This window comes from Ruminococcus sp. (assembly GCF_016283395.1).
The window spans coordinates 1-52,680 of sequence record NZ_JAEEMU010000039.1; the positions used below are offsets into that span (position 1 = coordinate 1).

A 52,680-nucleotide genomic window follows, 5' to 3' on the forward strand; every position below is an offset into this window, starting at 1 on the left:
GCTTTGCAGCACACGTTGAGAATCTTGGAACAACAAACTATGTTATTCCTGTATGGAATTCAGTAAAGCTTCTTCAGGACGGAATCAAGCTTAATTATTCATGGACAAATGCAGGTATAACATTCGGTGTAAATGTTGTAGTTGCTTTGCTGGGAATCGTATGTATAGGCAAACTTTTCAACAGAGAAAAGATAGTAAACGGCTGATAACAGAAAATAAAAAAGCAGGCTATATGCCTGCTTTTTGTTTTTGAACTTATGAAATTTTTGAAATTGCACTCAGTGCAATTCTGATAATTTTTTGATTTGTTCCTCGAAAAATCGGCGAATATGAAAAAATAAGCTTGTAAATTTGCTTCGATTTTTAAAGGATTTTTGATTTTGCACTGAGTGCAAAAACGAAAATTTTTATTGACGGACAGAAAGAATACAGCCCTGAAACAGTGAAATATCTGCTTCAGGGCTGTATTTGTATATGAAGTTTGTCAAGAGATTGTCGTATTAAAGTACACCGATAAGAAGTGAACCTGGGAAGAAGGAAATGTAGCTCTTGAGTGCGTCGTAATCCTTTGAATTAACAGCTCCATCTCCGTTAAGATCATACTGTCTGCTCATTGTAATAATATCAGTGTAACCAAGAGGATCATGAAGCGCAAGCTTATACTTTGATGCTGATTCAATACTCTTTATCATTGATGAAAGTCTTGTAAGATCAGTTGAATTTACAACACCGTCATAGTTAAAGTCGCCTGAGTGAAGAGTGAAAGCTGATAATCCAATAAGGCCTGTACCTATGTAAGGATAGGTAGAAGAATTCTTTGTAGGCATAAGACGGAGATCGCTCTTGTCAAGCTTGCCGTCCCAGTTTACGTCAAGTATCTTGTAAGCACGGGAATAAGGTGTGATAGTTACTAATTTATTGATATATGCTTCAAGAACAGCTGTATCTTCTGTAGTAATCTTCTTGTCGCCGTTGATATCGCCCTTCATAGGCATGCTGCCTAAAAGGTTTATTCTTGTGTCTACGCTTGCAATAATATTTGCTGCGTTTGTGGCAGCTGTTGTTGTAGCTGCGTTAGCTGTTGCAGCTGATACGCTGCAAGCCATAAGTACTGATGTTGCGAGAGCTGAAAGTGTCTTTTTAAGTTTCATTTTTTATATCTCCTTATATTATGATTAGTTTTTGTTATTTATGATGTAGTTATCAGTTAAGATCAATAAAGACGGTAGATAATAGGATAGGATATATAGCTTTCCATAAGATCAACGTCCTTTGAGTTGACAAATCCGTCATGATTAAGGTCGTGAAGATCGTTTCTTAATAACGGAGATATATATGATGTTGTATTTACTATTCTTCCGTTTATTTTCATATAGGATGGGGATGGGATTCTTTTTGAGTCAAGATTATTGTTAAGGTTAGAAAGATCCTTTGAATCTACAACACCGTCATAGTTGAAATCTCCTGTGCGAAGAGTATAAGCTCTAATAATTGAAATGAGAGGTATTGAAGTTGTAGGAGATTTCTTTAACATGATATCAAAATCTGTGCTGTCAAGCTTGTCGTCCCAGTTTACATCGAGTACACGGTAAGCTGTAGAATCCTTAGTTATCTTGATAAGGCCCTTAAGGTATACATCAAGAACGGCTGCATCTTCTTCATTTACTTTCTTGTCGCCGTTGATATCGCCTTTCATAGGCATTGTTCTGCGTAATTTAATAAGTGAATCTATGCCGCTTACAAGCTTTGCGCTTGATGCTACCTGAGCATTTAATGTTGCGGTTGCTGCTGTTGTTGCTGCGTTAGCTGATACAGCTGATGCGCTGCAAGCCATAAGTGCGGATGCCATGATCCCTGTTGCGAATTTTCTGAATTTCATTCTCATATTCTCCTTCTTGTTTTGTTATTGATTTTGGTTGTATGATTATATTGTTGTCTGAATTGCGTTCAGATCAATAAAGACGTATTAATGGGAATGTGGATATATAGCTGTCTAAAAGGTTGATATCCTTGTAGTTTACATATCCGTCCTGGTTAAGATCGTAGATGCTTGGTCTTTTGCGGATTATTCTGCCTACTGCATCATATTCTGTCTCGATCAATGGCTCGACCATGATAGGATCGTCAATTCTGATGATAGGATTAAGTACTATGCCGTTGGTGTTCTTTTTAAGGATAGTGAGGTCCTTTGAGTTTACAACGCCATCGCTGTTGAAGTCACCTGTGTGAAGATAGCTGAAGTCAAGTACAGCCTTGTTGTACTTCTTTGGCATAAGAAGCTGATCCTTGACATCAAGCTTGCCGTCCCAGTTTACATCAAGTACACGAAAAGCTGTGGAATTCTTATTTATATTGATAAGGCCCTTAAGGTATACGTCCAGAACAGCTGAATCTTCTGTTGTAACCTTCTTGTCGCCGTTGATATCACCCTTCATAGGCATTGTTCCGCGTAATTTGATCATTCTGTCAAGATCGTTGACGAGTTGTGCACTCTTTGCTACTTCAGCATTTACTGCAGCTGCTGCGTTAGCGGGTACAGCTGAAAGGCTGCAAGCCATAAGTGCGGATGCCATGATTCCTGTTACGATTTTTCTGAATTTCATTTTTAATTCCTCCTGAAGATGTTTGTAATATTATGTATGGATTTATTGAAATTTTTGGTTTTGCACTCAGTGCAAAATGAAAAATTTTATGTCGTTGATAAGTTGAAAAAAGGCTGTATTTCAGTGTTTTTAGTTTAACTACTGTTTATACGGCAGTTTGATTTTTAGTGTTTTTTATGATGCCAAGCTCTTTTACTTTCTTGTAGAAGCGGTTGGGCTTCATGTTGAGCTTGCTCATTGTCTTTACGGCTGTCTGTCTTCCGTCTGTCCAGTTGATACATTCCTTGCGGAATTCTTCTTCATTGAATGGGAGAGGCTTTCTGCCGTGGTATTTTCCTGCGCGCTTTGCAATTGCGATGCCTTCGCGCTGACGCTGAAGTATCATTTCTCTTTCAAACTCGGAAAGTCCTGCAAAGATAGTCAGCATGAGACTGCCCTGTGGAGTTGATGTATCAAAGTTTTCCTTGATGCTTATGAGGTTTACATTCTGGTTATGAAGATCGTCTATGATAGCGAGAAGATCCTTTACATTTCTTGCAAGACGGGAGTATTCTGTAACGATGACAGTATCTCCTTCGCGGACGTAGTTGCACATTCTGTTGAACTGTTCGCGGTTTGTATCCTTTGCACTCTGTTTGTCAATGAAGATCTTTTCACATCCAAGCTCTTTGAGTGCAGTTATCTGGCGAGCTTCGTTCTGTTCAATGGTGCTCACTCGTGCATATCCTATTTTACACATTATTATCGATCCTTTCTGTTTGGTTTAAGTAGTGTTTCGTTTGAAAATATGTATATTTGTTAAAACAGAGTCTAAAGAAATATAAAAGAGGCTTTTGTTTAGGGTATACCCTAAACGATCGGATTTTAACCGATACCGATACAGATGTCGATTATACAATCGTCAGAGTCTATGGTACCGTTTCTTACTACGATGTAGTAAGGCTGTGTCGAAGCCTGAAAATCATGTTCCTTGATAAAGTTGTGAAGAATGTTCTCTGTTTGCGGAAGGTCATTTAAATTGCCTTCGTGCCGGATAATTACTGCATTGTTTAGTTTGAATATGGGTTTGTAGTCGTATTCCTGGCATTTTTCTATTTTGCCTTTTACAGGGATAAGTATTTCTACATTGACCATTTCATCATTGACATGATCTTTTTCGGCAAATATTATGTTGTCGTTTTTCTTAAGATCAAGCACGTGGAGATTATCAGAAATGTACTGGGTAAGTTTCAGAATATCCGAATGCTTGACTTTAGTATTGTAGCTTATTAGATTGTTGAGTTGAATGTCTTGATGTTCTATTATCTGCATATTTTACCGTTCCTTTCTGATTTGGATTTTGTAATTAGATTATACCCCGAAAAAGCGGAACAGTCGATAAAATAAGAGCCAACAAGTAGATTTTTGAAGTGAACGACTATTTGGAGCAAAGCATTATTGGATACGAAATGAAAATTTTTGAAATTGCACTCAGTGCAAATCTAAGAATATTATATATGAAATGCCTGTTTTTCGGGATTTGTGATAAAAATGACTATGGCCGCATACTATATGCGGCCACAATCGATTCTATAATGATAAGGAGAATGGTTCTATATTTCAAACCGTTATCCGTAAATTGTTTTATTCTATGAAGTTCAGTTTCTCAAGAAGCCATGATATAGCCTTTTTGGAGCCGTTTATCGACTTTGCACGAACGATCATGCCGTTTTTGAGTTCGTGAGTCTCGCCCTTCTTGTTTGAGAGCGATGTATCGGTGAGGCTTGCCTGAGCAACATAGTAGTTCATTCCTGAGTCGTTTGAGATAGAGTCAGCTGAGATAGATGTGATCTTGCCTGAGAGCTTGCCGTACTCGCTGTATGGCAGAGCATCGAATGCATAATCTGTCATCTGACCTACGCTTACCTTTGATATCTCGCTTTCAGGGATATAAAGCATTACCTTGAATCCTGTGTTCTTAGGAATGATGCTGCACAGTGAATTGCCAGCCTGCACCATATCACCACAGTTGATATCATTGATGAGGGTAACTGTTCCGTCAATAGATGCCTTGATCTCGGAATTAGTGATGTTTCCTTCAAGTTCAACCAACTGAGACTCCAGCGATGTGATTGTATCGTTGAGAGCGTCGATCTCTGAACCGATAGCTACAATAGCTTCGTTCTTGAGTTTATCTGAAGATAACTTTTCATAGTTATCAGTATTGGGGGTTCCCTTCAGCGAAAGTTCAAGACTCTTCTTTGATTCCTCAAGAGAAGCGATCTCTGCTTCGGCTGAATTTATAGTGATCTCGATTTTTGAGAGATATGTGTTTTTGAGAGTTGCGAGGTCCATAGCAGCACTCTGGTATGATGTTTCTGCATTGGAAACGTCGTAGGAGGATACTGCTGAGCCGCTGTTTGTGAGGTATTCGTTGTAGAGCGCGTTATACTCTGTAACAGCTGAGCTGTACTCGCTTATCATTGAATTATAGGTATTTGTGAACTGTTCATATTCAAAGTTGAGGTCAGAATTTGATGAAGTGAAAGCTCCGTCCTGTTCAACTGCTGCCTTGAGTGACTTATAGTCGTTCAGTGCACTCTGGAGCTGCTCGTTTGCGCTGTCGTTGATGAGCTGATTCTCCAGGAGAACGATCTGTGAACGGATATCAGATAGATATGAGTTCTTATAATCCTTTGCAGACTGGTAAAGAGTTTCAGCGTTCTGCTTCTTTGTATCTACCTGTACTGTTGAAACTATGTTGTTCACCTGAGCCGAAAGCTGCTTTGCAACAGTGTCATATGAATTTCTTGACTGGTCATAGATGAGCTTTGCCTTTTCATAGTTTGCCTTATATTCATTGTATTCTGCCATGACTACGCTGTCGCTGCCTGCAAACTCGCTGTCTGTTCTGAGGCAGTTGAGGAGAGAGTTGTATTCTGCGATACGTGCATTCTTTTCAGCTATACTGTTATTGATAGAAACGATCTTGTCCTGTTTCTCTTCCTGTGAAAGGCTGTTGTTGAGGATAGTATTGTCTACTTCCTTTGCTGAGAGAAGAGTACCATTCTTGTACTGCTCAAATCTGTAGTAGTACTTTGAATCGGAAGCATCGTTCTTGAAAAGGTTCTTGTTGTCCTTGATGCTCTGCATAAGTAGCTGTGTATTAGCGAGGTCTGCCTTGCTTGAAGCAAGCTTTGTTTCGATTATGGATTTCTGCTTTGATGCATAGTCTGAGTCAAGAACGAAGAGCGTATCTCCTGCCTTTACTTCCTGACCTTCCGAAACACAGATCTGTTTCAGCTTGCAGCTGCTTGATGCAAGTATAGAGCTTGCTGATTCGTTTGTCTTTACTTCGCCAGTGATATTGGTATACTGGTCGATCTTGAAGAAGCACATAGCTACGATAGCTGCTATTACGAATGTACAAAGAATGTAGATGAACCACCTGATCTTGGGAGATTCCTTACTTTCCATTACTTCGCGGCTATCTGAGATGTCATTTAAGTCGAGAATGATTCCTTTCAAATTAAAAGCCTCCTTTATTTAGTTGTCTGCTGAACGAACATCGGATAAGCGATAGTGCATATCTCTGTCTTTGTTTCTTCATCAGACTTCTTTTCATCTGTTGAACTGTTGCCTGTATCGGAAGCTTCAGCAGTTTCTGTTGTCTCGGCTGCTGGGGTCTCCTCTGATGCTGCGAGCTCTGCGGCTCTTTCGGCTGCTTCTGCTACTGTTACTATTGCAGGTGTGGTCTCTGTTTCCTCGACCTCAGGTGATTCTTCAACAGCAACAGCGTCAATTGCCTCGGTCTCTTCAAAGATAGACTTGTCAGGGAGCTGATCCTTCCAGAGCTTGTAGTACTTGCCCTTGCTCTCGAGAAGTGACTTGTGAGTACCCTCTTCGATGAACTTGCCCTTTTCCATAACGAAGATCTTGTCACACTTCATAATTGTGCTGAGTCTGTGTGCGATGATAACTGTAGTGATGTTCTTTGAAAGGCTGTTTATAGTCTTTTCGATAGCCTTCTCGGTAATGGAGTCAAGGTTACTTGTAGCCTCGTCCATGATGAGGATATCAGGCTTCTTGAGGAGTGCTCTTGCAATAGCAAGACGCTGCTTCTGACCGCCTGAGAGGTTTGCGCCGTTTTCTTCGAGCATTGTGTCGTATCTCAGAGGCATATTATTGATGAATTCATCTGCCTTACTGAGCTTGCAGGCTTCGATAATGTCCTCGAGTGTTGCATCTTCGTTTCCGAGCATGAGGTTTTCCTTGATAGTACCGCTGAAAAGGAAGATATTCTGTGAGATATAAGCTATCTTGTTTCTGAGGCACTCGAGATTGATGTCCTTTATGTTGTAATCTCCTATATAAATGTCGCCTCTTTCTAAAGGATAGAAATTCATAAGGAGCTTGGAAAGAGTTGTTTTACCTGAACCGCTTCCGCCAACGAGAGCGATCTTTTCGCCTGCCTTGATATCCATGTTGATGTCTTCAAGTACAAGCTTTCTTGTTCCGTATCTGAAATCGAGGTTTCTGATCTTGATGTCCTTGTTAAGTGACTCGGGATTGAGCTTCTTGTGCTCTGTTTCAAGCTTTTCTACTTCAAGATCGAGGATCTCACTGAGTCTTTCAGCTGCTACGATAGCTGTCTGCATTGTAGGCTGGAGATTGATGAGGTTCTTTACAGGATCGAGGAAGTAAGCAAGAAGTGCGTTGAATGTGATGAGGCTTCCGAGTGTCATATTGCCGTTGAGAACGCTTACAACACCTACCCAGAGGATAACTGTCACACCGATAGTTGAAACGATGTTTGTGAGTGTCTGCTGAGCGTTTGTGATCATTCCGCCCTTGAATATGCTCTTGAGGAACTTTATAAAGAGTCTGTCAGTCTTTGCCTGAGCCTTGTCTTCTGCATTGAATGCCTTAACTGTTTCGATACCATTGAGTGTTTCTACGAGATAAGAAGTAACCTGTGCGTTGTTTTCCATCTGCACTTCGTTGATCTTCTTTACAGGCTTGTTGAATGCAAATACGATGATGCTGTAAAGAGCGACAACGATAAGTGCGATGAAGAACAGTGTGTGGTTCTGCTTATAAAGTACGATACCGCCAACTAAAGCCATGAGGGTATCGATCATAATGGTAAGTGTGGCACTGGAGATAGCATCTCTGATCTTTGATGCGTCTGCAAATCTTGATACGATCTCACCTGTTTTTCTTGTGCCGAAGAAATTCATCGGGAGCGCCAGAACATGCTGATAATAGCCCAGTATCAACGGGATATCTAGCTTTTGTCCGAGGTGCAGCATAAGATGATTTCTGAAGGCCTCTAAAACTGCCTTGAAAATGTATAAGCCTATGACTCCTACTGATATCGCCAATAGGGTCTTATGCGTCGAATTCGGGACTATGTCGTCCATTATCAATCGGAAATAGAACGACGTCAGTATTCCGAATACCGTGATAAGCAATGATGATAAGAATATATTTACAATAAGTCTCTTCTGAGGGAACATCAAGCCGAAGAAACGAGAGAGAACTCCCTGATTTTCGTTGCCCTTCTTGAATTTTGCTGTAGGTACGAGGAAGATAAGTACACCTGTCCATACCTTGAAGAAATCTTCAGGCTTGTATTTTACGATGCCCTTTCCCGGATCTGCAACAATTACCTGATTCTTTGTTATCTTATGGATAACTACATAGTGAAGAAGACTTCCGTCAACTACTATATGTGCAATGGCAGGGAGCGGAAATTCACTGAAGAATGCTTCCTTGTCACCCTTTACGCCCTTTGCTGTAAAGCCGAGCTGTTCGGCTGCCTTGATCATACCATATACGTTAGTACCCTGTTTATCGGTACCTGCAACTTCTCTGATCTTTGAAATGGCTATGTTGAGTCCGTACTGTTTTGAGATAGTAGCCAGGCATGCTGCGCCACAATCTGTAATGTCGTGTTGTTTTACACAGTAGTATTTCATAAAATCACGTTCCTTCTTTTTGGATTTAAGGTTTGTTTTATTACATTTATGATTATACTGTATGGTCTAACCTTTTGCATCTTATTGAGAGTAAACGGGATTTTTATGAGAGTAAAAAATAAAAACGGTAAGAATATAATTTCCTTACCGTTTTTATTAATGATCTAATTGTGTAGATTAGCGATTTTTTCTGCTAACGCCAGCAGCTGTACCGATAGCAGTACCAGCAGCGATAAGTGCACAAACTACTGCGATAACAACCTCGCCGCCGTTTGTATCCATAAGGTCCTTTGTATTGAGATCTGTAAACTTATTCATTTTTATATTCCTCCGATAATTTTATAGATTAAGCAAGTACGTATGTAAGGCCATAGCTAACAGCTACACTGCCAGCGAAAGCTGCTGCATATATGATGATTGGAAGAACTCCACCATCAATGTTTTCCATCTCTACTGCATTAAGCTCTGCAAATCCATTATTCATTGTATATTCCATTTTTATATTCCTCCGTAATTATTAGTTATTGTAGATTAGCGATTTTTTCTGCTAACACCAGCAGCTGTACCGATAGCAGTACCAGCAGCGATAAGTGCACATGTAATTAATACGACATCGTCTATACCTAAAACGCCGCCATCTGTATTCATAAGTTCTTTTGTATTAAGATCTGTAAACTTATTCATTTTTATATTCCTCCGATAATTTTATAGATTAAGCAAGTACGTATGTAAGGCCGTAGCTAACAGCTAAGCTGCCAACGAAAGCACCAGCGTAAACGATGAGCGGAATGATACCACCATCGATGTTTTCCATTTCTACAGCGTTAAGCTCTGCAAATCCATTATTCATTGTATATTCCATTTTATTTTCCTCCGTAATTATCAGTTATTGTTAATTAGCGATTTTTTCTGCTAACGCCTGAAGCTACACCGATAGCAGTACCAGCAGCGATGAGTGCACAAACTACTGCGATGATAACTTCTCCGCCTGATGTGTTCATTGCGTCTGATTCAGAAAGCTCTGCAAATCCATTATTCATTGTATATTCCATTTTCAATTTCCTCCGTAATTTTTATTGATTATGATCTGTTCTTTCTGCTTTTTGCTGAAGCTACACCGATAGCAGTACCTGCAGCGATAAGTGCGCCAACTACTGCGATGATAACTTCTCCGCCTGATGTGTTCATTGCGTCTGACTCAGAAAGCTCTGCAAATCTATTATTCATTGTGAAATCCATTTTTATATTCCTCCGTAGTATTATTGATTAAGCAAGTACGTATGTAAGGCCATAGCTAACAGCTACACTGCCAGCGAAAGCTGCTGCATATATGATGATTGGAAGGATGCCACCATCGATATTTTCCATTTCTACAGCGTTAAGCTCTGTAAATCCATTATTCATTGTATATTCCATTTTCAATTTCCTCCGTAATTTAGTTTAATTAGCGATTCTTTCTGCTAACACCAGCAGCTGTACCGATAGCAGTACCTGCAGCGATAAGTGCGCAAGTAATTAATACGACATCATCTATACCTAAAACGCCGCCATCTGTATTCATAAGTTCTTTTGTATTGAGATCTGTAAACTTAGTCATTTTATATTCCTCCTATTAGATATATTTACTTCTTTAATGTAGACAGCTTATATGCAGTAGCAACTGCTGCTCCTGTACCGACAATTGCAAGAATATGAGATTGTCAGCAAAGAAGGTGCCGCCGTCTGTGTTCATAACTCGTTTGCGTTAAACTCTGAAAATCTATTATTCAGCGTGATTCTTTTCTTCAGCCTTCAATTTTTCTTCTTTACATTTCTTATTTGCATACCAGAATAGTGGCACATAAATCAGACTTACTAATCCTGATACACGTAAAAATGCAAATGTATTTGTTGTCTGAGATGATACTGTCATCAATGTGAAGATGAACAGGAATAAAAGTGTTATAAAAAGTGCAGTATATGTACTAGCTTTATTTTTCATTATTATTTCCTCCTTAGAAATTGTTTCTATAATTATTGATTTCTAAAATCTGAATTTCTGGATATATAAAAGCACTATATTACTTGAATAATTTGCTTATAAGGTAACTTGCAAGTATAACTGGACCAAGTGCTGGACCTACAATACTTACACTGCCGCCATTTACTTTATTCATTTCCTTAGAATTAAGCTCTGTAAATTTAGTCATTTTATTTTCTCCTTTATTTATATATTTTTTACTTTGAATACTTGTTTGCAAAGTAACCAAGAATCGGTGCTGCAATAACCGGTGCTGCAAGTGGGATAAGGATAACCGGGAATCCACCGTCTATATCGTTCATTTCCTTAGAATTAAGATCTCTAAAATTAGTCATTTTTGTTTTCTCCTTTATTTATATATTTTTTACTTTGAATACTTGTTTGCAAAGTAACCAAGAATCGGTGCTGCAATAACCGGTGCTGCAAGCGGGATAAGGATAACCGGGAATCCACCGTCTATATCGTTCATTTCCTTAGAATTAAGATCTGTAAATTTAGTCATTTTTATTTTCTCCTTTTATTTTATAATTTTGATATGATTTAATTTATTATTATCTATATATTGGTATAATAGGACCTGATACCGTGATGAATATCTCAGGATGAGAAATAATGTAATTTGCAATTGTAGATATTACACCACCGCCATTAACCTCATTAATATCCTTAGTATTAAGATCTGTAAAATTAGTCATTTTTGTTTTTCTCCTTTCAATTTATTTATCTGTAATTATATAGTTATATTATCTATAAAGCCAGTAAGGAACTGGTCCTGTTGAAGCAATAAGTAATGTTGCAAGAGTAGTTGCAATACTGCCGCCATTAACCTCATTAATATCCTTAGTATTAAGATCTGCAAAATAAGTCATTTTATTTTCTCCTTCAGATTTATTTATAAAATTATTACGTGTAATTATGTATTAGACCAGCGAATCAAAATGTTGCCGATTGTTCTGAGTGCTTTAGAAACAGGGCCGTTACCGCCGCCTGTTACTGTATCTTTTTCATTAGCTGAAAGCTCTGTAAAATTCTTGCTCATTCTATTTTTCTCCTTTATATTTCTTCGTGATTGTTGATTAGAAATTGATAACATATGACAAGACAATAAGTTTTGAGCCTACGACTGCAGCGGCCTTTTTAGCACCACTTATTGGGATGCGTCCTCCGTCTACAGTGATTGCTTCGTCATTATTAAGCTCTGAAAAACCATTATTCATTGTATATTCCATTTTATTTTTCTCCTTTTTACTTTATAATTTTCGTGTTTTAATTTACGTATATTAAAAGTAATTAGTTTACCTTAAAATCCATACTGGATAAAGTGGATATGAAGGAACAGTTGTATAAATAATAGCCTTAGCTGCTGTCTGAGCAACCTTTGCGAGTGTAGATGCAACACTACCGCCATTAACCTCGTTCATATCATTAGCATTAAGATCTGTAAAATAAGTCATTATTAGTTTTCTCCTTTCATATTTTTAGAAAATCAGTTTGTATTTTGAAATTGCTGTATTAATCTATATTACAATTATGCAAGCCAATACCTGATCTTATTAAGTATTGTATAAGGAAGTTTTGAAGGCCATACATAACCGCCATTAGTCTTAGTCATTTCCTTAGAACTAAGTTCAGTAAATTTAGTCATATTTGTTTCTCCTAAAAATATTGATTATAAAATCCCAGTTCCCAGACTAAAGTGTTCCTTAAGCCATTGAGCTACAGTCTGAACAAGACCGCCGCCGTTGGTTTCATTCTTTTCTTTAGCTGAAAGCTCTGTAAAATTCTTGCTCATTTTGGATTTCTCCTTTATTGCATTTTAGCAAACTACTACAGATGATCTTATGATAAATTCCAGAACATCTGCCCATGTAATACGTCCGCCGTCTACAGTGATGATCTCATCATTATTAAGCTCTGAAAAGCCGTTAGTTACTATGTAATTCATGTCTATATTCCTCCGCTATTAGCGTACAACCGGTCTTACGACAGGAAGTGTAATGCGAATAGGTGGATCGATCCAGATGAAAGGTCTTCTGATTCCGACAATGCTTCCGCCGTTTACGGAAACGAGATCTTTAACATTAAGATTTGTAAAATTAGTCATTTTTGTTTTCTCCTTTTATCTTTTATGTGTGAATATTACTTGTGGAAGTGTTGCTGTAAACTCAGCCAATGCAGGTGTTGGTAAGGTAATAATCGGATTATGTACTACATAATTTATAGCAGCACCAACAATTTCCTTGACACCTCCGCCACTTACCTCTGTCATATTCTTAGCATCAAGCTTTATAAAACCATTGTTCATCATAAGTTTTCTTTATTTATACCAATCAATATGGAAATGTTGTGCGGTTTTTCGGATTATAGATCGGTCCGGGATTAGGGAAAAGGATATCTCTTACATTAGAGATAAATATCATTCCGCCATTTACCTTATTGAGTTCATTTGCGTTAAGTACGATAAAATTAGCCATCTTTGTTTCTCCTTTTTCTATGCTGCAATGTATAAATTCTGCCTACTGACGCAGGATAATTCACCGTGTCGATTTCGAGTTGATACTTTGCATTTAAATTAAGCCATATAAGATTTGTTTTCTATAGTTATTAGTTATTTTGGCAGTAAGAATAAACTTCGCCTACTATTGCTACAGCTAATGCGCCCATAGCTATAAGTGGAAATACAAATCCACCATTTGTTTCGTTCATATCTTTAGCTGAAAGTTCTGTAAATTTAGCCATTTTTATTTTCTCCTTATATTTCATTATTAAATTGTATTTCTGTAATAAAAATCTTATCATTTTGCCGCACTCAGGCTCGATATGATATTTCTATCATATCTCTGTTCAGAAAAGTCTACTCTCGGCATATGTATAAATGGCACTCTTTTCGTATCTCTTTATACGTATCATCATTACTTCTCTGCCTGTTTCATAACCTACTTTAGCCTGCTCTGATATAGCCTGATGCTGACAAATATATTTTCTTGTATTATATACTTATAAATATTCTAAACTCAGTTAGAATGCTTATTTTCCCTTGTTAATGTTTATCCTAAGATAAACGAGCAACTCTGAAGGTTCGGGATCACTTTAACCCGAGGACGTATCGGAAGTATGTATCTGCCGCCTATAAGTTTGCCGACAGTTCCGACGTTCACCTTATCGAGTTAACTTGCGTTAAGTACAACAAAGTGGTTCATTATTATTTTTCCAATATTTTATAATTAGTATATTATAGAGTATGCCTCTATTTTAGCGGCTTTTGTAACCAGTATAAAATCCATAAGCACCAACAGTAGCAGCAATTACACCTGCTACAATAGCTGCTGTAGTCACAATGATACCGCCATCTGTCTCGTTCATATCTTTAGCTGAAAGCTCTGTAAAATTTTTCATTTTATATCTCCCTTATTTAACAAGTTTAATTGTGAATGGAAATACTGGCATTGAACTCGGAATATTTGATCCTCTCCAATAGCATCCGCCATTCATTTTATTAAGTTCATTTGCATTAAGTATGATAAAATTAGCCATTTTTATTTCTCTTTCTTATAGTTATAAATTGCTATGATTATTTTCTTATATTAGTTTGTATTTTAGATTACTTCTTTAAAGCTGCACCAACATAACCTGCTACTGCTCCTGCACCAATAACAATCAATGGTACAAGTGGCAATACCAAAAGTCCACCATCAGTTGCGTTCATTTCTTTAGCTGTAAGTTCTGTAAATTTGCTCATTTATTTTTCTCCTTTATTAAATTTAAATTACCAGCAGATAGTTCCCGGAATTTCAATTCTTGGGATTGTGAATTTGCCTTTTCTTGGATTTTCAGGCATATATACAAATCCACCGTTGATCTTACCGAGATCATTAGCATTAAGTACTACAAAATTGTTCATTTTATTTTCTCCTTATATTTCATTATTAAATTGTATTTCTGTGATAAAAACCTTATCATTTTGCCGCACTCAGGCTCGATATGATATTTCTATCATATCTTTGTTCAGAAAAGTCTACTCTTGGCATATGTATAAATGGCACTCTTTTCGTATCTCTTTATACGTATCATTATTACTTCTCTGCCTGTTTCATAACCTACTTTAGCCTGTTCTGAGATAGCCTGTTGCTGACAAATTATATTTCGTATGTTATATACTTATAAATATTCTAAACTTAGTTAGAATGCTTATTTTCTCTTGTTAATGATTATCCTAAGATAAACGAGCAACTCTGAAGGTTAGGGATCATTTTGACCCGAGGACATATCGGAAGTATGTATCTGCCGCTGCTGATAAGTTTGCCGGTAGTTCCGCCGTTTGCCGTATCGAGTTCATTGGCATTAAGTACAACAAAGTTGTTCATTTTCATTTCTCCTGTATTTATTATAGATTATTCTTTGATAGATCTGCATTAGATTAAAAACGATATCCCAAGCTTTAACAAACGCAGATAGGTCTGATAAAACGGACTATCTGGACTTACTGCAATAAATCCGCCGTTTACCTTATTGAGTTCATTAGTATTAAGTACTACAAAATTAGCCATTTTGTTTCTCCTTTTTTATGCTGCAATGTATAAACTCTGCCTACCGACGCAGGATGATTCACCGCGCCGGTTTTGAGTTTTTATGCTGCATTTCATTTATATATATTAAGCCTAAAGGCTTGGTTTCGATATTTGTAATAATTTGCTGTGCAAATTACTTCTTTAAAGCTGCACTAACAGCACCTGCTGCTGCAGCACCGAGTACGATTACAGGAAGATACGGTGTTATTATCGGACCTGTAGTAATAATGTACGGTAATATACGACCGCCATTAACTTCATTAATATCCTTAGCTGAAAGTTCTGTAAAATTAGCCATTATTATTTTCTCCTTATATTTCATTATTAAATTGTATTTCTGTGATAAAAAACTTATCATTTTTGCCGCACCCAGGCTCGATATGATATTTCTATCATATCTCTGTTCAGAAAAGTCTACTCTCGGCATATGTATAAATGGCACTCTTTTCGTATCTCATATACGTATCATTATTACTTCTCTGCCTGTTTCATAACCTGCTTTAGCCTGTCCTGATATAGCCTGCTGCTGACAAATTATATTTCGTATGTTATATGCTTATAAATATTCTAAACTGAGTTAGAATGGTTATTTTCGATATTTACTATAATCTGCTCGTCAGATTACTTCTTTAAATAGCTGTATGCTAAATCAATAGCAAATAATTGGACCTGGGAAGGTGATTATTGGTCCCGGGAACTTGATTGGACCTGGATTGTAGACCGTTTTGGGATCATAATAATATCCGCCATTGAGCTTATTGAGTTCACTTGTGTTAAGTACTACAAAATTAGCCATTTTCGTTTCTCCTTATTTATAGTTCTATTTTCTGCTGCATATATAACTCTGCCTACCAACGCAGGATAATTCACTGCGCCGATTCTGAGTAGATACTTGCATTGATGTATGTTAATTCCAAGGTGCTCTTGCTTAAAGTTGAGTCAATGTTTTCTGGGGAATAGAATGCCATATACTATGCCTCTAACTATACTGGTAATTACACTGTCAAAAAATGAACCACCAATAAATCTATTAATGTCCTTAGAATTCTATATGTTTAGATTACTTGATATAATGATTATAAACGTATGTTGCGCCGTAAGCGACAGCAGTGCCAATACCAATTACACATGCTAAAGCAACGTCGTCAATACCAAAGATGCCGCCATCTGTGTTCATGAGCTCTTTTGTATTAAGTTCTGTAAAATTCTTGCTCATTTTATTATCTTCTTATGTATTCGGGCACGATATTGCTGCATACATACCTTCGCTAAAGGCTGGTATCCGACAAGTATAGATGGCACTCTTATTCGTATCTCATATACGTATCATTATTACTTTTCTGCCTGTTCCATTGTCTTTACTGCACCTGTTCCGAGAGAAAATGTTGCAGTCAATATCATTAAAACCTTATATTATTACTTATCAACAATTAGTCAAAGAGACCGCTAACAAAATCCTTTGTGCTGTTCCAAAGATACTTACAGCCGCTGATCCAGTTTCCGGTAAACTCCTTTACCAGATTCTTTGCCTGAGAAAGTACGCTGCCGCCGTTTACTTCTGTCATTTCTGCTGCATTAAGTTCTGTAAATTTAGCCATTGTTATTTTCCTCCTGAATATCTTTCGTTGTTTTTTAGATCATATATTATAAGTTTTTGATTATCTGCAAGACTTGCGTGAGCCATTGCACTCTGCTGATACAGTCATCACTGCGCCACATCTATATGCTTTTGTTGCGGCAACGTATGCACCTGCTGTGATAGCTACGCTGATCGCAATTGCAGCACCTGCTGATGCGCCTGTCTCGTCACCGAGTTCCATATCCTTTGCTTCATCGAGAAGCTCGTTCATTTCTGTTGTTTTCTTTTCTGACATGATATTTTTCTCCTATCAATAATTAGTCAAAGAGACCGCTAACAAAATCCTTTGTGCTGTTCCAAAGATACTTGCAGCCGCTTACCCAGCATGTTGCAGCGGTTGATACAAAAGTCTTTGCCTTATCAAGTACGCCGCCACCGTTTACTTCTGTTATTTCTGTTGCATTAAGTTCTGTAAATTTGCTCATTTTTAATTTCCTCCATTATTGTTATATTTTTTAGTGTATCGATATTATATTCTTTTTAATATGTTGATTACAGCCATCCATAAAGACGTTTTACAAATTTTCCGATCCTGGTATCGTATATAGCATCTTTTATTGAGTCCATTACATTGTATTTTGAAGAACCGCCATTAGTAGCGTCCATTTCTTTAGGATCAAGCTCTTTAAAATTATCAGCCATTATATTATCCTCCATGATCTTACTTTGTAAAAGCGCTAATAGCACTGCCGATCATAAGCTGATCTGTTACAGGATTAAATTCACGAGTGACCATGAGTTGACCGTTTCTCTTTACAAAGTAAACAGGTCTTGTATCCTGCCACATAAAGCTTGGATTGATATATCCGCCATTAGTGTAATTCATTTCTGCTGCGTTAAGTATTGCAAAAGTCATTTTGTTTGTCTCCTGTATATTTGTAGAATTATCTTGCTATATTACTTTCTTTTAGCCTGGTACAAAGCATATGCTGTATATAATACACTTGCACCGAATACGATAGCTTTAGTTGGAATCATTGGAAGGGAACCGCCGTTAGTCTCGTCCATTTCCTTAGCATTGAGTTCTGCGAAATTAGCCATTTTTAATTTCTCCTTTTATTTTCATTTAGAAACGTCCTCGGGATGTTACAAATGGTGTGCCGCCAAACGGGAAAGAAATTATCCTGATAATGGTATCATCACCATATTCGCCCTTAACGCTGTTATTTTTCTTAAAATCAGTATCTGAAGAATAAGTATTCATTTTATAATCTCCTTCTGTGAAATCATGCTATTTCAAGGATAAACAAATTCACTTCACCTGCCGATACAGGATCCTGTTCACCGTACCGATCCAAAGCAAACACGTACACTATCCCCTGTAATTAGCCATAAAATACTTATAATATTTTTATAGAATTATACTGTTTAATTACTTATGTGAAGCCTGATATGCAGCGTATGCTGCACCTGCAACACCTGCACCGATTGCTATGATAATCGGAAGGAATCCACCGTTAGTCTCGTTCATTTCCTTAGAATTGAGTTCTGTAAAGTTAGCCATTTTTTATTTCTCCTTTAATATTTATAGAATTATATTGTTTAATTACTTCTTAAGAACGTTATAGCATGCAGCATATATAGCTGTAGTAGCTACAACAAAACCTGCAAAGACCAACGGGATAACTCCGCCGTCTGTCTCGTTCATTTCCTTAGCTGAAAGCTCTGTAAACTTGCTCATTTTAGTTTTCTCCTTTGTTATCAAACGTAATAATAAACCGGTCTGATAGGTCTGACAGGACGAATAGTATCAATAGGTCTGATCGGTCTTACAGGCAGGATAGTAACCATACCGCCGTTTAATGCATTAAGCTCGTCCGGATTAAGTCTTACAAAATTAGTCATCATTTTAGTATTCTCCCTTTAAATTATAGAATTATCCTGTAACATTACTTTCTTGTAGCTCTGTATACAAGGTATGCAGCAGTAAGATATGTAGCGATCTTAATTGGAAGTGTAGGTACAGATCCACCATTAGTCTCGTTCATTTCCTGTGCGCTGAGTTCTGCAAAATTAGCCATTGTTATTTCTCCTTTTTTACATTATAGAATATGGGTTTATATTATTTTTTCTTCGGCAGTAAAATATTTCGCCAATCAGGCAAACATATGGATCTACCGCCGTTTACTTCTTCTTTATCATTAGGTGGAAGCTCTTTAAAATCCTTGTTCATGATAATTTTCTCCTTTTTCATTATAGAATTATAAATATATGTTTACTTCTTTAACTGTCGAAGTAAAGATTCTCTTATAGTGCGCCTAAGGTCTGCAGGTATATAAATAGAAGTTCCACCATTTGTCTTGTCACATTCCTTAGCGTCAAGCTCCTTAAAATTATCAGCCATTTTAAGCTTCCTCCTTCTTTAATTTTATAAAAATATCCTTTTCAGGACATCATTATCTGAATATCCAAGTGAAACGCTTCTTTAACTTTATTGGTGGATTAATATCGATTACGCGTTTGTCAAAGATCGGCTCCGAAACAACAAATCCACCGCCTATCTCGCTGATCTCTTCGTCACTGAGTTCTACAAAGTTATCCATTTTGCTTTCTCCTTTATATTATTAAATATATGTACTAAAGTCTGTTACTTAGAAAATCTTGTAAAAAGCTTCTTGAATCTGCTGACAGGAGTACCCTCGCAGATATAGTCATTATCAATAGCAGTGCAGATGCAACCGCCGTTGATCTCTTTCATTTCCATAGAATTAAGCTCTGTAAACATGATCTTTTTTCTCCTTTACTTATTATAGAATTATAGTTATATATTACTTCTAACACTGGCAGGCCTTATATATTACTGCACCTAAAGCTAATAAAACAGGTACGATGATAGTTGTCAGACCGCCATTAGTTTCATTCATTTCCTTAGAGTTGAGTTCTGTAAAATCACTCATTTTTCTTACCTCTTAGAATTATCTTCTCTTTAATAAACTGATCCCCGATATTTTTATCGGAACGGGATCGACCAATATCCCTGTTGACCAGCCAAAGGGATGATATCCTCCGTTGATATCCGTCATTTCATTGATATTGAGATAATTGAAGTTATTCTGATGTTCCATAATTTCCTCCTAATTCTCGATATGCTTATTACTTCTTAAAACAATTGCCTATCTTATATGCAACATATGCTGCAACAGCCAGAGCCAGTGATGCTTTAACCTTTGCTCCGCCATTTACTTCATTCATTTCCTGTGCATTGAGTTCTGCGAAATTTGTGCTCATAATAACTTCTCCTTTTTTAGTTTAATATTTTGTTTTTGTTAGGATTCTTCCTAAATTTGAACCTTGATAATTACTAAGATATTTGCCTGGACATATGCTTTGTTGAATTTTGTTTTTCTTCGCTTTTCTTTGTTCATCTTACAAGCTTATTATAATCTGTTCTTATTTTTTCTTCTACAAATCCTGAGTTAACAGTCGTTTTTTTGTAGTGAATAAATATTCGTTTTAGTAAATAATTATTCATTATATAATAATACTAAGACCACACTTTTTTATCAGCTTGTGCTTTTAATTTATCTCTGTGTTTCTGTATTTATTATAGCTTTATCCTTTGATTTTTACAATCTTTTCGGAGTAAACAAGCTATTTTTTGCAGTGAATAAATATTCACATTTGCTTATGATTTTTTCTTGTTGTTCTTTGTTCTGATTATACTATACTACGTTCTGATATTTTTCGCTATAAAAAAAGAGTAATTACCTTTTTTTTAAGAGTAAACGGTAAAAAAGTCATGAAAAATGGCTATTTACCTACAAAATCAGCAGTAACGAACGATTATCAGAAGTCAAAAACTGCACGTTTCATGCACTCAACTATGTCATTGCTAATGCATGACACAAATCGCTCCTATCTTCTGCTGCTGTAAACACAGCTACAATTACTGCATAGCTCAGCAAGCTGCTGTGATCGCCACCAATAGCAGCTTCTTTGACCTTAATTACTTAGCAAGAGATAATTTGACAAAACTACTCAATCGTTGTATTATATTATTGAGAACTATTTAGCGCCTTAGATTTTGCAAAGGATGTAAACGAATGAAAAAAATTATCAAACAAATTGCAACAGCGGCAATGGCTTTGTCACTTCTTGGAACGGGTTCAGCTGTAAAAACTACTTATAGTAACACACTTACGGCAAACTCTGCAAATTGTCAGTACCATGATGGTTCAATACAAAATGGTAAAAAAATCGTAAATTATGTACCAGATGATGGGTACAAAAAATGCAAGAGCTGTGGACAAATTACAGGAAAAATAGACTGTTTAAACCACAGTTGGCAAACAGAGTACGGAGAATGGTTTAAACGCCAAAAACATCTTGGAAAAACTGCTTGTCCGAAACACATTATACATATTGTTAATGTTTATTACGAAGAACGCATTGTAACAAAAAGATGTACAATATGTGGTGTAAAAAAAGTAAAAAAGCAGGAGCGCCATGGCTTTTATAAAGGTGAAAAATTACACTATACTATCAATTTTTTTTAAATAGCTCTTGCCACACAGGAGAAATAAAAAACTAAGTACTGCTTAAAATTGTCTTTCTCTTATATACACAATAACAAAAAATGTCTCCTATGGTTAGATCACACCATAGGAGACTTTTTATAATTGTTGTTTTAGATTAGCGAAGCACAGGCTTAATAAGGCATTTATAATCTCTTGTTACAACTGTAAGACAGCTGAGATTGATGCTAACGCGTGGCAGTGTTGTGATTGCGCTTGAGATTATAAGATTACCTGCAGCAGTTGCACCTGCACCGATTGAGAGCTCCTCTGTTTCTTCGAGAAGGCTGTTGATTTCCATTGACTTTTTAACATTTTCTGACATTTTGTTTTTCTCCTTTAAAGTTAGTTTTTTGGTGGGATTATTACTTAAGCGCCGACTTAACAACGCATCTGGAACCGCCTCTTGTTACAACTGTAAGGCAGACAACATTGATGCTTACGCTTGGATTTGCACTCGAGATAGGTGTTATGAGTGCACTTGAGACAGGTGTTGCAACAGATATGATCTTGCTGCTTATACCTGCGCCGATTGCGAGCTCCTCTGTTTCTTCGAGAAGGCTGTTGATTTCCATTGACTTTTTAGTGTTTTCTGACATTTTGTTTTTCTCCTTTAAATTTATTTGAATTTAATATATAAAATATTATGCTGATTCAGTATAGCCTATCGGTACATTATCCTCATGCTCATAAAGGCTCTTATAAATGCCGCCCTTACGAATAAGCTCTTCATGTGTTCCGACTTCAGCTATTTGTCCCTTTTCGACTACTACGATCTTATCTGCATCGTATACAGTAGAAAGTCTGTGAGCGATAACTATTCTTGTTACCTTGATATCCTGTAACTGATCGGATATAGACTTTTCGTATATATTATCAAGAGCGCTTGTAGCCTCATCGAGTACGAGTATTTTTGGCTTTCCTGCCAAAGCTCTTGCCAGAGCAAGGCGCTGTCTCTGTCCGCCTGAGAAATTCATGCCCATATCTGATACGATAGTATTGTATCTCATCGGCATTCTTTCGATATCATCTGCGATGCCGACTATTCTGCAGGCTTCTTCAACGTCCTCCTGAGTAATATCATCACGATTTGCAACGATATTCTCATAAATAGACTTATTGAACAGGGTGATTTCCTGAGGAACTATGCCCATCTGTCTGTATGCATAAGATGTATCGATCTCACTAAGCTTGTGATTGTCAAGATAGACCTCGCCGCTGCCGGGTTGATAAATACCTACCAGAAGCTTGGCAAGAGTGCTCTTTCCAGAACCAGATCTTCCGACCAGTGCGACCTTCTCGCCCTTCTTGATCGAAAGACTGATATCTTTAAGAACATCATCTGAGTTTTTTGAATATCTGAAAGATACGTTTTCAAGCTCGATATTACCGTCAATATCGATCTTAGGCTTGCCTTCGTTCGATTCAGCTTCCTTCTGATCCATGATATCAGAGATTCTGTCGATATACATAGTGCTGTTTACTATGCTGATAAACATTGTACATACAGAACTTGCAAGTGAGAAGAAAGTACCTGAAAGCGAATAGAAAGCCAGTGCTGTACCGAGTGTCATTCTGCCGTCCCATGCAAACATAAGGCTTACGATAAGCAATATGAGCGGAACTACATTTACTATAGCAAAGCTGCATACACTGAGAGCGTTTCCAAGAAGTTCACGGTGTGTGAAGTTTCTCTTGTATACCGCAAAGCGTGAATCCCACTTTTTGCGGACTGACTCTTCAAGTGAAAGCATCTTAACATTCAGCATTGAGAAGATAGTCTCTGTCTGAACTTCCTGAAGCTTCTTCTGAGAAGCTATCATAGACATTCCTCTTTCTTTGAGTACAAACTGTACTGCAAACATTATGAAGAATTCTATTGCAAAAACTATAAGTGATATTATCGCAAGCATAACATTCTGCTTGAAGAGATATACCATTATTACAGTGATCGCGCCGCATTCTATGAGTCCATCTATTATCTGTCTTACAAGAACGTCTCTTATTGCCATACCGCTGCTCATAGATACGAGAATATCTGATTTATTTCTCATATCAAAGAATTTATACGGCAGCCGCAGCAGCTTATGGAAGATACCATTGTTTATATCCTGATCTATATTTGCCTGCAAATATATCAGCTGTGTACTTTTCAAAAATTCAAAAAGGATATATGCTGCACCCGCTGCGAGTACGAAAGGCACTTTCGACATTACGCTTTCGCGGCTAAGTTCATCTATAAGCTTCTGTATTATGATAGGAAATCCGACTGAGCCGACATAAGTTGCTATCGAGCATATCAGAATACCTAAATACAGCCATTTGTTCTTAAATAACAAAGGTATTATATTCTTTGAGAATTTTGGTTTTTCTTCAGGTTCAGGCATATTTTCGGTAGGCTGAGCATAGATTGCAAAGCCGCTGAAGCCTTCCTTGAATTCTTCGATCGAATATGTAAGGGTTCCGTATTCAGGATCTATTACCTTTACCTTATTCTTGTATATCTTCTTTACAACGATGTAATGTCTGTGTTCCCAGAGAACGATGGTAGGCTCTTTAAGTTCCTTGAGCCCCTCGAACACTGTTCTGTATACCTTAACATCAAAACCGTGTTTCTTCAGAAGATTTTTTACTTGTAAAAGTGAACTTCCGTCACGACCAATATCATTTTCAGCTCTGAGAGAACTGATGCTGATATTATAGCCGTAATAGTTCATAAGCATACCTGCACAGCAGAGTCCGCACTCTGTCTGCTGCATCTGTTCAATAAATTTAAGACGATGTTTCATTAATTTCACCTATTATCTTAAAGTAAGAATATCAAGCATATTCTCGTTGTATTCCATGTCAAGTATTCCGACTGCAAGAGCCTGAGGTCCGAGCATGAATGAAGTATCCTCTGAATAGTAGAAATAATCACCGAAAACCTTTTCCTTCATGCCTTCAACAGCAATTCTGTACTGTTCCATGCAGAATTCCTGAAGCTCCTTATTTCCAAGGACCTTAGCAAGTCTCTTGAGTATCATCAGATTTCCCATGTCGCCATGGCAAAGGCAATGATCCACGCCATAGCCGTTATTTCTGATAATTTCAGCGATCTCCTCAAGATCACTGCGTGTTACGAATTTATCACCGAAGACTTCTGCTAATCTCATCTTCATTAAAGCGATTCCGGGAGCACCGTGGCACCAGTTGATAGAAACGTCGCTGCGCTTCTTATCTCTTGCCCAGTTATCGCGGTTGTTATCTATTACTCTGCAAGACTCTACATAAGCACAGCCTTTTTCAATAATATCAATAGCTCTTTCATCATGGCTGAATTCATAATAATCAGCAAATGCATCAACTATTCCTGCCACACCGTGAGCATATCCTGTATAGCCTTCAACGCCCCAGTAGAGTGCATTTTCATTCTCATAATCAGCTCTTGCAATAAGCTCATCAGCGCACTCTCTGATCCTTGCTCTTGCAAGTTCCTTATCCTCATTGCTGAAGCCGTCAAAGCCATCGAGCTTCTTGTATACATAGATCAAAAGCTTCATAAGACCTGCAATACCTGCAAGGAAGTCAGTCTGTGACATCTTTGATATCTTTACATTCTTTACAAGAGCATTAAAAATACTTGCGACCTTAGCCTTGTCAGCTCCCTCACGAGCGAATGAGTAGATAATGCCCGAAGCACCAACAAATCCGCTGAGGTCAACATCGTCATTTGATAATACCTTTTCAAGGTTATACTCAAGCTCGGTTTCTATACGCTTTGCGTATTCAAGAGCCTTCTTATTTCCTGTAGCACGGCTGTGAGCCATAAGATAGAGATACATTCCGGAAAGACCGCCGTAGATATCAGTTCTCATGTATGATACGAAGGTCGGCCAGTCAGGGCTCCTGTTAATGTTGAGCCAGATGATATTGCTGACTTCATGTCCGGGATGCTGAATACTCTTTTCCTCTGTTATCTGTAATATACGCTCAAGGTAATCTTCCTTGGTTAAAGTCTTGTTTTTGATCTCTTCAGGGCATGAGCTTCTCTTTACATTTACCTTATCTGCCGTTGTGCCTTCTTCTTCAAGCTCTTCAGCAAAGCTGAGGCTGATAAAGCCGAGCTGTCTCTTCATATCGAGATCATTCATGCTCAGAATAGTGTCGACAGCACTGCTGAGAAGAGACTTGTCAAACATCTGACCTGTAGCAATGCCCTCTGAATCGATGAGTTCATTTCCTTCAGAAGTACACATAAAGTAAGGGATATCACCGTTGTACATATCTCTTAACTCTGAGCGCACAAGACCTTTGCTTATTCTGCTTCTGTCAGTAACAGCAATTATCTTGAGCAGGAACATCTTTCTGTCCCATGCATTTCTGAAAAGGAGCGGATGACAGCTTGTTCTTACGATCTGATCATAAATATTAGTAGAACGAACGATAACTCTGTTCATCTTTGCAGTAAATGCATCTGTGATGCACTGAACAAAAGCCTGCTTATCTCCGCATACGAGCTTGTAAGTCATCTCAAAGCCGTCCATAATATCCTCAATAAACTTAACAGCATCTTGCTTTTCGCCGTTAAGTACAGGACAGCAGCTGTGAGATTCCATAGTGCCGAACACCTTTTCAAGCTTTATTTCACCGTCCTCACCTCTTACAGGTGAAACGCTTATAAATGGTGATTCCTGCTCTCTCTGACGGCCCATAGCGCCGACTTCGAGCTTCTTCTTAGTATTTGGGTTAACGATCTGCATAGGCAGGAAACCTGTCTTCATTACAGATCTGTCGATAATATCTATAGCTTCGTCACAAGCGCCTTCGATCTTTGCACCCGGATCAAATACGATAGAATGGAGCAGTGTTTCGAGATCGATGAGGATAGGCTCTGCCTTGCTGCAAATGATATTTTCGCTGTGGAAATCCTTGCCGTTGAGCATATAGATTATGCCGAGCAGCTCGCCCATCTTTTTATAGTAATCATGTACCTCACTCTCATTATCGCAAGGCTCAAAGTTGATAAACTCTGTCCAGCCCTGCTTATCAGTTGTGTGATACTTGAATAATTTCAATTCCTTAAATTCAGGACCGCCGTTTTTGTTGAAGTAATCAATAACTTCATTGAATGCATCCTCTGTTTCAAGAGATCTTGGCTTGTAAACGATCTTGATGTCATCGTTAAAAGTCATGATGCAAACCATTCTGCCTTCTCTGTGGCTGTCGCCCTCTGAGAAAGAGATCTGCTTGATGGTCCTGACGTTGCTGTTTATCTTTGTTCTGATATTTTCAATTTCTTTTTCTGTACCGCAGATAAGCTCTCTTGCCATATTTACGAACCATCTGCATCTTACGTCTAACAGACGAATAAGCTCAGGGTAATTATTATAAACACCTGTAAGGAACTCGGGATCCTTAAGCATCTCGTTAAACTGTTCCTGCATCTCAGTTTCATTTTCACCTGAGAGCTTATCCTCTTTCTTTGTATAACCAAATTCCTGAAGGATAACTCTGAATGCTATATCATAGCACTGTGTATAAAGTGCTGTGAATGTATCTTCGCATAAAAGTTCTTTATCTTCGATAATACTGCAGGATTTAACCATCTCAATTATCTGCTCACCTGCATTTCTGAGCAGCGGGCGGAAAAATTCATTCCATGTATATTTATCTGTAACTGCAGAAAACATAGCATCATAAACAGTGCTGTAATCTGCAGCAGTATTTTCGGTAATTAAGTTTTCAATTAATTCTGTCTGAGAATCAGCTTCAGAATCGTAGTTTTCAAGGACCTCATCTAAAGTACAGCCCCAGTATTCTTCAATATAGTTATTAAGTTCTTCTGTGTCCTTTACGTTAGGTAAAAGCTTTGTCCATGTTTCTATTGTAGATTCTTTTGTAAGCATTCTCATTTTATTATCCAACTTTCATTAGTTATTTTTGTTTTAATACTGATCCTTTTCAGTATGGAACTGAAAAGGATCAGTATAGCAAATCTTTAGTTTTTTATAATTACTTAGTGCGTGGTCTATAGCAAACGACGCCTTTGGTTACAAGTGTTGTTATGATAGGTCCGCAAGCTGCAATTGAAGCGATTACTGAAGGTGTAATACCGCCGCCTGCTTCCTCGCCAAGTGACATTTCGTTTGCTTCTTCAAGAAGCTCATTCATTTCTGTTGTTTTCTTTTCTGACATTGTTTTTTTCTCCTTATTATTTTTTAATTACTTTGAAAATGGGTTGCATGATCTGCGGCCTGGGAAACACTCTGCTGAGATGGTATGTATTAAACCGCAGCCACGGACTATTGTTGCGATTGGATTGATAAAACCTGCGCCTGTCTCCTCACCAAGTGACATTTCGTTTGCTTCTTCAAGAAGCTCGTTCATTTCTGTTGTTTTCTTTTCTGACATTGTTTTTTCTCCTTTAATCATTTAATTTTAATATAATCAATAACTATTTATTTAAAAACAGTTATATGAATCAGAATAATTTTCTTCCGAACGATCGGAAAGTACCTGTCCTGCGTCCATAGTCTGTATCAAACGCTCTAAACATATCCGGTTGAATGTAAGCACTCGAACCTATTGCAGAGCCGACCTTTGAGGTACCTGCGCCCTCTTCAAGATATTTGTCATCAACTTCCTCGAGAAGAGAGATCTTTGCGATTTTGCTGCTTTTCTTAAACATTTCTGCATTCTCCTATTTCAAATTTTTTTAATATCATCTGGTTTTGAATTTTTCATACCGGATCTGTTTTTCTGTATTAACTATAATACTTTTTCCGTTTTCTCTCTACCTTATCGGAGTAAACAGGACATTTTTCATAGTGAGTAAATATTGCTGTTTTTTGAGGAATTCTGTTGTTTTTCCCCTTGCATGATTATACTATACTCCTCATTCTGCGTTTCCGCTATCAAAACGGAGTAAACGTATTTTTCACAGGAGTAAATGGTAAAAAACAACGTTTTCAAGGCATATTTTGTCTGAAATTTTTGAAATTGCACTGAGTGCAAATCCAAAAATCCTCGAAAAATCATTGAAAACGCGACCGATACATGATATAATAAAGAAAAAACCTCAGAAAGGCAAAGATATGATCGTTATATCCTTATTAAATAGAAAGGGCGGCGCAGGAAAGACTACAGCCAGCGTAAATTTAGCAGCCATATTCGCCCACACCTATAAAAAGCGCGTACTTTTAGCAGATATAGATCCACAGGCAAATGCAACCACATACCTTAACAAGTTCATCTCAAAGGACGAGATCAGCATATACGATGTGCTGTGCAAGGATACTCCCATAAAAGAAGCTATCATCGACACCGATATAGATAACCTTAAACTTATACCTGCAAATGTCAACCTCGACAATGCCGACACTCAGCTTATGATGCTCCCTACGGCAAAGGAATTCGTCTTAAAGAAGAAGCTCCGCGAGCTGGACGGCGAATTCGACTACATATTCATAGACTGTCCCCCTGCAAGAAACAACCTTACCACAAACGCTCTCACAGCCAGCAATTACACCATACTCCCCTGTGAAGCTACGGAATACGGCATAGACAGTATTTTTGCAATGACAGAGTTCATTTCCAATGTACAGTCAGATGTAAACGACAACCTCAAAGTCGCAGGCATACTTTTCACAAAGCGTGAGAATACCACCGCTCAGCGTTACTATATAGAACAGTTCAAAACAAATCTCGATTCATACCACTTCTTTGATACCGAGATCAGAAAGACTACCGTAGTCGAAAAGAGTCTTGCGGAGCATTCTCCCCTGATCGTATACGGCAAAAAGGAAGAAGTCACCAATGATTACATAAAAGTAGCGAAAGAGCTGGAACAGATAATCAAAGGAGAGATCTGAATAAATGGCTAAAAAGTTCAATCCAACCAATGCAGCTGACAGATTTGCCAAGCTGGGCGATGAAGCCAAAAAGGCTAAAAATAAAGCTGACAGGACCGAAATGATACCTATCAGCTCTATAATAATGAATGAGGATAATGTTTTCAGTGCTAACGATACCGATGAAGAAATACAGAGCTTAGCCGAAAACATCAAGGAAAACGGACTTATCCACAACATCACCGTAGCGGAAACTAGTCCCGATCAGTATCTCCTCATCTCAGGCGAACGCCGCACAAAGGCTATGAAGTACCTTGGAAGAGATACAATAAAGGCAAACATAAAAAGCGGACTGTCCGAATTTGAGATACTGAAGCTGCTCTTCTTTGCCAACAGTGAGACCAGAGAATACAGCACAGAAGAAAAGATACACATTATAAATGATTTCAAAGAAAAAATAAAAAGATTTAGCATCAACGATAAGGCGTCTGTAAGCGCGTTTAACAGCTATGTCTCCGAAGCCTTTAATATACACCCTCGACAGGCTTCAAAGCTTATAAGCATATCCTCAGAGCTCTCAGAGGGGCTGAAAGAGCTTCTATTCTCCGACATTATAGACATAAACACTGCAGCAGCCTTTGCGCAGCTCCCGGAAGACTATCAGGACTATGCCGCTGATCTTATTGCCGCAGGAAACCAGAAGGATACAAAAGGCTCTGTTCAGAAAGCTCTCGACTTTACCAAGCTTTCAAAGAATGTGATCTCAAAATCAAACAATTCTCTTTCCAAGAACAAGGCCTCCTATGCTTACTACAGCAAACGCCTTGAAAGCACAAGGGAAAAGATACCTCCTCTTACGATCATGCTCTCACAGGAAGGTACCGACGAGGAAGCGATATTTAAGCAGATCAACGACCTTAATGAAGATATCCGTAAATACGAAAAGATCCTCAAAGAACTGGACGAAGAGAAAGAAAAGATGCTTCAGCTCCAGGGCAAGGACATAGATAAGATATTCAAGGAATTTTCAAAGAGCAGAAAAAAGTCTCAGCCCAAGCCCGATGACACAGAACTTATATCAAAAGAAGTTCAGAAACTTGAGGCATCAGTCAAAAAGCTTATGGGATTAGCTCCTTCCAAGGAACTGGAAAAGATAAGTTCCCTTATTGAAAAATACCGTATCTCACAAGATAAAAATTAAAGTGCAATTTTTATAAAACACGAAAAGCAGGCAAAAAGCCTGCTTTTTTATTGTGAAATTTTTGGATTTGCACTCAGTGCAAATCCAAAAATTTTCGTTGCTGTTTATTCAATTACGGGTTCTTTATTTCTTGTTTACAGTTATGACATTCAAACGATACCGTAATTTTTTCTCTATTTTATATCATATCTGAGATTGTAAACACGAGTTCCAGTCGTGCGCTTGCACCTAAAAACGGAGTGAGAGATTTGAACTCTCACGCCTATAATATCAAAATGTGCTGATGAATTAGCCCATATGTCAGCGGCGAGGGGAATTGAACCCCTGTCCATAACTTGCAACGCCTTTGTAAGATATATTTTTATTTTCGGCTATCGCAAACAACGCAAAATAGCATATTTGCAGAATCAATTCCCACCAGATCATTTCTTGATCCACACCAATAAAAAATTCTTAGTGGTTGTAATCTGAATCATATAAATTTTCGGATTTGCACCAAGTGCAAAATCAAAAATTTTCATTGCTATTTATTCAATTACGGGTTCTTTATTCCTTATTTACGGTTACAACATTCAAGCAATACCGTAATTGATTTTCTTCATATTATATCTGGTTTCTGTCGTGCGCAACATAACAAAGTCTACTTGCTCCATGTTTTACAATATTTACTCTATTATCCTTGAAAAAAAGAATAAAACTGATAATATTTAATTATCAAAATCTTATTGAAAGGAGTGTATTAAAATGGCCGGAGTTATATGGGATATCATTAAAATAATGTATCATAGTGCTTGTGACGGAATATCAAATCGTGTTGAAAGCGTCATTGCAAAATATTATTAAAAAAAAGCTCTCCGCAAGGGGAGCTTTTTTTATTAAAAATCATAGTAGTAAATATCTTAATAAAATATGCAAAATGAGTTATCATGTATACATAGGGCAATATTTAGCCTTAAATATTGTTGTAAAGGATTTGATACAAATGAAGAACATAATCAAAAAGATTTTAGCAACAGCAATGGCATTTACTTTGCTCGGTACTGACACAACTATGTCAAAGGAAATAAATCCTAAGTCAGCAAACACACTGTCGGCTCATGCTGCACATCATTGTAACTATAACAGGGTTTCTTTTAGATATGGTTGCTATATTGTATATTCTTGTTCTTGCGGCAGAACTTATGCAACTTTCAGGCATAGATATAATAATTCAAATGTTTGTATAGACTGCGGTTACAAATATTATTAATGACAAGTATAAAGGCTCTCCATTTAGGAGAGCTTTTTTCTTATATACACTAGCTCCAGTCGTGTACCTACTCCCTTAGCAGGTGAGCATTTTTGAAACTTGCTTATTATCAGTCAATCCATCCATGTTTGTTTGATAGTTATTTTAAGATATATTTTATAATATACTTTCGGCTATCGTAAACAACGCAAAATAGCATATTTGCAGAATCAATTACGGCAACGATATTTCTTGATTACGGCAACGATATTTCTTAATTACGGGTTTCATATTTCCAATTACGGTAACAGCATTTCTTAATTACGGAGAACTATATTGACTAACACCGTAATTAGTGGTATAATTATTTTTGTAAGTATTTCTTTGAGGTGATCATATATGTCAGAATTATTTGAAACTGCCATAATTGAAAAAAGAAATGTATTAAATGAAATTAGAGCAAGTAATTTAACGCTGCAGGAATTGCGTTTCTTTTCAATTTATCTGTCAAAAATTAATCCAAGAGATGAAAATACAAGAAGCGTAAAATTTCCGTTTGCCGACTTTAAAAAAATAATGGATTTTGGAAAGCTGAATATACAGCAATTAAAAAACAGCGCAGATAGTATATTAGGAAAAAAAGTTTTTATTCCACTCGAAAGCGGAGGCTTTGAAGGAATAGTATTGTTTGATAAATGCAAAGTAGATAAGAACAGCAATGGTGAATGGTTTGTAGAAATAAGCGCCAGTAACGCAGCTATGCCTCTGATGTTCGATTTTAAAGAACGCTATTTCAGATATGAACTTTGGAATGCTTTGCGTCTTAGATCACCAAACCAAATAAGAATGTATGAGATATTAAAACAGTATGAGAAATTAGGAAAAAGAGAACTATCAGTAAAAGATCTTCGAGAATTACTTGGTATATCTGATACAGAGTATTCAAGCAGGACCGGGTGGTCAGATTTCAAAAAAGGAGTACTCGACAGTTGTCAGAAAGCTCTTAAAGAGATCACGGATATTTCCTATACTTATGAACGAGGTAAAACAGGTGCGGGAGGAAAATGGCTGACTATTATCTTTCATATCTCAAAAAATGTTCCCGTAAATACACAGATGACATTATTTGAATCCGAAATTGCAGAATATATTGATCTGAAAAAAGTCAAAGGAAATGACAGCGAAGAAAATGCCGAACGGCTTTCACCTGAGCTCCAGAACATGATACTTTTTGCAGACGATCTTACAAAGAACGATGTCAAAGAGATATATTATGCCATGCAAGAAAAAAGCTATGAAAATATATTTTTGTCGTTCAAACGCCTGTATCAGACTGCCGTAAATAACGATCCGGCTAATTTAAAAGCATACATCCTCGGCATTATCAGAAATGAAAAAATCTGAAAACTTGTGATACGAATCATAAAAAATTTTTGGATTTGCACTCAGTGCAATTTCAAAAATTTTCAATTTTCTGAAGCCAAAATATTTCATCAAGAACAACTTGAAAAGAAATAAGAGCGACAAAAGTCGCTCTCTTTTTTTGAAAAAAGAGCTCGTATTTTTGTAATAGAACTCTCGCTCAAATGGACTGATATCATACAAATCTACTTTAAAAATTTTCATTTTTTTCAATTTTAGAAGCAAGTACAAAAATAGCAGCAGGAGTGCTGTTTACAATTTAGACATAATTTGTTTACAAGAAAAAAGCTGCTCAATACGATACGTGCAAGTCAACAAATTGCTTGGTTAGTACATCACTTTTTAAGTTCCATAACAAACAGACTTGCTCACAAATCAATTAAATCTGCACTATCGGAAAGAAAAAATATATCCGTTCGTCAGGACGGATACTGTCACGCAATATCTATTTTGACATGATATGTCAAAGCAGAAATGTGCCCTTTTGTCAAAAAGGGTACCGTCACGCAATACCTGTTTCGGCAAAGCTCCCTCAGAGCTCTGACATAACAGAATCACGCTGAGAAAAAAATGAAAATATTTTCAGTGTGACAGCTCTGCAGCGTAAGGGAATCTCCCTTAAACCCTTGACTATTTTTTGAAAGGGAATGAAAAAACATGTATCCAGAAAGCATGCAATAAAAATATTTTACAATAAAAAGAAAGCATAATATCCTTGCTTGACAGATAAAATCAACTGCTATATAATAATCATGCAATAAGAATTAAACCATTATATTTTCAAACGTGATAAGGAGTCTTAACATGAAAAAAACTTTAAAAACAATACTGATTTTAGTTGTATTTATAATTGGCTGCTTTGGCGGCGGAATACTGGCAGGAAAAATAATAAAACATATATTTGGAGAGTCGGTATCAACAAACGGAGGCAATAACACAGTTATTATAATTTCAACGTTTGTCTCATTTTTTGTTTCCTTTCTGCTTACAGTAATAATACATGAGACCGGACATCTTGTCTGCGGATTGATTACAGGATATAAGTATCTCTTATTCAGGGTAGGCTCTCTTTCTCTGATAAAGCGCAACAATAAATTTGAATTCAAAAAATTCTCCATACAAGGCACAGGCGGACAGTGTATACTTATGCCGCCTGATAGTAATGATCCTAAAAAAGTTCCCTGCTTTCTCTATCACTTAGGCGGCGGACTTTTCAATTTTATCACCGCGCTTATAGCTTTTCCTATAGCATTTGCTACTCACAGCAATATTCTAAGACCTTTTTTTCTGATATTAGGAATGTTATCACTTTTTCAAGCTCTTATGAATCTTATCCCCAGAAAGGGACAAATTCCGAATGATGGTTATAACATACTTATGATGCTGCGAAAACCAGCTGAGAGAGTTGCTATGTACAAAGCACTCAAAGTCAATGGTCTTCTTTTTAACGGCTCAACGCCTTCTCAGATACCTCCTGAGTTGTATGATCTTGGTGCTGAAGGTTTCTATGATGTAGTCGAAAAAGTGCTCAAAGGTGAAGCACACATTGACAGTTTAGACTTTGAAGGCGCAGAAAAACTCTTTTCTGAAAGTGCCGATAATAACACGATCAAATATTATCAGCTTGAAAGTCGTTCTGAGCTTATGTTCTGCAAGATAATGAATAATGCTCCGGCTGAAGAAATAGACAAGATATATGACAACGAGCTTGCCAACTTCATAACCGCAGCAGGTAAAACATTAATATCAAAGCGCAGACAAATGTATGCTTATCAATTGCTGTACAAGCATGATGAAGAGGCTGCTGAAAAGGAATATCAGGCAGCCATGAAGCTCAAAGACACATACCCTATCGAGGGTGAAGTCACTGCCGAACTCAAACTCATAGACTTCATAAAATCACGTAAAGAAGCCGCTTTACAAAGTTAAATACTAAAAAAGCTCCCTGTGTTTACACATAGGGAGCTTTTAATTTATTCCTCAATATCCGTTTCTATCATACGGCAAAGATACGAAAATCTCTTTTCTTTTTTTGGAGAATAAACATTCATCTTATTGATCTGACTTACAAGATAATTGCACATCTCGATATGGTCATGACTTGGAACTGCTTTCATTGTAAGATCCTGAAGCACTCTGACCTGATCGGAAGTAAACTCATCATTAAGCGCATCTCTGCCCAGAAAATTTGCAAGCTCAGAACCGTAATCATTCTCTTTTGTTTCAATGACATTTTCTATTTCGTGATCTAGCAAAGCATCAACTATTTCAGACTTTGGCTGCATATCTATAAATTCATCGAGAGTGAGCTGATCTATATACTCTTCATTCCTGCTTATGTAAAAAATAATAGACAGCCATCTTCCGCCTGCACCCGTTCTTCCGCGCTCATAGGTGAAGCATATATCCGTTGTCTCTTTCAGAGCCTGCTGGCAGCTGTCAAGGACTTTCTTTTTGAAATTCGACCAGCCTGTACGATCAGAGTATTCGTGATCAGAAACGCCAAGCAGAGCCCTAAGCTCCTTGACTTCGATCTCACGCTTTCCTATTGACTCATACTGCTTCAGTATCTCGTACATACGCACCTGATTAGCAGATTTAAGACGCAAAGCGTTCCAGAGCTCATACTTGAAATAATGGCTTTTGAAGTCAAACATAAGCGGAAGTGCCTTATCATGGGCGTCTATCTCCATATACCACTTGCCGTCATCATCCTGATCTATACGGCATTCCTTAAAAAGCTGAAAAGCAGTATATCCGCCTCTTTCAGTCGGAATGTGAACGAGCTTTGTCAGCAGACTGTCTGTGCTTGCACGCAGCTGACCTATATTGAGTTTCCCAAAATTCATTATGCGCTGAAAATCTTCTATAGGAAATCTTACTGCTCGTGTAGAGAGATCCCAGGGATTGATCCTGGATAAGTAGATGCTGAAAAAACGAAGCTCCTGCACAGTCATATTGTTGCTTCTGAGTTCGTTAAGTACATTTCTTTTTTCAACTATTGCTGTTTCATAAATTTTAGACACTGTAATCACCCCGATAAAAGTATATCACAGCATTAAGTACTTGTCAATAGTGAAGTACGTAATTAAGAAATAATCGGTACGTAATCAGAAATAGAAAGTACGTAATCAGAAATAGAAAGTACGTAATTGAGAAATGCAAAGTACGTAATCGGAAATATAAAGTACGTAATTGAGAAATGCAAAGTACGTAATCAGAAATATAAAGTACGTAATTGATTCCGCAAAGGTGCTATTTACCGTCGTTTGCGATAGCCGAAATCAAGTATTAAATCAATATTAAATCAAGTATTAAATCAATCTATCAATCAATAGAGAAATTTTTGACCGACTGACCGACCGATAATAAGCTGTTGAAAAATGTTGGTACTGTTGAAAGTCATAATTCTTACTTTTTATGATTGGTATAACAATTTTTGCTAAAATAGTTTGATAAGATTGACATTTTTAATGGCTTATGCTATAATAAATTATATTTAAATAGACTACACAATTTGTTAAACAAACATATGCAGAAAATATAGGAGAATTATATTATGAAAACTAACATGAATGATATTTGCAATAATTATATTGTTAATTATAATACGGTGAAGTCTGTATTTAAGCATGAAAGTGAATATATTTATCCCATATGCGCAAATGTGTTTTGTACCCATAATAGGATCATTTCTGAAGATGAACTCATACAGAGTAATAAGATCCTTAAGGAAAACATAAGCGCATTTTCTAATTTCAGAGGATTAGTTAAGGCATACATTGCTTCAATTATTGCTGTCAGTGATAATTCTGAAAAAGTTATAAAAAAAATGACTACCAATTATGATCTTTTGAAAAAAGAATTTTCTTCTTCTTCTTATTTGACGGTTATATCGATAATTTTATCAGAACTCTTTGATGATGAAAAAGTAGTCAATATTATTTCAAAGGGCAAAGAGTTATACAAAAAAATAAAAAAGGAGCATCCGCTCCTTACTTCGTCTGAAGATGTTATATTTGCAATTCTTCTGGTTTTGTCTGAAAAATCTACTGATCAGCTAATAGTAGATATGGAAGAAAGTTATAAAATATTAAAGCCATTGGCTTCAAATAATGTTATTCAATCTGTATCACATATATTGGCGTTTTCTAATAAGTCGCCAGCAGAGAAAAGTGAATATTTTAAAAAGTTTATAGAAGCTATAAACTCTTCTGGATTAAAATACAGTAAAGATCGTGCTTTTACTACTTTAGCCTCTCTTTCAATCATTGACGCTGATATGAATGAGATAATAGATAATATTAAGGAAGTAGATGAGTTTCTTTCAAAACAGAAGCCATATAAAGGTGTATTTGGTTTCGATCAGAAATCACGGTTTATGAATGCAGCTATGTTAGTTTCAAATGTCTATTCGAATTCAATTATATCTTCTGCTGCAGTAAGTACGAGCACGATTGCTATTGTTGCAGCTCAGCAAGCTGCTTTATGTGCGATTATTACTTCAACTGCAGCTACTTCGGCTTTAACGGCTACTTCATCATATTAAGTAATTTTATGTACAAGAGTAGGGGATTTATTTTTACAATCTGTTATAAGTGTTATTGTTCATAATTTTAAATAAGTATTGATATGCATTGATTATTTTTGAATTAGAAATCAAACCAGTCCCAGAACATTTTTCCGTATCCTTTCATTGTTTTTTTCTTACTAATTTTTGATAAACTTTAACTAAGTATTGATATGCATTGATTATTTTTGAATTAGAAATCAAACCAGTCCCAAAACATATTTTTCATCCTTTCGTTGTTTTTTACGGTTCCGTTTCATTGATCTTATTATAGTCCGAACAGGTAAAATTAACTATAAAAACAGAGCGAACAGGATAATTTTTGGAGTAAATGGTTGTTCAACATTCACAGAAAAAGTGTGTTATTAACATATCACAGCATATAAGTAAATAGAAAGGAGAATGATATACCGCATAAAATCGCTGTATATTGGGTATTAATGATATGAGGATTGCAATTTGTGATGATCAGATGCCTTTACATGATGATCTGAAAAAAAATCTTGAGGAGTATGCTCTTAAAAGGCATTTGATAATAGTTTATGATGATTACTTAAAAGGGGCAGATCTTATAGCCAGTGATATAGAATATGATATTATATTCATGGATTATCAGATGGATGATCTGGACGGACTTGAAACTTCAAGACGAATAAGAAAGAAAAATATTAAGACGACAATAATATTTCTTACAAGTTTCAAAAACATAGTTTTTGATACATTTGAAGTAAATACTTTTCGTTTCCTTGTAAAGCCGATAGATATGGAAAAACTGTCATCGGCTATGGATGATTACCTGGCAAGTCTTGATGACAGTAATTTTGTATTAATAAAGACAGAGGATGATAACAAGAGACTGAATATCGATGATATAATTTATATTGAGGCAGCGGACAAATACTGCTATATAAGAACTGTTGAAGATAATATACTGTATAAAAACACTTTATCTGATATTGAGAAACAGCTTCCTGAAGAGAAGTTCTTCAGAAGCCATCGTACTTACCTTGTTGGATTCAAGCATATAGTTTCGCATACCTCTACGGATATATTATTCGATAATAAAGAGCGTGCTCTTATCAGTAAATTAAAGCTTACGCCATTTAAAAAGGCATTTACAGATTATGTGAAACGCTATAATTTTGATAAGAGGTGAGTAATTTGTTAGTTGTTAATGTAGTATTAACTTGTATAGCATATTTTTTACTTGATGCATTGATCATTCAAATGGTTGGATGTATTGGAAACTGTAAAATAAAAAGTAAAGTTTTAGCTGTATTAATGCTAATAATAACAATGATTCCAATAATTATAGTTATTTATAAGTTTAATGTAGGAATTTTTAGATATCCTATAAAAATATATTTTTTGATTGCAAGGTTAGTTTTATATTCTGTAGTGTTTTGGAATTTTAATATTAAAGTACTATATGTCTTTTTAGTAACATTTACAACGAATCAAATCTATTCTAATTTAACATTATATTTATTCAAAAGATTGAACAAAAGCATGGTGGCTATGTTTTTGGAAGTTATTGTACTTGCAATTTTATTGGTTTATATAAAAAAAGGAAAAAAGGAAGAAATTTATAAACAGCTTATTATGTCTCTTCCAAGAAAACTTTACATATTAATACTTGTAATGTTACTTATAGCTTCAATGTTTGTAATGGGAGCTACAAGACCTAATAATGAAGTATTTATTAAGTATTTACTGCTTCCGTCTATGATAGGATTAGTTATATCGACTATAGCTATCATCAGGATCGGTATATCTGAAAACGAAAAGAAATCCGCTGTAGATCTGCTTTCAAAGCAGATGGAAGGACAGATCGGATATTACGAGAAGATAAATAAAATATATGGTGAATTCAGAAGCTTCAGACATGATTATAAGAATCATGTGCTTTGTCTGAGAGGTCTTATTGCCGCAGACAAAAAGGATGAGGCTCTGGAGTATATGAACACCATGCAGGATATGTCTTCTGTGGGAAAGAACAAGTATCACACAGGAAATGTTATCATTGATGCGCTACTTGATGATAAGAGCGATAAAGCTGGAAAGGTCAGAACAAAACTTGATTTTGACGGTGTTGTTCCTTCATCAGGTATAAGTAATGCAGATCTTTGTATAATCATGGCTAATGCCATTGATAATGCTATCGAGGCTTGTTCAAAGGATGAGTCTGAAAATGAAAAGATCATAAAAGTAGATTCTGATTTCAGACAGGGATATTTTTTCCTGAGAGTTTCTAATCCTATGTTTGAGGAAGTTAAATTCAAGGGAAAGAATAAGGTCGTTACTTCAAAGGCTGATAAGGAGCATCACGGATTCGGCGTTGCGAACATAGTTCATACTGCCGAGAAACACGGCGGTACTGCTGAGATATCTACAGATAACGGGCAGTTTACTATTGAAGTTCAGCTTATGCTTGAACAGACATATGCAGAACAGTCTGCATAATCTCAAAAGGGTTTTATTTAAAAAACAGCAGCTTATGTTTGTTGCTGTTTTCTTAAGATATGAATAAAGCTATAAAATTATTCCAAGGAGGAAACAGAGAAAAATAATGGAAGTACTAAAAGCAGAAAATCTCGTAAAAACATTCGCACTAAGTGACAAACAAAGAAAAGCTCTTGGAACAAATGAAAAAAATAAGATAGCAGTAAACGGAATAAGCTTTACTGCAAGATCAGGAGAAGTGTTCGGACTTCTGGGACCGAACGGCGCAGGCAAGACAACGACAATGCGTATGCTTGCAACACTTATCAAGCCTGACAGCGGAGATGCACTTTATAACGACGTCAGTGCAGTAAAGACTCCTGAAAAGATACGTTCAGAGCTTGCATTCCTTACTACGGACTTAAAGCCTGATATGAAATCAACACCAAATCTAATGTACGATTTCTTTGCAGAGCTTTATCATGTTCCGAAGGATAAGGCTGAAAAGCGTAAAAAAGAGCTTTTTGAAGAGTTCGGTATAAACAAGTATGCCGATACTATGATATCAAAGCTCTCACAGGGACAGAGACAGAAAGTCTCACTGGTAATATCGGTTATACATGATCCGAAGTTCATTATATTCGATGAGCCCACAAACGGACTTGATATCATTGCATCACGTGTAGTCCGTGAGTTCATACTGAATATGAAAAAAGCAGGCAAATGTATGATAATCTCAACTCATTTGTTTGATCTTGTAGAGAAGGTCTGTGACAGGGCAGCCATGATAATGGACGGAAGAATAGTTGCAGATGATACTCTCGAAAACCTCATGCAGGGACGCTCGCTTGAAGAGGCGTTCTATGAAATATATACAAGCATTAACGGCGGAAAAGATGAGGTGTGATCATGAGAGATATTATTACAGTTGCAAAAAAAGAATTAAAAGCATTTTTTAGCGATAAAGCAATACTGCTTCAGATGTTTATCCTTCCTTTTGCCATAGTATTTGGTTATGGCATGCTTATGGCGGCAACTTGGTCAAATATTGCAGATGATAAAGCACCGAAGAAAAACGAAACAGTTATTGCTTACAGTATGAATGCACCTGATGAATTCAAGACTGTACTTGATGAGCTTGGCATAAAGCCTGCACCTGATAAAGATATTGAGAAATACAAGGATCAGGTCAAGAGTAAAGAAGCAGACATGATCATGGTATTCCCAGAAGATTTCAAAATGGATGAACCGGGTTCATCAACACTGTCAAATATAGATATCTTCTATAATTCTGACAAGAAGTCGTCAATGGAACTTTATTCAAAGGCTACAGTGATGTTTACTACTATGCAGCCGAGAATATTTACATTCAATGAATCGACTGATACAGATTATGACCTTATAGACAAGGCATCAATGCTGAGAAATCTCCTTGGTGGAATAATCCCGCTCATTGTATTCATGGCAGTGTATATGGTTTGTATGAGCCTTGCAGCAAACTCTATTGCAGGTGATAAGGAAAAAGGCTTCCTCAATACATTGCTTGTAACACCTATCAAGAGAGAAAGTCTTGCAGCAGGAAAGTCGATATCGATACTTGTAGTAGCAATAATCGCAAGCTGTTCAGCATTCATAGGAATGGCGATCTCACTTCCAAAGTTTGCCGATGCATTAAAGATAGCAGAAAAAACAAGCTACAGCATACCAGATTATGGTGTACTGTTAGGAGCAGTAGTAACAGGTTCATTTGTATGTGCAGTAATACTGCTTATAATTTCAACAGTGGCAAAGGATACAAAGCAGGCAACAACACTTTCACCGATAATTCTGCTTGTAGTAATGATTCCTTCACTGATGTGCTCGACAGAAAGCTTTGCAGCACACGTTGAGAATCTTGGAACAACAAACTATGTTATTCCTGTATGGAATTCAGTAAAGCTTCTTCAGGACGGAATCAAGCTTAATTATTCATGGACAAATGCAGGTATAACATTCGGAGTAAATGTTGCTGTTGCATTATTTGGAATATTCTTTATTGGTAAGCTTTTCAACAGAGAAAAGATAGTAAACGGTTAATAAAAAATGCACGCTGTAAAGCGTGCATTTTTTTATCTTCTTGCGTTGCAGAACGGACATTTGTTGTATTTTGATGCAAATATGTTTCCGCAGTACTGACAGGTAACTGTGCTGCCTGAGCTGTCTGTAGCATTATCGTAAGTTGCTGATGTTGTGGGGAAACTATCAAGTGACGGCATCATATCGCTTTCGTTCTTACTGTTTTCGGGCATCATCTGTTTGTACTGGTCAATGAACGAATTGAACTCTGTATCGCGTTCTTTTTTGTCAGCCTTGTAATCGGAATAAGTGTAATTCTTGCCAGATTCGTTTATACGCTGTCTGCGTATGGTCTGTGGGTCTAAAGGCTGGGTGTTATTGTTCTTGCTTACATTGTTATTGACGCTGATATTGCTTCTGTTTGATGAATATGGTGTGGAATTATAGCTGTTACCGTAAGTATTCCTGTTGCCGTACGAGCTGCTTCCGCCGTATGTATTGCTGTCGGTATCAAGAGGTGCAGGTTGTGCTTTCCTGTACTTGAATGACGGATAAAGCATTAAAAATGCATGGAGCAGCACAAAGCCCAGCATGAAAAGCATAGGTCCGAGCTGGTGCATATCAGGCTTCATGGAAATATTATCCGTTAAATAACGGAATGAGCTTATGAGTGACTCGTCTAAATCGTTTTTATCATACAGATAAGAATGAAAAGCTGAATTGAACTGTGCTGCTGTTTGTTCTGTGAGTACACTGTCGGTATTATCTCCCTGCATACCCTCCCAGTACCAGTCGCTGGAATGATTGGCTTTATCATGCGGCTGAGAATATATTATGAGCCAGTGCATTTCGTCATTGAATTCGGAAAGATACCTGTTGTATGCATAGTCTTCCAGTGAGGAGTAGGTTTTTTTCCAGTCGTCGTTATAGATAGTGATAACGGCAGGTGTGATATCAGTTTTTTTCTGGAAAGCCTTGAGTTCCTTCATTACCTCGCTTTCGTCATCGATAGCATCTGCTTCATCTTTGATGATTATGGTGTGGTCGCTGTACTTTGGTATGTGCGGTACAGCCTTGATGATACCTGATATACTTACCCATAGGAAAGGCAGGTATATCAATATCGCAAATACAGTTGCGAAAGAGAAGCCGGGTTTGAAATCCGAGCCTGCATAGAAGTACCTCGGCTGGTTACGATGGTAATATACATACCTGCGAGAATTGTGGAATGGTCTGCTGCTTGTCCTTGTTCTGGAACTGCTGCTGTGAGAGCCTCCGTGACCGCCGTGTGAGCCGCCGCCGTGAGAACCTCCGCCAGATGAATGTGGCATAATATAACCCCCCTATATCAAATATAATGGATATATTTTATATCATACTCCGCAAAAAGTCAAGACTTTTTTGTGACTCATTTATTTCGCATATTTGAACTCATATTTGCCCAATGATATTCGTATGTAATTTTATATATGATCCTTGAAAAAGAAATGATCGCGTTCAATACAATACATATCACCTTATCACAGAAATGCCGTTTTTGGCTGCATGATCCTATTATCAAAAAATATGGTTTTTAAGTATTCGGACAAGTGATACTGCAATAGAATATAACGGAGGCGATTTCTATTGCAGAGTTAAGCAGATCAGGTCATCATTCGCAGGAGAAAACTGTAATAACGGAAAAGGGGAACATGGTTGTTGAAAATCTCTTCCCTGATAAAAATGACCATAAAAAGTTAAAGGCTGCGAAAGCGGAGCTGTACGGAGTTTTCTCAAAGTACGTGAAAAACAGTGATAAAAAATAAATACAGTGTTTGCGCTGCGGCAAAGCAGTGCAGCGGACAGTTCTGAAAGGAGCTGATATTATCGTAGCTATCTATGCAAGACAATCTGTTGATCGTGCGGACAGCATCTCCATAGAACATCAGATAGAACTATGCAAATATGAAGCAAGAGGTGAGACTTTCAGGACGTATATAGACCGCGGTTACAGCGGCAAGGATACGAACCGTCCCGAGTTCGCACAGATGATGAACGATATAAGGCTCGGTGAGATAAATACGGTCATTGTTTATAAGCTCGACCGCATAAGCCGTTCAATACTTGATTTTTCGGCGATGATGGAAATGTTCGGCAAATACGGTGTGCAGTTCGTTTCTGCAACGGAAAAGTTTGACACTTCCTCGCCAATGGGAAATGCAATGCTGAATATCTGTATCGTATTTGCACAGCTTGAACGCGAAACTATACAGAAGCGAGTTGCTGACGCATATTTTTCACGGAGTCAGAAAAGCTTTTACATGGGAGGAGCTATACCCTACGGGTACAGAAAAGTGCCTGCTGTAATTGACGGGGTGCATACTTCAATGTATGAGCCGATACCCGATGAAGAAAATGTCGTCCGCATGATGTTTGAGATGTACTCTCAGCCGCAGACTTCATACGGTGATATCATTGACAGAATGAATGAGCTTGGGATAAAAAAGCGCGGAAAAGACTGGGTAAGACAGCGGATAAGGGAGCTTATCCTAAATCCCATATACGTAAAGGCTGACTCTGATGTGTATGATTTCTTCAAGGAGCATGGTGCAGTGCTTGTGAATCTGCCCTCGGATTATATCGGAGTCAACGGCTGCTACTGCTACAAAAGCCGTTCAGATAAAAGGAAAAAAATCACAGAAATTGAAGGCAAGCAGATAGTTCTTGCTCCGCACAAGGGGATAGTGGACTCGGCATTATGGCTGAAATGCCGTAAAAAGTGCATGGGGAGAGCGCAGATCATACCTTTGCAGAAGGCGAGAAATTCATGGCTGTGCGGCAAGATAAAGTGCGGAGAGTGCGGCTATGCTCTTACTGCAAAGCAGTTCGACAACGGGCGGCGGCGTTACCTCATCTGCTCAAACAGGCTCGGTACAAAATGCTGTAAAGGGGCAGGTACGCTGTATACTGCTGCGATAGAAAAGCTTGTGTGTGATGAGATAAACGAAAGGCTGACTGAGCTGGGAAAGCTTTCACCGTCGAAAAAAAGTGCTCCCGATAGTGAACTTGCTATGCTGGAGAATGAGCTTGCTGAGACAGACAAGGAGATAAACGGACTTCTCGAAAAAGTCGCCAATGCTGATAACGTGCTTTTTCAGTACATAAACCAGCGTATTTCCGCTCTTGACAGTCGGAAAAACGAAATATATCAGCGCGTGAAGAAGCTCGGTTCGGAAAAGTGTATTCCTGACTGCACGATAGACTATCATTCAGCGATGTGGGACGAGCTGAGCTTTGACGATAAACGTCAGGTGGCAGATATACTTATCCGCATCATATATGCTACAAGTGAAAAAATAATCATTCAGTGGAGAATATGAGTTCTCTTGAACGAAACGGCGAAGCACTTCGCATAGCACAGGATAATCTTGACTCTAAAAACTTCTATGCCTGCAATCCTTCCTTTGATAAAAACTGCGGCAAAAGATGAACGTATAAGGCTTCCGATATTTTCGGAAGCCTTTTTTATGGAAATATTACGGGAATATCCGACAAAAGAAGTCAGCGACAGCAGTCATTTATCACGGGTTAAAATGTGATGTGGATGAAAAGCATCGGGAAATCGGATATTTTGACATGAAAAAGAACTTTCGGCTGTACATTGCAGATGTTATACTGGACATAAAGGAGGGATAGGTATGAAAAAGATCATACTTGCTGCTGCGGCATTTATAATGCTGATATCAGCGGACAAAGGAACTGCTGCGGCAGAAAGCAGCGGCTACGAATACACTATCATAGACGGAGAAGTTACGGTAGTCGGATATAATGGCGAACCTGAATACATTGAGATACCCGAATATATTGAGGGATGCCCCGTTATTGAGGTGAGGGACAACGCATTCTATAACTGTCATTCGCTGAAAGAGGCTGTACTGCCTGACACAGTGCTGAAAATAGGGCATCACAGCTTTTATGCCTGTTATGAGCTTGAAAGCATAAGGCTCCCTGCGGAGCTTGAAGAGATAGGCATGGGCTGCTTCTGTGGCTGCGGGGCACTAAAGGAGATAGAACTCCCCGAAACCCTTGATATTATCTCCGATTCCTGCTTTCGTGCCTGTACGTCTCTTAGTGAAATAAGTCTGCCGCATGGGACAAAAATAATCGAAAAATTTGCTTTTGCAGGCTGTACTGACCTGTGCAGCGCAGAGCTGGGCGAGAGCCTTTTAGCTGTGGGAGAAATGGCATTTTATATGTGCGGAAAGCTTTCGAGCGCGGTATTGCCCAAAACCTGCTACGATATAGGTGAGCAGGCATTCGGGTATGACTGTGACGGCAATAAGATGACAGTAAAAACAGATATGACGATAGTAGGTGACAGCGAGTCGGCGGTGGAACGATATGCAAAGGAAAACGGTCTCGGATTTGCAGAATTACATGAAACGGCTGATGCTTTTGCACAGGTTGCAGACGCTGAGAAAAGCGTGAAAGCACCCGAATGGGTGAGCTGGCTCGGGCTCGGCATATTTGGAGTGCTTACAGCCATAGTTGTGATAATATCATTTAACGAAGATAGGAGGAAAAAGCTTAAATAATTGCTGTTTCAGAACGGTCTGACCATAAATTGCGCTTTTTGGATAATCGGCTAATATTAGTAATGTTTTATGAAATCCCTTGCAATTTCAGAAAAAATGTGTTATCATATATGTGTATAATTGCGTTAAGCTGATAAATAAGGATAGGCACTTAAATTATAGGCTTAAAGCAAATAATTTAATACACACGATCTGGAGGGATCAAATTGAAAAAAGAAAACATGAAGCGCGCTGCGTGCACTGTTGCAGCTGCGTTCATCGCGTCGGCGGCGATGAGTTTTCCTTCAGCTCTGGCAAAGCCATCGGCAGTTCTTGCTGCCGATGAGGTCCTCAAATACGAATTCGAGGACGGCAAAACAAGCGGAGGAAAGATCCACGCTGATGGAGCTTCCGATGTAAAGATGAGCGATTTCCCGGAAGGCACAGACCTGAGCGGATTCTCGGGCAAGGGATTTGCTTATCTCGATCAGAAGGGCACAACCCTCAGCGTAGACGTAGATGTTCCTGAGGCAGGACTCTACGAGCTTAACATTGGTTACTGTGAACCAAGTGACCCAAACAAGAAAGTCCAGTATCTCAACGTCAACGGAGTAAATCAGGGCGAGCTTACCTGCCCGTACACCAAGACATTTGCAGAGACTTCTGGCGGTGTGGTGAACCTTAAAAAGGGAAAGAACACTATCGAGCTGAAAGCATACTGGGGCTATACCTTCTTCGATTATCTCACATTGAAGGCTGCTCCCGAAAAGCTCACCAATCTTTCGCCTACAAGGGAGCTTTCAAATCCCAAGGCTTCTGATACCACAAAGCGTCTTTACAATTATCTCTGCGACCAGTATGGAAAGCACATCATATCAGGTCAGCAGGAATACTGCGGAGACCACAACTATAACCTCTGGAACAGCCCCGATGTATTCATCAAGGACAATGAAGCCGAGTTTGAATACATAGAGGAAAAGACAGGCAAACAGCCTGCTATACGCGGAATAGATTTCCTTGCGTACAATACCTCTTCCGAGTGGCGTGATCATGCTCCTGAGCGAGTTATAGAATGGGTAAACAAGTATCACGGTATCGCAACTGTTTCATGGCACTGGAACGTGCCCTGCGAAAAGGGAAGCGATGATATCGCTTTCTATGTAGAGTCAGCAAATCCCAAGTTCACAACGTTCAGCTGTAAAAATGCGGTCACAGAGGGAACATGGGAAAATGAAGTCGTTATGGCTGATATCGAGCTTATCGCAGGCGAGCTGAAAAAGCTCAAGGACGCAGATGTGCCTGTACTCTGGAGACCTCTCCACGAAGCCGAGGGCGGCTGGTTCTGGTGGGGAGCTGAGGGCGCAGAGCCGTGCAAGAAGCTCTACCGTCTGCTCTACGATCAGCTCACGAATGTTTACGGTCTGGACAACCTTATCTGGATATGGACAGGCTCGACTTCACCTGCGGCTGCCGACTGGTATCCGGGTGATGATGTTGTGGATATTGTTGGCTACGATAAGTATAACTGCGCTGACGGCATAGCTAATCTCAGCTCTATATCGTCCACGTTCTACAGCCTTGTACAGGGTACGGACTGTCAGAAAATGGTGACTATGTCCGAGAACGATTCCATACCTTCACTTGAAAACCTTGTGAACGATAAGGCTGCATGGCTGTATTTCTGTCCGTGGTATATGAATTACCTCACCAGTGAGCAGAACAACCCTGTGGACAATCTCATAGAGGTATATCAGAGTGATTACTGCATCACTCTTGATGAGCTTCCTGACCTAAAAACATATCCTATAAATGGCAGTCAGGAAACTGTAACTACTACAGTTACGACCAAGTCCGTGACTACTTCAACGACTAAAGTCACGACCACTTCAGCGTCAAAAACTTCGACGACGACTAAAGTCACAACTTCTACCACGTCAAATGCTGAGACAAATGCAACGACTTCTTCAACGTTTTCAAATAACTATAAAAAAGGCGATGCCAACTGCGACGGCAATGTTGATATGTCTGATGCGGTTATCATAATGCAGTCTCTTGCAAATCCCGATAAATACGGTGAAAAAGGTACTGATATGTTTCATATCACTGAACAGGGAAAAATAAACGGAGATGTGGAAACAAGCAGTAAGGGACTCACTTCAAATGACGCTCTGGAGATACAGAAGTATCTTCTCGGTCTTTCAAAGTGGGATTAAATAAAAATAAAAAATGATTCACATTAAAAGGGAGGAAAATATGATGAATCACAAAAAACTGACTGCGGCAGTATTGAGTATCGTTACTGCTGCAACATCACTTTGTGCAGCTGTTCCTGTAAATGCGGCTGATTCAGAGCCTGTACAGGAATTCTGCGCACCTATCAGCGAGATAGTCCAGGACTCAGGTCTTGATATCGACTATGCGCGTGCACTTCAGTATTCGCTCTATTTCTATGACGCAAATATGTGCGGAGAGTTCAAAGAAAATGAGAACAAACTCTCATGGCGCGGCAGCTGCCACACATATGACGCTCATGTTCCTATGATCCCATGGGACGGACTTACAAATAACAGCAGTAAGGGCGGTACTAACCTTTCAGCTTCATTCATGGAAAAATACAAGGATGTTCTCGATCCTGACGGCGACGGCACTATCGACGTTGCAGGCGGTTTCCACGATGCAGGTGACCACGTTGAATTTGGTATGCCTGAAAACTATTCAGCAGCTACACTTGGCTGGGATTACTATGAATTCCGTGATTCGTTCAAGAAGCTCAAACTGGAAGATCATATGGAGACTATTCTCCGTCATTTCAATGACTATCTTATGAAGTGTACATTCCTTGACGATAATGGTACAGTTATCGCACACTGCTATCAGGTCGGCGATGGTAATATCGACCATGCTATCTGGAACAGCCCGGAGGTTGATACTATGCCTCGTCCTGCATTTTTCCTGACAGCAGAAAAGCCTCAGACAGACTATGTTGTATCGGCATGTGCTTCGCTGGCTATCAATTACCTTAACTTTAAGGATACTGATGCTGATTATGCTGCACAGTCACTGAAATACGCAAAGGCTCTCTGGAAATTTGCTAATGACAATCCTAAGGAGCTTTCAGATAATGGTGACGGCCCCGGTCAGTTCTATGGTTCTTCAAAGTGGGAGGACGACTATTGCTGGGCTGCTGCATGGATGTACCTTGCAACAGGCGATGAAAGTGTGTTTGATTACGCTGTAGAGATATTCGATTACTATGCTCCTTCAGGCTGGTGCTACTGCTGGAACGATATGTGGAGCGGTGCAGGCGTTATGTGGGCTGTTGTAAATCAGGAACACCCAGAGCTCGACCTTGTTCAGAAGATCAGAGATGCTCAGGGCAAGAACCAGTATGTTTTTGACAACTTCTGGGACGATGACTGTGTAGGCAAGTGTCTCAATGCATGGAAGCAGAAGGAAACACCTCAGGGCTTCGCATGGCTCAACCAGTGGGGCAGCTGCCGTTACAACACAGCTATGCAGCTTATCTGTCTTGTTCACGATAAGTATACCAATGACGGAAAGCCGGGCGAATGGGCTGAATGGGCACAAAAGCAGATGGACTATGTTCTCGGTAAGAATGACATCACTTATAAGGAAGAGGCTAAGTACTCTGTTCTTGCAGGCAAGAATGGTACTCACGGTCCGAGAAGCTTCGTTGTAGGTTACAATGATACATCAGTAAAGAATCCTCATCACCGTGCAGCATCAGGTCTTCTTATGGCTGAAGATGCGCGTGAGCAGAGACATATCCTCTGGGGTGCTCTTGCAGGTGGTCCGGACAATAAGGACGGTCATGATGACGCTACAAAGGATTGGACAGAAAACGAGGTTACTATCGACTATAATGCTTGTCTCCCGGGTGCAGCTGCTGGTCTTTATGCTTTCTTCGGCACAGAGGATATGGCTATAACTCCTAACTTCCCTCCTGAGGATGAGAAGAGAGTATACGGCGGCGGTGCAGGCGGCGAAGGCGGCAGCGGATACTGGGTCGAGGCTATCGGTCTTGACAGCCGCAACGACGACGGTACAGGTGCTGTTGAGGTTTCACTGAAGGTCCTTTCAGGTGAAACTACTCCTGCAAAGAACATCACAGTAAGATATTTCATTGATGCTTCAGAGGTTTCTGACCCGACGATCATTGATACAAAGAAGCTTTACGATCAGTCTGAAATGGAGATCGAAGGTGCTAAGTGTACAGTAAGTCCGTTAAAGAAGTACAAGGATTCAGACAGCATCTACTATGTTGAGCTTTCATGGGAAGACTGCACTATAATCAACTCCGGTAAGAAGAGCCAGTTCTCAGTTGGCTTCTACGGAAAGGGATATACAGATCCTGATACACATAAGTATATAGTATATAAATGGGATCCTGAAAATGACTGGAGCTATGAGCACCTTAAGATGGGTAAGAAAACAGACTTCTTCGCAGTTGATGATCCGCCTGAGGAGCGTTGCGATTACATCTGTGTTTATGCTGACGGCGTTCTCGTAGGCGGTATCGAGCCTGACGGTACAAAGCCTGCTGAAAAGGAGCCTGCAAAGACAACTACAACAACAAAGCCTGTAGTTACAACAACAACTACCACAAAGGCTGTTACAGTTACTTCTACATCTACAACAACAGCAGCTCCTAAGGTAACAACTACTGTTTCTGAAGAGAATGAGGTCAAGGTAACAAAGGCCGGCGACGCTAACTGCGACGGTCAGGTAGATATGTCTGATATCGTTCTTATCATGCAGTCACTTGCAAATCCTGACAAGTACGGAATAAATGGCTCAGACAAGAACCATATTTCCAATCAGGGACAGGCAAACGCTGACGTTGACAAGAGCAGCAAGGGCGTTACTTCAAACGACGCACTTAGAATTCAGGAATTCCTGCTTGGCAAGGTAAAATCACTTTAATAGCTTTAAAGCGGCTCATCTGAGCCGCTTTTCTGTTATCATGTGGCAATAATGAAAATACTTGACTGAATCGGCTGATATGTTGTATAATTATTGATGATACGGTCAATGCTTTCCATGAGGTGATATAATGAAAAAGCCATCATGGAAGATAATGGCGGCAGGGCTTGTACTTACCATACTTATTTCAAATATGAGCAGCTTCATTAGCGACGGGCTGAAACTTGAAGAGCTCCGCGGCAGTGTGCTGCGGCTGCATATCCTTGCCAATTCCGACAGTGAAAAGGATCAGCAGCTTAAACTTATGGTGCGTGACGAGCTCCTTGAAAGAGGGATATTCAACGGTGCGAATGATCTTGCTGAAGCTGAACGCATAGCAAAGGTGAGAATGCCTGAGATAGTTCGGACGGCGGAAAGTGTCCTGCGCAGGAACGGCTGTAATGACAAAGTGTCGGCAGAGCTTGCAGATGCGGACTTTGATGAACGTGTGTATGGTGATATCACCATGCCTGCGGGACACTACAGAGCACTTCGCATAATGATAGGTGATGCTCGCGGACATAACTGGTGGTGCGTGATGTATCCGCCTCTGTGTCTGCCTGCTGCCTGTGAAAAGACTGCTGAAACAGAAGAAGTGAACAGCGAAGCGGAAAGCGTGACTGATGATAAGGCAGCAGAAGAAGAGAGCTTTGATGAAAAAGAGCTTGATATACTAAAAAAACCTAAGAAATACAAGCTGAAATTTGCTTTATGGGATAAAATCAAAAGCGTATTTAGCTGAACTATTGTGCAAGACTACAAAAATGATGCGACCGCTTGACATATCAGACCATATGTTGTATAATATTTGAGTAAACAAAGCAGAACTATGCGTTCTCACCGTCGGGCTATGCTGAAACGGTCAATATATAATGGTAAACAGGTCGTATTTGCGGCTTGATTTTCAGTGTGTATTGGTGAGTGCGGATAATTTCTGCACTCATTTTTGTTTTTAAATTATTTTGCTTGGAGGTGCTTGACTATTAGCAAACAGGAACTGCAGATCAACGAAGAGATAAGAGATAAAGAAGTTCTCGTAATCGACGCTGAAGGAAAAAAGCTCGGCGTTTTATCCGCCAAAGAAGCACAG

82 protein-coding genes (1 of these 82 only partly in view) are annotated in these 52,680 nt (G+C 38.4%); 17 read left to right on the forward strand and 65 right to left on the reverse strand.

Annotation, left to right across the window (positions count from 1 at the left end; translation table 11 throughout):
• On the forward strand, positions 1 to 206 hold a 206-nt coding region (locus QZZ41_RS07365; protein WP_295069950.1), incomplete at its 5' end, for a hypothetical protein.
• Between the two features lie 294 nt (positions 207 to 500).
• On the opposite strand, the gene QZZ41_RS07370 is transcribed toward QZZ41_RS07365, so the two are convergent.
• The 56 genes from QZZ41_RS07370 to QZZ41_RS07645 form a co-directional block, all read right to left on the reverse strand.
• A complete protein-coding gene (locus tag QZZ41_RS07370) occupies positions 501 to 1,151 on the reverse strand; it encodes a dockerin type I repeat-containing protein (protein ID WP_295069951.1) in 651 nt (216 codons plus the stop codon).
• 62 nt (positions 1,152 to 1,213) lie between these two features.
• Positions 1,214 to 1,879, reverse strand: coding sequence for a dockerin type I domain-containing protein (locus QZZ41_RS07375; protein WP_295069953.1), 666 nt, complete (start codon positions 1,877 to 1,879; stop codon positions 1,214 to 1,216).
• A gap of 73 nt (positions 1,880 to 1,952) precedes the next feature.
• On the reverse strand, positions 1,953 to 2,603 hold the full coding sequence (locus tag QZZ41_RS07380; RefSeq protein ID WP_295069955.1) for a dockerin type I domain-containing protein: 651 nt from the start codon (positions 2,601 to 2,603) through the stop codon (positions 1,953 to 1,955).
• A 145-nt stretch (positions 2,604 to 2,748) separates the two neighbouring features.
• Positions 2,749 to 3,342 (reverse strand): recombinase family protein, encoded by a 594-nt coding sequence (locus QZZ41_RS07385; protein ID WP_295069957.1) that lies wholly within the window; start codon positions 3,340 to 3,342, stop codon positions 2,749 to 2,751.
• A gap of 125 nt (positions 3,343 to 3,467) precedes the next feature.
• Complete coding sequence (locus tag QZZ41_RS07390) at positions 3,468 to 3,914, reverse strand: hypothetical protein (RefSeq protein WP_295069959.1); 447 nt, start codon at positions 3,912 to 3,914, stop codon at positions 3,468 to 3,470.
• 312 nt (positions 3,915 to 4,226) lie between these two features.
• Positions 4,227 to 6,110, reverse strand: a complete 1,884-nt coding sequence (locus tag QZZ41_RS07395) for an HlyD family efflux transporter periplasmic adaptor subunit (protein WP_295069961.1) — start codon at positions 6,108 to 6,110, stop codon at positions 4,227 to 4,229.
• Positions 6,111 to 6,124: 14 nt separating this feature from the next.
• The gene (locus QZZ41_RS07400) at positions 6,125 to 8,563 is read right to left on the reverse strand and encodes a peptidase domain-containing ABC transporter (RefSeq protein ID WP_295069963.1); all 2,439 of its coding nucleotides are present in this window, start codon (positions 8,561 to 8,563) and stop codon (positions 6,125 to 6,127) included.
• A gap of 177 nt (positions 8,564 to 8,740) precedes the next feature.
• Entirely contained in the window at positions 8,741 to 8,881 is a 141-nt protein-coding gene (locus QZZ41_RS07405) for a class IIb bacteriocin, lactobin A/cerein 7B family (protein ID WP_295069965.1), read from the reverse strand.
• Between the two features lie 28 nt (positions 8,882 to 8,909).
• Positions 8,910 to 9,059, reverse strand: a complete 150-nt coding sequence (locus QZZ41_RS07410; protein ID WP_295069967.1) for a class IIb bacteriocin, lactobin A/cerein 7B family — start codon at positions 9,057 to 9,059, stop codon at positions 8,910 to 8,912.
• 35 nt (positions 9,060 to 9,094) lie between these two features.
• The gene (locus QZZ41_RS07415) at positions 9,095 to 9,247 is read right to left on the reverse strand and encodes a class IIb bacteriocin, lactobin A/cerein 7B family (protein ID WP_295069969.1); all 153 of its coding nucleotides are present in this window, start codon (positions 9,245 to 9,247) and stop codon (positions 9,095 to 9,097) included.
• 28 nt (positions 9,248 to 9,275) lie between these two features.
• The gene (locus QZZ41_RS07420; RefSeq protein WP_295069971.1) at positions 9,276 to 9,425 is read right to left on the reverse strand and encodes a class IIb bacteriocin, lactobin A/cerein 7B family; all 150 of its coding nucleotides are present in this window, start codon (positions 9,423 to 9,425) and stop codon (positions 9,276 to 9,278) included.
• A gap of 34 nt (positions 9,426 to 9,459) precedes the next feature.
• Positions 9,460 to 9,615 (reverse strand): hypothetical protein, encoded by a 156-nt coding sequence (locus tag QZZ41_RS07425; protein ID WP_295069973.1) that lies wholly within the window; start codon positions 9,613 to 9,615, stop codon positions 9,460 to 9,462.
• 28 nt (positions 9,616 to 9,643) lie between these two features.
• On the reverse strand, positions 9,644 to 9,802 hold the full coding sequence (locus QZZ41_RS07430; protein ID WP_295069975.1) for a hypothetical protein: 159 nt from the start codon (positions 9,800 to 9,802) through the stop codon (positions 9,644 to 9,646).
• Between the two features lie 27 nt (positions 9,803 to 9,829).
• Positions 9,830 to 9,979, reverse strand: a complete 150-nt coding sequence (locus QZZ41_RS07435; RefSeq protein WP_295069977.1) for a class IIb bacteriocin, lactobin A/cerein 7B family — start codon at positions 9,977 to 9,979, stop codon at positions 9,830 to 9,832.
• A gap of 28 nt (positions 9,980 to 10,007) precedes the next feature.
• Positions 10,008 to 10,160 carry a class IIb bacteriocin, lactobin A/cerein 7B family gene (locus QZZ41_RS07440; protein WP_295069978.1) on the reverse strand — a complete coding sequence of 51 codons (153 nt, stop codon included), beginning with the start codon at positions 10,158 to 10,160 and terminating at the stop codon, positions 10,008 to 10,010.
• A 165-nt stretch (positions 10,161 to 10,325) separates the two neighbouring features.
• The gene (locus QZZ41_RS07445; protein ID WP_295069980.1) at positions 10,326 to 10,544 is read right to left on the reverse strand and encodes a hypothetical protein; all 219 of its coding nucleotides are present in this window, start codon (positions 10,542 to 10,544) and stop codon (positions 10,326 to 10,328) included.
• A 79-nt stretch (positions 10,545 to 10,623) separates the two neighbouring features.
• Complete coding sequence (locus tag QZZ41_RS07450) at positions 10,624 to 10,752, reverse strand: bacteriocin (RefSeq protein WP_295069982.1); 129 nt, start codon at positions 10,750 to 10,752, stop codon at positions 10,624 to 10,626.
• A 28-nt stretch (positions 10,753 to 10,780) separates the two neighbouring features.
• Entirely contained in the window at positions 10,781 to 10,918 is a 138-nt protein-coding gene (locus QZZ41_RS07455) for a hypothetical protein (RefSeq protein ID WP_295069984.1), read from the reverse strand.
• Between the two features lie 29 nt (positions 10,919 to 10,947).
• Positions 10,948 to 11,085: a hypothetical protein gene (locus QZZ41_RS07460; RefSeq protein ID WP_295069986.1), complete on the reverse strand. Its 138-nt coding sequence runs from the start codon at positions 11,083 to 11,085 to the stop codon at positions 10,948 to 10,950.
• Positions 11,086 to 11,134: 49 nt separating this feature from the next.
• A complete protein-coding gene (locus QZZ41_RS07465; protein ID WP_295069988.1) occupies positions 11,135 to 11,278 on the reverse strand; it encodes a hypothetical protein in 144 nt (47 codons plus the stop codon).
• A gap of 48 nt (positions 11,279 to 11,326) precedes the next feature.
• Positions 11,327 to 11,452, reverse strand: coding sequence for a hypothetical protein (locus QZZ41_RS07470; protein ID WP_295069990.1), 126 nt, complete (start codon positions 11,450 to 11,452; stop codon positions 11,327 to 11,329).
• Between the two features lie 44 nt (positions 11,453 to 11,496).
• Positions 11,497 to 11,622 (reverse strand): hypothetical protein, encoded by a 126-nt coding sequence (locus QZZ41_RS07475; RefSeq protein WP_295069992.1) that lies wholly within the window; start codon positions 11,620 to 11,622, stop codon positions 11,497 to 11,499.
• Positions 11,623 to 11,659: 37 nt separating this feature from the next.
• Positions 11,660 to 11,812, reverse strand: coding sequence for a hypothetical protein (locus tag QZZ41_RS07480; protein WP_295069994.1), 153 nt, complete (start codon positions 11,810 to 11,812; stop codon positions 11,660 to 11,662).
• Between the two features lie 66 nt (positions 11,813 to 11,878).
• Positions 11,879 to 12,037: a hypothetical protein gene (locus QZZ41_RS07485; protein WP_295069996.1), complete on the reverse strand. Its 159-nt coding sequence runs from the start codon at positions 12,035 to 12,037 to the stop codon at positions 11,879 to 11,881.
• Between the two features lie 215 nt (positions 12,038 to 12,252).
• The gene (locus tag QZZ41_RS07490; RefSeq protein ID WP_295069998.1) at positions 12,253 to 12,375 is read right to left on the reverse strand and encodes a hypothetical protein; all 123 of its coding nucleotides are present in this window, start codon (positions 12,373 to 12,375) and stop codon (positions 12,253 to 12,255) included.
• Positions 12,376 to 12,399: 24 nt separating this feature from the next.
• Positions 12,400 to 12,528 (reverse strand): hypothetical protein, encoded by a 129-nt coding sequence (locus tag QZZ41_RS07495; protein ID WP_295070000.1) that lies wholly within the window; start codon positions 12,526 to 12,528, stop codon positions 12,400 to 12,402.
• Positions 12,529 to 12,546: 18 nt separating this feature from the next.
• Positions 12,547 to 12,687 carry a hypothetical protein gene (locus tag QZZ41_RS07500; RefSeq protein WP_295070002.1) on the reverse strand — a complete coding sequence of 47 codons (141 nt, stop codon included), beginning with the start codon at positions 12,685 to 12,687 and terminating at the stop codon, positions 12,547 to 12,549.
• A gap of 15 nt (positions 12,688 to 12,702) precedes the next feature.
• Positions 12,703 to 12,891 (reverse strand): hypothetical protein, encoded by a 189-nt coding sequence (locus QZZ41_RS07505; protein ID WP_295070003.1) that lies wholly within the window; start codon positions 12,889 to 12,891, stop codon positions 12,703 to 12,705.
• A 22-nt stretch (positions 12,892 to 12,913) separates the two neighbouring features.
• A complete protein-coding gene (locus QZZ41_RS07510) occupies positions 12,914 to 13,057 on the reverse strand; it encodes a bacteriocin (RefSeq protein ID WP_295070005.1) in 144 nt (47 codons plus the stop codon).
• A 130-nt stretch (positions 13,058 to 13,187) separates the two neighbouring features.
• Positions 13,188 to 13,322 (reverse strand): hypothetical protein, encoded by a 135-nt coding sequence (locus tag QZZ41_RS07515; protein ID WP_295070007.1) that lies wholly within the window; start codon positions 13,320 to 13,322, stop codon positions 13,188 to 13,190.
• Between the two features lie 513 nt (positions 13,323 to 13,835).
• On the reverse strand, positions 13,836 to 13,979 hold the full coding sequence (locus QZZ41_RS07520) for a class IIb bacteriocin, lactobin A/cerein 7B family (protein WP_295070009.1): 144 nt from the start codon (positions 13,977 to 13,979) through the stop codon (positions 13,836 to 13,838).
• A gap of 12 nt (positions 13,980 to 13,991) precedes the next feature.
• Positions 13,992 to 14,117 (reverse strand): hypothetical protein, encoded by a 126-nt coding sequence (locus tag QZZ41_RS07525; RefSeq protein WP_295070011.1) that lies wholly within the window; start codon positions 14,115 to 14,117, stop codon positions 13,992 to 13,994.
• 67 nt (positions 14,118 to 14,184) lie between these two features.
• The gene (locus tag QZZ41_RS07530; RefSeq protein ID WP_295070013.1) at positions 14,185 to 14,322 is read right to left on the reverse strand and encodes a hypothetical protein; all 138 of its coding nucleotides are present in this window, start codon (positions 14,320 to 14,322) and stop codon (positions 14,185 to 14,187) included.
• Positions 14,323 to 14,349: 27 nt separating this feature from the next.
• Entirely contained in the window at positions 14,350 to 14,484 is a 135-nt protein-coding gene (locus QZZ41_RS07535) for a hypothetical protein (protein ID WP_295070014.1), read from the reverse strand.
• Positions 14,485 to 14,791: 307 nt separating this feature from the next.
• Positions 14,792 to 14,947 (reverse strand): hypothetical protein, encoded by a 156-nt coding sequence (locus tag QZZ41_RS07540; protein ID WP_295070016.1) that lies wholly within the window; start codon positions 14,945 to 14,947, stop codon positions 14,792 to 14,794.
• Between the two features lie 48 nt (positions 14,948 to 14,995).
• The gene (locus QZZ41_RS07545; RefSeq protein ID WP_295070018.1) at positions 14,996 to 15,130 is read right to left on the reverse strand and encodes a bacteriocin; all 135 of its coding nucleotides are present in this window, start codon (positions 15,128 to 15,130) and stop codon (positions 14,996 to 14,998) included.
• A gap of 154 nt (positions 15,131 to 15,284) precedes the next feature.
• Positions 15,285 to 15,449: a hypothetical protein gene (locus tag QZZ41_RS07550; RefSeq protein WP_295070019.1), complete on the reverse strand. Its 165-nt coding sequence runs from the start codon at positions 15,447 to 15,449 to the stop codon at positions 15,285 to 15,287.
• A 351-nt stretch (positions 15,450 to 15,800) separates the two neighbouring features.
• On the reverse strand, positions 15,801 to 15,947 hold the full coding sequence (locus QZZ41_RS07555) for a hypothetical protein (protein WP_295070021.1): 147 nt from the start codon (positions 15,945 to 15,947) through the stop codon (positions 15,801 to 15,803).
• A gap of 264 nt (positions 15,948 to 16,211) precedes the next feature.
• The gene (locus QZZ41_RS07560) at positions 16,212 to 16,367 is read right to left on the reverse strand and encodes a class IIb bacteriocin, lactobin A/cerein 7B family (RefSeq protein WP_295070024.1); all 156 of its coding nucleotides are present in this window, start codon (positions 16,365 to 16,367) and stop codon (positions 16,212 to 16,214) included.
• A gap of 214 nt (positions 16,368 to 16,581) precedes the next feature.
• Positions 16,582 to 16,749: a hypothetical protein gene (locus tag QZZ41_RS07565; protein ID WP_295070026.1), complete on the reverse strand. Its 168-nt coding sequence runs from the start codon at positions 16,747 to 16,749 to the stop codon at positions 16,582 to 16,584.
• Between the two features lie 60 nt (positions 16,750 to 16,809).
• A complete protein-coding gene (locus QZZ41_RS07570; protein WP_295070028.1) occupies positions 16,810 to 17,025 on the reverse strand; it encodes a hypothetical protein in 216 nt (71 codons plus the stop codon).
• Positions 17,026 to 17,047: 22 nt separating this feature from the next.
• A complete protein-coding gene (locus tag QZZ41_RS07575; protein WP_295070030.1) occupies positions 17,048 to 17,215 on the reverse strand; it encodes a hypothetical protein in 168 nt (55 codons plus the stop codon).
• Between the two features lie 67 nt (positions 17,216 to 17,282).
• Positions 17,283 to 17,432, reverse strand: a complete 150-nt coding sequence (locus QZZ41_RS07580; protein WP_295070032.1) for a hypothetical protein — start codon at positions 17,430 to 17,432, stop codon at positions 17,283 to 17,285.
• A 19-nt stretch (positions 17,433 to 17,451) separates the two neighbouring features.
• Positions 17,452 to 17,646, reverse strand: a complete 195-nt coding sequence (locus tag QZZ41_RS07585; protein WP_295070034.1) for a hypothetical protein — start codon at positions 17,644 to 17,646, stop codon at positions 17,452 to 17,454.
• 41 nt (positions 17,647 to 17,687) lie between these two features.
• Entirely contained in the window at positions 17,688 to 17,831 is a 144-nt protein-coding gene (locus QZZ41_RS07590; protein ID WP_295070036.1) for a hypothetical protein, read from the reverse strand.
• A 25-nt stretch (positions 17,832 to 17,856) separates the two neighbouring features.
• Positions 17,857 to 17,994 carry a hypothetical protein gene (locus QZZ41_RS07595; protein ID WP_295070038.1) on the reverse strand — a complete coding sequence of 46 codons (138 nt, stop codon included), beginning with the start codon at positions 17,992 to 17,994 and terminating at the stop codon, positions 17,857 to 17,859.
• Positions 17,995 to 18,162: 168 nt separating this feature from the next.
• Positions 18,163 to 18,294 carry a class IIb bacteriocin, lactobin A/cerein 7B family gene (locus tag QZZ41_RS07600; protein WP_295070040.1) on the reverse strand — a complete coding sequence of 44 codons (132 nt, stop codon included), beginning with the start codon at positions 18,292 to 18,294 and terminating at the stop codon, positions 18,163 to 18,165.
• A 42-nt stretch (positions 18,295 to 18,336) separates the two neighbouring features.
• Positions 18,337 to 18,471 carry a class IIb bacteriocin, lactobin A/cerein 7B family gene (locus QZZ41_RS07605; RefSeq protein ID WP_295070042.1) on the reverse strand — a complete coding sequence of 45 codons (135 nt, stop codon included), beginning with the start codon at positions 18,469 to 18,471 and terminating at the stop codon, positions 18,337 to 18,339.
• 20 nt (positions 18,472 to 18,491) lie between these two features.
• Positions 18,492 to 18,638 carry a hypothetical protein gene (locus QZZ41_RS07610; protein ID WP_295070044.1) on the reverse strand — a complete coding sequence of 49 codons (147 nt, stop codon included), beginning with the start codon at positions 18,636 to 18,638 and terminating at the stop codon, positions 18,492 to 18,494.
• Positions 18,639 to 18,679: 41 nt separating this feature from the next.
• Complete coding sequence (locus QZZ41_RS07615) at positions 18,680 to 18,811, reverse strand: hypothetical protein (RefSeq protein ID WP_295070045.1); 132 nt, start codon at positions 18,809 to 18,811, stop codon at positions 18,680 to 18,682.
• A 194-nt stretch (positions 18,812 to 19,005) separates the two neighbouring features.
• Positions 19,006 to 19,134, reverse strand: a complete 129-nt coding sequence (locus QZZ41_RS07620; protein ID WP_295070047.1) for a hypothetical protein — start codon at positions 19,132 to 19,134, stop codon at positions 19,006 to 19,008.
• A gap of 52 nt (positions 19,135 to 19,186) precedes the next feature.
• Positions 19,187 to 19,333, reverse strand: coding sequence for a hypothetical protein (locus QZZ41_RS07625; RefSeq protein WP_295070048.1), 147 nt, complete (start codon positions 19,331 to 19,333; stop codon positions 19,187 to 19,189).
• A 44-nt stretch (positions 19,334 to 19,377) separates the two neighbouring features.
• A complete protein-coding gene (locus tag QZZ41_RS07630) occupies positions 19,378 to 19,515 on the reverse strand; it encodes a hypothetical protein (protein ID WP_295070050.1) in 138 nt (45 codons plus the stop codon).
• A 49-nt stretch (positions 19,516 to 19,564) separates the two neighbouring features.
• On the reverse strand, positions 19,565 to 19,687 hold the full coding sequence (locus QZZ41_RS07635; RefSeq protein ID WP_295070052.1) for a hypothetical protein: 123 nt from the start codon (positions 19,685 to 19,687) through the stop codon (positions 19,565 to 19,567).
• An 18-nt stretch (positions 19,688 to 19,705) separates the two neighbouring features.
• Entirely contained in the window at positions 19,706 to 19,855 is a 150-nt protein-coding gene (locus QZZ41_RS07640; protein ID WP_295070054.1) for a hypothetical protein, read from the reverse strand.
• 28 nt (positions 19,856 to 19,883) lie between these two features.
• Positions 19,884 to 20,018 carry a hypothetical protein gene (locus QZZ41_RS07645; protein WP_295070056.1) on the reverse strand — a complete coding sequence of 45 codons (135 nt, stop codon included), beginning with the start codon at positions 20,016 to 20,018 and terminating at the stop codon, positions 19,884 to 19,886.
• 815 nt (positions 20,019 to 20,833) lie between these two features.
• Between QZZ41_RS07645 and QZZ41_RS07650 the strand changes: the two genes are divergently transcribed.
• Positions 20,834 to 21,286 (forward strand): hypothetical protein, encoded by a 453-nt coding sequence (locus tag QZZ41_RS07650; RefSeq protein WP_295070058.1) that lies wholly within the window; start codon positions 20,834 to 20,836, stop codon positions 21,284 to 21,286.
• A gap of 136 nt (positions 21,287 to 21,422) precedes the next feature.
• Here QZZ41_RS07650 and QZZ41_RS07655 read toward each other — a convergent pair whose 3' ends face one another.
• The 7 genes from QZZ41_RS07655 to QZZ41_RS07685 form a co-directional block, all read right to left on the reverse strand.
• Positions 21,423 to 21,629, reverse strand: coding sequence for a hypothetical protein (locus tag QZZ41_RS07655; RefSeq protein WP_295070060.1), 207 nt, complete (start codon positions 21,627 to 21,629; stop codon positions 21,423 to 21,425).
• A 40-nt stretch (positions 21,630 to 21,669) separates the two neighbouring features.
• Complete coding sequence (locus QZZ41_RS07660) at positions 21,670 to 21,903, reverse strand: hypothetical protein (protein WP_295070062.1); 234 nt, start codon at positions 21,901 to 21,903, stop codon at positions 21,670 to 21,672.
• Between the two features lie 45 nt (positions 21,904 to 21,948).
• Positions 21,949 to 24,093, reverse strand: coding sequence for a peptidase domain-containing ABC transporter (locus QZZ41_RS07665; protein WP_295070064.1), 2,145 nt, complete (start codon positions 24,091 to 24,093; stop codon positions 21,949 to 21,951).
• A 12-nt stretch (positions 24,094 to 24,105) separates the two neighbouring features.
• A complete protein-coding gene (gene lanM / locus QZZ41_RS07670; protein ID WP_295070066.1) occupies positions 24,106 to 27,198 on the reverse strand; it encodes a type 2 lanthipeptide synthetase LanM in 3,093 nt (1,030 codons plus the stop codon).
• A gap of 100 nt (positions 27,199 to 27,298) precedes the next feature.
• Complete coding sequence (locus QZZ41_RS07675) at positions 27,299 to 27,481, reverse strand: hypothetical protein (protein ID WP_295070068.1); 183 nt, start codon at positions 27,479 to 27,481, stop codon at positions 27,299 to 27,301.
• A 27-nt stretch (positions 27,482 to 27,508) separates the two neighbouring features.
• A complete protein-coding gene (locus QZZ41_RS07680) occupies positions 27,509 to 27,697 on the reverse strand; it encodes a hypothetical protein (protein ID WP_295070070.1) in 189 nt (62 codons plus the stop codon).
• A 70-nt stretch (positions 27,698 to 27,767) separates the two neighbouring features.
• On the reverse strand, positions 27,768 to 27,974 hold the full coding sequence (locus QZZ41_RS07685; protein WP_295070072.1) for a hypothetical protein: 207 nt from the start codon (positions 27,972 to 27,974) through the stop codon (positions 27,768 to 27,770).
• A 406-nt stretch (positions 27,975 to 28,380) separates the two neighbouring features.
• Between QZZ41_RS07685 and QZZ41_RS07690 the strand changes: the two genes are divergently transcribed.
• From QZZ41_RS07690 to QZZ41_RS07705, 4 genes are all read left to right on the forward strand, one after another.
• Positions 28,381 to 29,157 carry a ParA family protein gene (locus tag QZZ41_RS07690; protein ID WP_295070073.1) on the forward strand — a complete coding sequence of 259 codons (777 nt, stop codon included), beginning with the start codon at positions 28,381 to 28,383 and terminating at the stop codon, positions 29,155 to 29,157.
• A 4-nt stretch (positions 29,158 to 29,161) separates the two neighbouring features.
• Complete coding sequence (locus QZZ41_RS07695) at positions 29,162 to 30,337, forward strand: ParB N-terminal domain-containing protein (RefSeq protein WP_295070074.1); 1,176 nt, start codon at positions 29,162 to 29,164, stop codon at positions 30,335 to 30,337.
• Positions 30,338 to 31,964: 1,627 nt separating this feature from the next.
• Positions 31,965 to 32,969: a replication initiation protein gene (locus QZZ41_RS07700; RefSeq protein WP_295070076.1), complete on the forward strand. Its 1,005-nt coding sequence runs from the start codon at positions 31,965 to 31,967 to the stop codon at positions 32,967 to 32,969.
• Positions 32,970 to 33,791: 822 nt separating this feature from the next.
• Positions 33,792 to 34,916, forward strand: a complete 1,125-nt coding sequence (locus QZZ41_RS07705) for a site-2 protease family protein (RefSeq protein ID WP_295070078.1) — start codon at positions 33,792 to 33,794, stop codon at positions 34,914 to 34,916.
• Positions 34,917 to 34,960: 44 nt separating this feature from the next.
• Here QZZ41_RS07705 and QZZ41_RS07710 read toward each other — a convergent pair whose 3' ends face one another.
• Positions 34,961 to 36,013, reverse strand: coding sequence for a replication initiation protein (locus QZZ41_RS07710; protein ID WP_295070080.1), 1,053 nt, complete (start codon positions 36,011 to 36,013; stop codon positions 34,961 to 34,963).
• Positions 36,014 to 36,546: 533 nt separating this feature from the next.
• On the opposite strand from QZZ41_RS07710, the gene QZZ41_RS07715 reads away from it, so the two are divergent.
• From QZZ41_RS07715 to QZZ41_RS07735, 5 genes are all read left to right on the forward strand, one after another.
• Positions 36,547 to 37,536 (forward strand): DUF4003 family protein, encoded by a 990-nt coding sequence (locus QZZ41_RS07715; protein ID WP_295070082.1) that lies wholly within the window; start codon positions 36,547 to 36,549, stop codon positions 37,534 to 37,536.
• Positions 37,537 to 38,002: 466 nt separating this feature from the next.
• Positions 38,003 to 38,713, forward strand: a complete 711-nt coding sequence (locus QZZ41_RS07720; protein ID WP_295070084.1) for a LytTR family DNA-binding domain-containing protein — start codon at positions 38,003 to 38,005, stop codon at positions 38,711 to 38,713.
• A 368-nt stretch (positions 38,714 to 39,081) separates the two neighbouring features.
• On the forward strand, positions 39,082 to 40,020 hold the full coding sequence (locus QZZ41_RS07725) for a sensor histidine kinase (RefSeq protein ID WP_295070086.1): 939 nt from the start codon (positions 39,082 to 39,084) through the stop codon (positions 40,018 to 40,020).
• A gap of 106 nt (positions 40,021 to 40,126) precedes the next feature.
• Complete coding sequence (locus QZZ41_RS07730) at positions 40,127 to 40,906, forward strand: ABC transporter ATP-binding protein (RefSeq protein ID WP_295070088.1); 780 nt, start codon at positions 40,127 to 40,129, stop codon at positions 40,904 to 40,906.
• Positions 40,907 to 40,908: 2 nt separating this feature from the next.
• The gene (locus QZZ41_RS07735) at positions 40,909 to 42,075 is read left to right on the forward strand and encodes an ABC transporter permease (RefSeq protein WP_295070090.1); all 1,167 of its coding nucleotides are present in this window, start codon (positions 40,909 to 40,911) and stop codon (positions 42,073 to 42,075) included.
• Positions 42,076 to 42,107: 32 nt separating this feature from the next.
• On the opposite strand, the gene QZZ41_RS07740 is transcribed toward QZZ41_RS07735, so the two are convergent.
• A complete protein-coding gene (locus tag QZZ41_RS07740) occupies positions 42,108 to 43,385 on the reverse strand; it encodes a hypothetical protein (protein WP_295070092.1) in 1,278 nt (425 codons plus the stop codon).
• 501 nt (positions 43,386 to 43,886) lie between these two features.
• Here QZZ41_RS07740 and QZZ41_RS07745 point away from each other — a divergent pair.
• The 6 genes from QZZ41_RS07745 to infC form a co-directional block, all read left to right on the forward strand.
• Complete coding sequence (locus tag QZZ41_RS07745; protein ID WP_295066553.1) at positions 43,887 to 45,413, forward strand: recombinase family protein; 1,527 nt, start codon at positions 43,887 to 43,889, stop codon at positions 45,411 to 45,413.
• Positions 45,414 to 45,731: 318 nt separating this feature from the next.
• Positions 45,732 to 46,628, forward strand: coding sequence for a leucine-rich repeat domain-containing protein (locus tag QZZ41_RS07755; protein ID WP_295070094.1), 897 nt, complete (start codon positions 45,732 to 45,734; stop codon positions 46,626 to 46,628).
• A gap of 206 nt (positions 46,629 to 46,834) precedes the next feature.
• A complete protein-coding gene (locus QZZ41_RS07760; protein WP_295070096.1) occupies positions 46,835 to 48,820 on the forward strand; it encodes a glycosyl hydrolase in 1,986 nt (661 codons plus the stop codon).
• A 40-nt stretch (positions 48,821 to 48,860) separates the two neighbouring features.
• Positions 48,861 to 51,551 (forward strand): glycoside hydrolase family 9 protein, encoded by a 2,691-nt coding sequence (locus QZZ41_RS07765; RefSeq protein WP_295070098.1) that lies wholly within the window; start codon positions 48,861 to 48,863, stop codon positions 51,549 to 51,551.
• A gap of 130 nt (positions 51,552 to 51,681) precedes the next feature.
• Positions 51,682 to 52,332 carry a stage II sporulation protein R gene (spoIIR, locus tag QZZ41_RS07770; RefSeq protein ID WP_295070100.1) on the forward strand — a complete coding sequence of 217 codons (651 nt, stop codon included), beginning with the start codon at positions 51,682 to 51,684 and terminating at the stop codon, positions 52,330 to 52,332.
• Between the two features lie 234 nt (positions 52,333 to 52,566).
• Positions 52,567 to 52,680, forward strand: the start of a protein-coding gene (gene infC / locus QZZ41_RS07775; protein ID WP_295070102.1) for a translation initiation factor IF-3. 411 nt of this gene lie beyond the right edge of the window; 114 of the gene's 525 nt are visible here — the first part of the coding sequence; the start codon lies at positions 52,567 to 52,569; its stop codon lies beyond the right edge, outside the window.

Coding starts and splice junctions, on each gene's coding strand:
- QZZ41_RS07485 (WP_295069996.1), bottom strand. CDS start 12,037: ATGACTTATTTTACAGATCTTAATGCTAATGATATGAACGAGGTTAAT.
- QZZ41_RS07505 (WP_295070003.1), bottom strand. CDS start 12,891: ATGATGAACAATGGTTTTATAAAGCTTGATGCTAAGAATATGACAGAG.
- QZZ41_RS07490 (WP_295069998.1), bottom strand. CDS start 12,375: ATGAGCAAGAATTTTACAGAGCTTTCAGCTAAAGAAAAGAATGAAACC.
- QZZ41_RS07730 (WP_295070088.1), top strand. CDS start 40,127: ATGGAAGTACTAAAAGCAGAAAATCTCGTAAAAACATTCGCACTAAGT.
- QZZ41_RS07620 (WP_295070047.1), bottom strand. CDS start 19,134: ATGGCTGATAATTTTAAGGAGCTTGACGCTAAGGAATGTGACAAGACA.
- QZZ41_RS07545 (WP_295070018.1), bottom strand. CDS start 15,130: ATGGCTAATTTTGTAGTACTTAATACTAATGAACTCAATAAGGTAAAC.
- QZZ41_RS07735 (WP_295070090.1), top strand. CDS start 40,909: ATGAGAGATATTATTACAGTTGCAAAAAAAGAATTAAAAGCATTTTTT.
- QZZ41_RS07625 (WP_295070048.1), bottom strand. CDS start 19,333: ATGGATAACTTTGTAGAACTCAGTGACGAAGAGATCAGCGAGATAGGC.
- QZZ41_RS07700 (WP_295070076.1), top strand. CDS start 31,965: ATGTCAGAATTATTTGAAACTGCCATAATTGAAAAAAGAAATGTATTA.
- QZZ41_RS07495 (WP_295070000.1), bottom strand. CDS start 12,528: ATGAATTACATAGTAACTAACGGCTTTTCAGAGCTTAATAATGATGAG.
- QZZ41_RS07420 (WP_295069971.1), bottom strand. CDS start 9,425: ATGGAATATACAATGAATAATGGATTTGCAGAGCTTAACGCTGTAGAA.
- QZZ41_RS07405 (WP_295069965.1), bottom strand. CDS start 8,881: ATGAATAAGTTTACAGATCTCAATACAAAGGACCTTATGGATACAAAC.
- QZZ41_RS07440 (WP_295069978.1), bottom strand. CDS start 10,160: ATGACTAAGTTTACAGATCTCAATACAAAAGAACTTATGAATACAGAT.
- QZZ41_RS07375 (WP_295069953.1), bottom strand. CDS start 1,879: ATGAAATTCAGAAAATTCGCAACAGGGATCATGGCATCCGCACTTATG.
- QZZ41_RS07610 (WP_295070044.1), bottom strand. CDS start 18,638: ATGATGACTAATTTTGTAAGACTTAATCCGGACGAGCTTAATGCATTA.
- QZZ41_RS07715 (WP_295070082.1), top strand. CDS start 36,547: ATGAAAACTAACATGAATGATATTTGCAATAATTATATTGTTAATTAT.
- QZZ41_RS07605 (WP_295070042.1), bottom strand. CDS start 18,471: ATGAGCAAGTTTACAGAGCTTTCAGCTAAGGAAATGAACGAGACAGAC.
- QZZ41_RS07685 (WP_295070072.1), bottom strand. CDS start 27,974: ATGTTTAAGAAAAGCAGCAAAATCGCAAAGATCTCTCTTCTCGAGGAA.
- QZZ41_RS07480 (WP_295069994.1), bottom strand. CDS start 11,812: ATGGAATATACAATGAATAATGGTTTTTCAGAGCTTAATAATGACGAA.
- QZZ41_RS07520 (WP_295070009.1), bottom strand. CDS start 13,979: ATGAAAAATTTTACAGAGCTTTCAGCTAAAGATATGAACGAGACAGAT.
- QZZ41_RS07510 (WP_295070005.1), bottom strand. CDS start 13,057: ATGGCTAATTTTATCGTACTTAACGCAAATGAACTCAATAAGGTAAAT.
- QZZ41_RS07550 (WP_295070019.1), bottom strand. CDS start 15,449: ATGGCTAATTTTACAGAACTTTCAGCTAAGGATATTAATGAAGTTAAT.
- QZZ41_RS07535 (WP_295070014.1), bottom strand. CDS start 14,484: ATGAACAATTTTGTAGTACTTAATGCTAATGATCTCGGTAAGATCAAC.
- QZZ41_RS07445 (WP_295069980.1), bottom strand. CDS start 10,544: ATGAAAAATAAAGCTAGTACATATACTGCACTTTTTATAACACTTTTA.
- QZZ41_RS07570 (WP_295070028.1), bottom strand. CDS start 17,025: ATGTCAGAAAAGAAAACAACAGAAATGAACGAGCTTCTCGATGAAGCA.
- QZZ41_RS07590 (WP_295070036.1), bottom strand. CDS start 17,831: ATGGCTAATTTCGCAGAACTCAATGCTAAGGAAATGGACGAGACTAAC.
- QZZ41_RS07425 (WP_295069973.1), bottom strand. CDS start 9,615: ATGGAATATACAATGAATAATGGATTTGCAGAGCTTTCTGAATCAGAC.
- QZZ41_RS07645 (WP_295070056.1), bottom strand. CDS start 20,018: ATGAGCACAAATTTCGCAGAACTCAATGCACAGGAAATGAATGAAGTA.
- QZZ41_RS07705 (WP_295070078.1), top strand. CDS start 33,792: ATGAAAAAAACTTTAAAAACAATACTGATTTTAGTTGTATTTATAATT.
- QZZ41_RS07635 (WP_295070052.1), bottom strand. CDS start 19,687: ATGAGTGATTTTACAGAACTCAACTCTAAGGAAATGAATGAAACTAAT.
- QZZ41_RS07595 (WP_295070038.1), bottom strand. CDS start 17,994: ATGAATACTTATTCTTCAGATACTGATTTTAAGAAAAATAACAGCGTT.
- QZZ41_RS07465 (WP_295069988.1), bottom strand. CDS start 11,278: ATGACTAATTTTACAGATCTTAATACTAAGGATATTAATGAGGTTAAT.
- QZZ41_RS07765 (WP_295070098.1), top strand. CDS start 48,861: ATGATGAATCACAAAAAACTGACTGCGGCAGTATTGAGTATCGTTACT.
- QZZ41_RS07740 (WP_295070092.1), bottom strand. CDS start 43,385: ATGCCACATTCATCTGGCGGAGGTTCTCACGGCGGCGGCTCACACGGC.
- QZZ41_RS07555 (WP_295070021.1), bottom strand. CDS start 15,947: ATGGCTAATTTTGTAGTACTTAACACAAGTGAACTCAATAAGCTCAAT.
- QZZ41_RS07525 (WP_295070011.1), bottom strand. CDS start 14,117: ATGGCTAATTTTATCATACTTAATGCAAATGAACTTAATAAAATGAAT.
- QZZ41_RS07690 (WP_295070073.1), top strand. CDS start 28,381: ATGATCGTTATATCCTTATTAAATAGAAAGGGCGGCGCAGGAAAGACT.
- QZZ41_RS07560 (WP_295070024.1), bottom strand. CDS start 16,367: ATGAGCAAGAATTTTACAGAACTTAATACAAAAGAGCTCATGAACACA.
- QZZ41_RS07515 (WP_295070007.1), bottom strand. CDS start 13,322: ATGGCTAAATTTACAGAACTTTCAGCTAAAGATATGAACGAAACAAAT.
- QZZ41_RS07540 (WP_295070016.1), bottom strand. CDS start 14,947: ATGAACAACTTTGTTGTACTTAATGCCAATGAACTCGATACGGCAAAC.
- QZZ41_RS07650 (WP_295070058.1), top strand. CDS start 20,834: ATGAAAAAAATTATCAAACAAATTGCAACAGCGGCAATGGCTTTGTCA.
- QZZ41_RS07500 (WP_295070002.1), bottom strand. CDS start 12,687: ATGACTAATTTTACAAATCTTAATGTTAAAGATCTCGTTTCCGTAAAC.
- QZZ41_RS07600 (WP_295070040.1), bottom strand. CDS start 18,294: ATGGCTAACTTTACAGAACTCAATTCTAAGGAAATGAACGAGACTAAC.
- QZZ41_RS07655 (WP_295070060.1), bottom strand. CDS start 21,629: ATGTCAGAAAATGTTAAAAAGTCAATGGAAATCAACAGCCTTCTCGAA.
- QZZ41_RS07470 (WP_295069990.1), bottom strand. CDS start 11,452: ATGACTTATTTTGCAGATCTTAATACTAAGGATATTAATGAGGTTAAT.
- QZZ41_RS07380 (WP_295069955.1), bottom strand. CDS start 2,603: ATGAAATTCAGAAAAATCGTAACAGGAATCATGGCATCCGCACTTATG.
- QZZ41_RS07720 (WP_295070084.1), top strand. CDS start 38,003: ATGAGGATTGCAATTTGTGATGATCAGATGCCTTTACATGATGATCTG.
- QZZ41_RS07530 (WP_295070013.1), bottom strand. CDS start 14,322: ATGAGCAAATTTACAGAACTTACAGCTAAAGAAATGAACGCAACTGAT.
- QZZ41_RS07385 (WP_295069957.1), bottom strand. CDS start 3,342: ATGTGTAAAATAGGATATGCACGAGTGAGCACCATTGAACAGAACGAA.
- QZZ41_RS07615 (WP_295070045.1), bottom strand. CDS start 18,811: ATGGCTAATTTTGCAGAACTCAGCGCACAGGAAATGAACGAGACTAAT.
- QZZ41_RS07565 (WP_295070026.1), bottom strand. CDS start 16,749: ATGGCTAAATTTACAGAACTTAATGCAGCAGAAATGACAGAAGTAAAC.
- QZZ41_RS07390 (WP_295069959.1), bottom strand. CDS start 3,914: ATGCAGATAATAGAACATCAAGACATTCAACTCAACAATCTAATAAGC.
- QZZ41_RS07435 (WP_295069977.1), bottom strand. CDS start 9,979: ATGGAATATACAATGAATAATGGATTTACAGAGCTTAACGCTGTAGAA.
- QZZ41_RS07630 (WP_295070050.1), bottom strand. CDS start 19,515: ATGTTTACAGAGCTTAATTCTATGGAAATGAAAGAGATCAACGGCGGT.
- QZZ41_RS07585 (WP_295070034.1), bottom strand. CDS start 17,646: ATGACTTTTGCAATACTTAACGCAGCAGAAATGAATTACACTAATGGC.
- QZZ41_RS07675 (WP_295070068.1), bottom strand. CDS start 27,481: ATGTCAGAAAAGAAAACAACAGAAATGAATGAGCTTCTTGAAGAAGCA.
- QZZ41_RS07580 (WP_295070032.1), bottom strand. CDS start 17,432: ATGGCTGATAATTTTAAAGAGCTTGATCCTAAAGAAATGGACGCTACT.
- QZZ41_RS07640 (WP_295070054.1), bottom strand. CDS start 19,855: ATGGAACATCAGAATAACTTCAATTATCTCAATATCAATGAAATGACG.
- QZZ41_RS07370 (WP_295069951.1), bottom strand. CDS start 1,151: ATGAAACTTAAAAAGACACTTTCAGCTCTCGCAACATCAGTACTTATG.
- QZZ41_RS07460 (WP_295069986.1), bottom strand. CDS start 11,085: ATGACTAAATTTACAGATCTTAATTCTAAGGAAATGAACGATATAGAC.
- QZZ41_RS07475 (WP_295069992.1), bottom strand. CDS start 11,622: ATGAGCAAGAATTTTACAGAGCTTTCAGCTAATGAAAAAGATACAGTA.
- QZZ41_RS07455 (WP_295069984.1), bottom strand. CDS start 10,918: ATGACTAATTTTAGAGATCTTAATTCTAAGGAAATGAACGATATAGAC.
- QZZ41_RS07430 (WP_295069975.1), bottom strand. CDS start 9,802: ATGGATTTCACAATGAATAATAGATTTGCAGAGCTTTCTGAGTCAGAC.
- QZZ41_RS07665 (WP_295070064.1), bottom strand. CDS start 24,093: ATGAAACATCGTCTTAAATTTATTGAACAGATGCAGCAGACAGAGTGC.
- QZZ41_RS07450 (WP_295069982.1), bottom strand. CDS start 10,752: ATGACTAAATTTACAGAGCTTAATTCTAAGGAAATGAATAAAGTAAAT.
- QZZ41_RS07695 (WP_295070074.1), top strand. CDS start 29,162: ATGGCTAAAAAGTTCAATCCAACCAATGCAGCTGACAGATTTGCCAAG.
- QZZ41_RS07575 (WP_295070030.1), bottom strand. CDS start 17,215: ATGAGCAAATTTACAGAACTTAATGCAACAGAAATAACAGAAGTAAAC.
- QZZ41_RS07660 (WP_295070062.1), bottom strand. CDS start 21,903: ATGTCAGAAAACACTAAAAAGTCAATGGAAATCAACAGCCTTCTCGAA.
- QZZ41_RS07400 (WP_295069963.1), bottom strand. CDS start 8,563: ATGAAATACTACTGTGTAAAACAACACGACATTACAGATTGTGGCGCA.
- lanM (WP_295070066.1), bottom strand. CDS start 27,198: ATGAGAATGCTTACAAAAGAATCTACAATAGAAACATGGACAAAGCTT.
- QZZ41_RS07755 (WP_295070094.1), top strand. CDS start 45,732: ATGAAAAAGATCATACTTGCTGCTGCGGCATTTATAATGCTGATATCA.
- QZZ41_RS07410 (WP_295069967.1), bottom strand. CDS start 9,059: ATGGAATATACAATGAATAATGGATTTGCAGAGCTTAATGCAGTAGAG.
- QZZ41_RS07680 (WP_295070070.1), bottom strand. CDS start 27,697: ATGTCAGAAAAGAAAACAACAGAAATGAACGAGCTTCTTGAAGAAGCA.
- spoIIR (WP_295070100.1), top strand. CDS start 51,682: ATGAAAAAGCCATCATGGAAGATAATGGCGGCAGGGCTTGTACTTACC.
- QZZ41_RS07415 (WP_295069969.1), bottom strand. CDS start 9,247: ATGAATAAGTTTACAGATCTTAATACAAAAGAACTTATGAATACAGAT.